We start from the raw sequence: 57,407 nt of genomic DNA, 5'->3' as shown, positions 1-57,407 counted from the left end.
TCAACGAGAGCGGCGCGCTGGTTGCCCCGGCCAACGGCAGGATCACCCTGGACGGCTTCACCCCGGCCACCGGCGCCGGCCAGCTCAACCTGACCCTGGACGTGGCCGGGTCGACCCAATACGGCGAGAAGTTCGCCCTGCGCAATTTCCAGCAGGATGGCTACGCGGCCGGCAAGCTCAACGAGATCAGCGTCTCCGAACAGGGCGTGGTCTATGCGCGTTATTCCAATGGCGATGACAAGGCGCTGGGCCAGGTCGCACTGACCAACTTCAACAATGCCCAGGGACTGCAGTCGACCGGTGACAACATGTGGGTGGAAACCTTCGCCTCGGGCTCGCCGCGCACCGCCGCTCCGGACACCTCCGACCTCGGCAAGATCCAGGCCGGCGCCCTGGAATCGTCCACCGTGGACCTCACCGAGCAGCTGGTGAACATGATCGTGGCCCAGCGCAACTTCCAGGCCAATTCGCAGATGCTCAGCACCCAGGACCAGGTCACCCAGACCATCATCAACATCCGTTGATGATGGCCGGCTGACCGCAGCACGGAGCTTCCCCCATGGACAAGGCCCTCTACGTCGCGATGACCGGCGCCCGCGCCTCCCTGCAGGCACAGGGCACGGTGTCGCACAACATCGCCAACACCGATACGCCGGGCTTCAAGGAAGCGCTGGCCAACACCGAGGCCTTCGCGATCCGCGGGCAGGGTTTCGCTTCGCGCGTGGACGCCATCCATGTCGATGCCGGCTTCAACCGGCGCGTCGGTGCCCAGCACATCACCGGCAATCCGCTTGACCTGTCCCTGCAGGCCGGCAGCTGGCTGACCGTGCAGGCACCGGGCGGTGGCGAGGCCTACACCCGCGGTGCGGCGCTGTCGCTGACCCCGAACGGCCAGCTGGTCACCGCCGGCGGCCACGCGGTGCTGGATGAAAACGAAAACCCGATCGCCATCCCGCCGCACCAGGCGATGGAGATCGGCAACGACGGCACCATCTCGATCATCCCGCTCGGCGAGGGTCCGCAGACGATGGCGGTGATCGGCCGGATCAAGGTGGTGGCGGCAGATGACGCGCGGCTGGAACGCGGGCTGGATGGCCTGTTCCGCAACACCGATCCGCAGCAGCCGTTCGTGCAGACCCAGGGCAAGGCACTGGAAAGCGGCCAGCTGGAAGGCAGCAACGTGGACGCCGCCGGTGCGCTGGTGCAGATGATCCAGCTGCAGCGCCAGTACGAAATGCAGGTCAAGGTGATCAAGCACGGCGACGAAAACGCACGCAGCGCCAATAGTCTGCTGCGGCTGAACGGCTGAGTCCACGCCGACGACGGAATACCGGCGCGCCGCAATGGCACGCCGCTTGCAGTACCCCTGGTGAAGCACCTGCGAGCGTTCGCAGGTATCTGCCCCGCCCCGCTGGGCCGGACACCACGCAGAGGACCCGACCATGAACCAGGCACTGTGGATCGCCAAGACCGGACTGGACGCGCAGCAGACGCGCATGTCGGTGGTATCCAACAACCTCGCCAACACCAACACGACCGGCTTCAAGCAGGACCGTGCCAGTTTCGAGGACCTGCTGTACCAGCAGGTGCGCCAGCCTGGCGGTGCCACATCGGCGCAGACGCAGTTGCCGACCGGCCTGCAGCTCGGAACCGGCGTGCGCGTGGTGGCCACCGCCAAGAACTTCGAACAGGGCAGCCAGCAGCAGACCGGGCGCGCACTGGACGTGATGGTCAACGGCCGCGGCTTCTTCGAAGTATCCATGCCCGATGGCAGCTCGGCCTATACCCGCGACGGCTCGTTCAAGGTCAACCAGGACGGCGAGCTGGTCACCAACAGCGGTTACCCGGTGCAGCCGGGCATCCAGATCCCGGAAGGCGCACAGACGCTGACCATCGGCAGCGACGGCACGGTCAGCGTGAAGATGGCCGATGACGCGGCCACCGTGGAGATCGGCGCGCTGACCCTGACCGACTTCATCAACCCGGCCGGCCTGCAGTCGCGCGGCGAGAACCTGTACCTGGAGACCACCGCCTCCGGTCCGGCACAGAACGGCAATCCCGGCCTCAACGGGCTCGGCAACGTGGTCCAGGGCGCACTGGAAGGCAGCAACGTCAACGTGGTGGAAGAGCTGGTTTCGATGATCGAAACCCAGCGCGCTTACGAAATGAACGCCAAGGCCATTTCCACGACCGACTCGATGCTCGGCTACCTCAACAACAACGTCTGATCGGACCGCCATCATGCTGCCAGCCGCTTCCCTCGCCCGCCTGACCTTCGCTGCCGCCGCCATCGCGCTGCTGGGCGGCTGCGTGATCGCCGGCGACGTGCGCCCCTACCCGGCCCTGGCGCCGGTACAGCCGGTGATGCCGCCGCAGGCCCAGGCAACGGCCGGGGCGATCTACGCCGCCGGTCCGTCGCTGCAGCTGTATTCGGACCGCCGCGCACGCGATGTCGGCGACCTGCTGACGATCACCCTGCTGGAAAACACCCAGGCACAGATGAGCGCGAACACCGCAACCAGCAAGGAATCCGAGCTGGCCATCGGCACCCCGACCATCTTCGGCGCACCGGTCACCCTGGGCGGCAAGGACATCCTGTCGGCCACCGCGAATGGGTCGCGGGATTTCACCGGCCGCGGCAACAGTGCACAGAGCAACCGCCTGCAGGGCAACGTGACGGTCACGGTGATGCAGCGCCTGCCCAACGGCAACCTGGTGGTGCAGGGCCAGAAGAACCTGAGGCTGAACCAGGGCGACGAGCTGGTGCAGGTGCAGGGCATCGTCCGCGCCGCCGACATCGCACCGGACAACACCATTCCCTCCAGCCGCGTGGCCGATGCCCGCATCGTCTACGGCGGACGTGGCGCGGTGGCGCAGTCCAATGCGATGGGCTGGCTGAGCCGCTTCTTCAACTCCGGCCTGGCGCCGTTCTGAGCATGCCTGCCATGAACCTCCTCACTTTTTCTGCCCGCCTGTTGATCGCGGCCCTGGTCGTTGCCGGTGCCGCGTTGCCGGCGCATGCCGAACGCATCAAGGACCTGGCCCAGGTCGGCGGCGTGCGTGGCAATGCGCTGGTGGGCTACGGCCTGGTGGTCGGCCTGGATGGCAGCGGTGACCGCACCAGCCAGGCACCGTTCACCGTGCAGAGCCTGAAGAACCTGCTCGGCGAGCTGGGCGTCAATGTTCCGGCGAACGTCAATCCGCAGCTGAAGAACGTCGCCGCCGTGGCGATCCACGCTGAGCTGCCGCCGTTCGCCAAGCCGGGCCAGCCGATCGACATTACCGTCTCCTCGATCGGCAATGCGGTGTCGCTGCGCGGTGGTTCGCTGCTGATGGCCCCGCTGAAGGGCGCCGATGGCCAGGTCTACGCGATCGCCCAGGGCAACCTGATCGTCGGCGGTTTCGGCGCACAGGGCCGCGATGGCTCGCGGGTGTCGGTCAACGTGCCCAGCGTGGGCCGCATCCCCAACGGTGCCACCGTCGAGCGCGCGCTGCCGGATGTGTTCGGCGCGGCCGGCGAGATCACCCTGAACCTGCACAAGAACGACTTCACCACCGTCTCGCGCATGGTTGCCGCACTCAACAACGCCTTCGGCGAAGGCGCTGCCCGCGCCGTCGACGGCGTCACCGTCGCGGTCAACGCGCCGACCGATCCGGGCGCCCGCATCGGCCTGCTGGCACGCATCGAAAGCCTGGAGCTGACCCCGGGCGCGGCATCGGCGAAGGTGGTGGTCAACTCGCGCACCGGTACGGTGGTGATCGGCCAGCAGGTCCGCGTGGGCGCTGCCGCGATCTCGCACGGCTCGCTGACGGTGACCATCCAGGAAGGCACCAATGTCAGCCAGCCCAATGCGCTGGCAGGCGGCCAGACCGTGGTGAGCCCGCAGTCCACCATCACCGCCACCAACGATGGCAGCCGCATGTTCAAGTTCAACGGTGGCACCTCGCTGGATGAAATCGTGCACGCGGTAAATGCCGTGGGCGCCGCCCCGGGCGACCTGATCGCGATCCTGGAAGCCCTCAAGCAGGCCGGCGCGCTGAGCGCCGAGCTCGAGGTGATCTGACATGCGCATCCAGCCATCCTTCGAGCTCAATCCTTCGCAGCGCAACGATCCGGCCCAGGTCGACAAGGTCGCGCGCCAGCTTGAAGGACAGTTCGCGCAGATGCTGGTCAAGAGCATGCGCGATGCCAGTTTCGGTGACTCGCTGTTCCCCGGCGAAAACACCATGTTCCGCGAGATGTACGACCAGAAGATCGCCGAGTCGATGACCCGCGGAAAGGGCCTGGGGCTGTCGGCGGTGATCAGCCGCCAGCTTTCCGGCGCTGCGACGGACGGCCCGGCCCTGGATGGGCGCATCAACGCCACCGAAGCCACCCGCGCCTACCAGCTCAACGCCCCGGCCGCCGACGCGCCGGCGATGCCGCTGGAAGACGCCGACCAGGCCGTGCGCATGCTGCAGCAGATGGCCGCGGGCAGCTCGCCGCGCCTGTTGCAGCCGATGGAGCAGACCCTGGACCTGATCGCCGGGCGCGACAGCAGCAGCATGCACCAGGCGCTGGGCAGCAGCGATCCGTATGCTGCGCAGACGCTGGCCGCGCCGGCACCGGTGGCGGCCGAAGACCAGTGGGCGGCAACAGCAACCAACCGCGGCACCGGCCCGTCGGCGATCGATACGCTGGCCAGCAGTTCGGCCGTGGCGCGCCTCGGCTCGCACACCCCCGAAGGCTTCGTCGCCGGCATCTGGGCACACGCACAGACCGCCGCCAAGGAACTCGGCGTGGATGCGCGTGCGCTGGTCGCGCAGGCCGCGCTGGAAACCGGCTGGGGCAAGCGCCAGATCACCCACGGCGATGGCCGTACTTCGCACAACCTGTTCGGCATCAAGGCCACCGGCTGGAGCGGCGACCGCGCCACCGTGGGCACCCACGAATATGTGAATGGCGCACGCCGCAACGAAACCGCCAGTTTCCGCAGCTACAGCTCGCCGGCCGAAAGCTTCGCCGACTACGTGCGCCTGCTGAAGAGCAACCCGCGCTACCAGAAGGCACTGGAAGCCGGCACCGACGTGCGCGGCTTCGCGCGCGGGCTGCAGCAGGCCGGCTATGCGACCGACCCGTCGTACGCCAACAAGATCGCCAGCATCGCTGGCGGCCCGACCATCGAACGCGCGGTCGCCGCCATCGGCGATGCCGGCGCGCAGTTGGGTCGCACCTTCGCCAGCACTGCCCAGGCAGCGCTGGGCACCGCCCGTCGCTGAGGAACCCCATGACCAGCGTGCTCTCTACCGGTACCAGTGCCCTGCTCGCCTTCCAGCGCGCACTGGCCACCACCAGCCACAACGTGGCCAACATCAACACCGTTGGCTACAGCCGGCAGCGCGTGGACTTCGCCACCGCCGATCCGCAGCAGATGGGCTACGGCACCGTTGGCAACGGCACCCGAATCGCCGATATCCGGCGCGTTGCCGACCAGCTGGCGATCTCGCGGCTGCTTGACGGCAGCGGCGAACTGGCCCGGCTGAAGCAGCTGTCCACCATGGCCGACCGCGTCGATTCGCTGTTCTCCGATGCCTCCACCAACGTGGCCGGGGTGTGGTCGAACTTCTTCGATTCGGTCAGCGGACTGTCGTCCAACGCGTCGGCCACCGCTGACCGCCAGAACGTGCTGGACAGCGCCAACACGCTGGCCAATCGCTTCCGCCAGCTCAATACCAGCCTGGACAGCCTCAACAGCGAGGTCAACAACGGCATCAGCGCAGCAGCCACCGAGATCAACCGGCTGGCCGCGGAAGTGGCGCAGATCAACGGCGCCATCGGCAGCAACGCCGCCAATGCCGCACCGGACCTGCTGGATCGCCGTGACCAGCTGATCGCCAGCCTGGTCGGATACACCGGCGGCAACGCGGTGATCCAGGACGGCGGCTTCATGAACGTCTACACCGCCGGCGGCCAGGCGCTGGTGGTCGGCAGCACCGCCAGCAAGGTCACCACGGTTACCGATGCCTACCAGCCCGAGCGCCTGCAACTGGCGCTGGAAACCCAGGGCGCCAAGGTGGTGCTGGATTCGAAGGCACTCGGCGGGCAGGTGGGCGGGCTGATGGAGTTCCGCGAAACCGTGCTGACCCCGGCCCAGGCCGAACTGGGCAAGCTGGCGGTGGGCCTTGCGACCACCTTCAACGACACCCACCGCAACGGCGTGGATCTGTACGGACAGATGGGCACCGACCTGTTCAACATCGGCAGCCCGCGCATTACCGACAACACCGCCAACACCGGCAATGCGACGATCCAGGCCAGCTTCGGCGACCTGTCCAAGCTGGATGCGCAGAACATCGTGCTGCGCTTCGACGGTACCCAGTGGCAGGCCAACCGCGCCGACACCGGTGCGGCAATCCCGCTGACCGGCAGCGGCAGTGCGGCCGATCCGCTGGTGATCAACGGCGTGCAGATGGTGGTCGGTGGCACCCCGGCGGCCAATGACCGCTTCCTGCTGCAGCCGACCGCCAACGTGGCCGGCAGCATGAGCGTGGCGATCACCGATCCGTCGCGGCTGGCCGCGGCCGCGCCGATCAAGGGGGCCGCGGCAACCGCCAACACCGGCACCGGCAAGCTCACCGACGTCAAGGTGGGCGACGCCGCCAATGCAGCGCTGCGCAACCCGGCCGCGATCGTCTTCACCGCCGCCGGCCAGTACACCATCGACGGGGCCGGCCCGTTCGCCTACACCGCCGGCCAGACGATCACCGCCAATGGCTGGAGCTTCGTGCTGGATGGCGCGCCCAAGCCGGGCGACACCTTCAACATCACCCCGGTCGGTGCCGGTTCGTCGGACAACAGCAACGCGCTGGCACTGGCAAAGGTGGAGGACGCCAAGACCTTCAACAGCGGCACCGTCACCCTCAATGGCGCGTTGGGTGGGCTGACCACGCAGGTCGGCGCGGCCGCACGTTCGGCGCAGTACTCGCTGGATGCGCAGCAGGTGATCACCGACCAGGCGCAGGCCGCGCGGGATTCGGTATCCGGGGTCAACCTGGACGAAGAGGCAGCGGACATGCTCCGCCTGCAGCAGGCCTACCAGGCCGCGTCGCAGCTGATTTCCACCGCCGACACCATGTTCCAGACCATCCTCGGAGCCGTCTCGCGATGAATGACCGTATTTCCACCGGGATGATGTTCAGCCAGTCGGTTTCGCTGATGCTGGGCAAGCAGTCCAAGATCAACCACCTGGAACAGCAGATCGCCACCGGCAGCAAGATCGTGTCGGCCAAGGACGATCCGGTCGCTGCCGGCACCGCCGTCGGCCTGGACCGCGTGGTGGCCGGGCTGGAGCAGCTCGGCAAGAACGCCAACAACGCGCAGAACCGCCTCGGCCTGCAGGAAAACGCCTTGGCCCAGGCCAACGAACTGATGACCCGCGCGGTCGAGCTGAGCATCCAGGCCAACACGCCGGTGCCCGGCAACACCGACCTCAAGGCGATCGTCAGCGAGCTGAAAACCATCCAGGACAGCCTGCTGTCGCTGGCCAACAGCAAGGACGGCAGCGGTCGTTACCTGTTCGGTGGCAGCAACGATTCGGACGCGCCCTTCCTCAAGGCCGGCGGCACGGTCAGCTATGTCGGTGACCAGACCCAGCGCCAGGTGGAAGTGGCACCCGGCCAACTGGTCAACGATGCCCTGCCCGGCAGCGAGATCTTCATGCGCATCCGTACCGGCGATGGCACGGTGGACGCCAGCGCGGCCGCCGGCAACACCGGCAGCGGCCTGCTGACCTCGGTCAGCCGCGATGGCAGCGCGGACTGGGACGGTGGCGCGCTCAACGTTCGCTTCACTGCCGCCGGCGAAGGCGCCTACGAGGTGCTGGACGCTGCCGGCGCGGTGGTGGCCACCGGCACCCACACCAAGGGCGAAGACATCGTGGTCGGCGGCGTGCGCCTGCGCATCGAAGGGGCACCGGCCGCCGGTGACAGCTTCGACGTGGTGGCCTCCAGCTCGCGCGACATCTTCGCCACGATGGACACGCTGATCGGTGCACTGGAATCGGATCCGCAGACCGCGGCCGACCGCACCGGCATGCAGAACCTCCTGCAGTCGAGCATGCGTGACATCACGCGTGCTTCGGAAAACATGATCGATGCACGGGCCAAGGGCGGTGCGCAGCTGGCCGCCATCGACGACGCCGCCAGCGCACGCGACGCCACCGCCGTAACCGTAAAGAGCACCCTTTCCACCCTGCGCGACCTGGACTACGCCGATGCCATCGGCCAGTACAAGCTCGAAAACGCGGCCCTGCAGGCCGCGCAGACGATCTTCAGCCAGATGCAGGCGATGTCCTTGTTCAACAGTATCCGCTGACCTTCATCCGGGCGCCCCAAGCGCGCCTCTACCAACAGACCCGAGCAACCCACGGAGACGCCCCATGGCACAGATCATCAACACCAACACGATGTCGCTGAACGCCCAGCGCAACCTTTCCACCAGCGGCAACTCGCTGGCCACCTCGATCCAGCGCCTGTCATCGGGCCTGCGCATCAACAGTGCGAAGGACGACGCGGCGGGCCTGGCGATCTCCGAGCGCTTCACCACCCAGATCCGCGGCATCAACCAGGCCGCGCGCAATGCCAATGACGGCATTTCGCTGGCGCAGACCGCCGAAGGCGCGCTGGGCGAGATCGGCAACAACCTGCAGCGCATCCGCGAGCTGGCCGTGCAGGCGCGCAACGCCACCAACTCCGATTCCGACCGCCAGGCGCTGAACGCCGAAGTGCAGTTGCTGAAGTCGGAAATCCAGCGCGTGTCCGAGCAGACCAACTTCAACGGCACCAGCCTGCTCAACGGCAGCTTCACCAACCAGGCCTTCCAGATCGGCGCCGACCAGGGCCAGACGATCAACATCTCGCAGATCGCCAACGCCAATACCAACAAGCTGGGCAGCTGGACCAGTGCGTCCACTGCGGCCAGCGTGACCAGCGCAGTGGCCACCGGTGGCGCCGCTGCGGCGGTGCCGAACGCCTCGGTAGTTTCAGGGCAGTTCGATGACGTCACCGCTGCTGCGGGCGGTTTCTCGTTCTCGGTCGGTGGCGTGGAAATCCTCACTGCCGCTGCCGGCGCAACGGTCACCGAAGCACAGATCACGCAGGCGCTGTCCGATCGCTCCGCTGATCTGGCCGCCGCCGGCTTCACCTCGACCGGCACGGTTGCCGCTGGCACGCTAGCGTTCTCGCGCGCCGATGGGGGCGAGTTCACCATCGGCATGACCGGTGCCGGCGCGGACGGTTTCCAAGGGGCCGGCTTTGTAGGCTCCCAGGACAACGGCACTGCCGCTGTCGCGGCCAGCTTCGGCGCCATCACGGCCGGCCAGCTGACCCTGTCCACCGCCGATGGCACCGGCACCGTCGACATCGTAGTGGGCGCGTCCAAGGACACGGCCGAGCGCAACACCATGATGGTCAACGCGGTGAATGCGAAGAGTCACGAAACCGGCGTCACCGCCTCGATCATCGATGGCAAGGTGCAGCTGGAATCGAAGACCGGCAACTTCGAGATCGGGGGCAGCCTCACCGCCGACGAACTCGCAGGCGCCACCGGCTTCACCGCTGGTGACAGCTCGGTCAATGGCCGCTCGTTCACTGCCGGCTCGGCCCAGGTCGGTTTCGCTGCGCTGGACATCTCCTCGCAGGCTGATGCGGACAACGCGATCCTGGCCATGGATGCGGCGCTGCAGTCGGTCAATTCGGCGCGTGCCGACCTCGGCGCGATCCAGAACCGCTTCAGCTCCACCATTGCCAACCTGACCACGTCCTCGGAAAACATGTCCGCTGCGCGCAGCCGCATCCGCGACGTGGACTACGCCCAGGAAACCGCCGAACTGACCCGCTCGCAGATCCTGCAGCAGGCCGGCACGGCGATGCTGGCCCAGGCCAACCAGGTGCCGCAGAACGTGCTGAGCCTGCTGCAGTCGTAATACCGCCCTGCCCCGGCAGCGCAGCAACCGAAGGCCCCGCCAGGCAACTGGCGGGGCCTTTCTGCCTCCAAGGGCCGCAAAGCATCGCTCGGCGCTACCGAATCCGGAAAAAATAATTGACTTGTGGCTAAAGGCTGGGCAGGCAGTGCCGTTATTGATTTCAGCAGCGGCAGCACACCCCCACCGGGGCGCCCATCCACTGCCCCTAATACCGGCCAGGCTGAACTGCCGGACCCACTGCCAAAAAGGAAAACCGCACCATGGCACAAGTCATCAACACCAACACCATGTCGCTCAACGCCCAGCGCAACCTGAGCACCAGCGGCACCAACCTGGCCACCACCATCCAGCGCCTGTCCTCGGGCCTGCGCATCAACAGCGCCAAGGACGATGCCGCCGGCCTGGCCATCTCCGAGCGCTTCAGCACCCAGATCCGTGGTGCCAACCAGGCTGCCCGCAATGCCAACGACGGCATCTCGCTGGCGCAGACCGCTGAAGGCGCCCTGGGCGAAATCGGCAACAACCTGCAGCGCATGCGTGAACTGGCCGTTCAGTCCCGCAGCGCCACCAACTCCGATTCGGACCGCCAGGCGCTCAACTCGGAAGTGCAGCTGCTGAAGCAGGAAATCCAGCGCGTCGCCGAGCAGACCAACTTCAACGGCACCAACCTGCTGGACGGCAAGTTCACCGACCAGGCCTTCCAGATCGGCGCCAACCAGGGCCAGACGATCAACATCTCGCAGATCGCCAACGCCAACATCAGCAAGCTCGGCAGCTGGACCAGCGCCACCACCTCGGCCAGTGCCACCGGCGTGGTCCCCAACGGCGATGCCGTGCCGGCCGTGGCTGCGACCGCTGCCACCAAGGCCATGGGCGCCTTCACCGCCGGCGCCGGCGGCGATGCGACCAGCGTCTCCACCCAGACCTTCACCGCTGGCAGCGACACGCTGGCGATCGCCGTCACCGGTGCAGCCACCACCGCTGCCAGCACCGCGGCGGCCTTTACCGGTGCCGGTTTCGGTGCTGACGGCACCGGCACGGTCAGTGGCTTCAGCCTGAGCCTGGGTGCCGCCACCACCATTGAAGGCGCGATCACCGCCGGCACGCTGACCGTGAACCGCGCTGACGGCACCAACTTCACCCGTGACCAGTCGGTTGCCGGCACCGCCCGCACCACTGTCGGCGGTTTCGATGGTGCAACCGCGATCAGCACGGACGGCGTCCCCGGAGAAGCCGCCGTGGCCGCCAAGTTCGGCGCCGCCAGCTTCACCCTGACCGGCACCCTCGACGGCGCCGCCACCTCGGCCGTGCAGATCGACCTGACCGCCGTCGGCACGGCCGGTGAACGTGCGACCCAGCTGCTGAATGCCGTCAACGCCAAGACCCACGAAACCGGCGTCACCGCCTCGCTGGTGGAAGGCACGCTGCGGCTGAGCGGCAAGGAAGGCAACTTCACCATCGCCGCTGCCGGCACGACCGACGATGACGCACTGCTGGAGCAGACCGGCCTCACCGCTGCAACCAGCACTAACTACGCCGCTGGCAGTGCCAAGGACGGCTTCGCCGACCTCGACATCTCCTCGGTGGGCGGTGCAGACAACGCGATCCTGGCCATGGACGCTGCGCTGAACTCGGTCAACTCCTCGCGTGCTGACCTCGGCGCGATCCAGAACCGCTTCACCTCGGTCGTTGCCAACCTGAACACCTCTTCGGAGAACATGTCGGCCGCCCGTAGCCGTATCCGCGACGTGGATTACGCTTCGGAAACCGCCGAACTGACCCGCAACCAGATCCTGCAGCAGGCCGGTACGGCCATGCTGGCCCAGGCCAACCAGTCCAGCCAGAGCGTGCTGAGCCTGCTGGGCTGATCCACGGATCAAGTAGTACGTGAGACCGGAAAGGGGGCGAAAGCCCCCTTTTCGTTTGTGTGGGACGGGAGAGCGTGACGACCAACGGTCGTCACCCACAACGACCAACAGTCGTCACCCACAACGGTCAGCGGCCGTCATCATCGGACCGTGGCACGGGGCTTGCATCAAGGCAGCCAGCGCAGCAGCGCTCAAGCTCGCCCAACAGCGGCCGATAGCAGATGCATGGCATCGGCTCGTGCCGTCACCGCACAAGGATCCTTCCATGTCCCTCGGCACCATCGGTTCCGGCCTCGACATCCCCAGCCTGGTTTCCCAGCTCGTCGCCAATGAGCGTGCGCCGAAGGAAAACCAGATCAACAACGCCGGCGTCGCCGCCAGCGCCAAGCTTTCGTCGCTGGGCACCATCAAGAGTGGCATGACCAGCCTGCAGACCGCGCTGAGCGCCCTGGTCAAGGGCGTTGCCAATCCAGGCATCAAGGCCAGCACGCCAACCGAATCGAACTTCACCGCCGTCATCGATACCGCCAGCACTGCGGGCAAGCCGGCCGCCGGCACGCATGAGGTGGAAGTCCGTTCGCTGGCGCAGAACCAGAAGCTGAGCTCGAAGGCGTACGAGAAGGACGCGGTGATCGGCGATGGCACGCTGAACATCGGCTACGGCGAGAAGAACATCAGCGTCACCATCCCGGCGGGCGCCAAGCTGTCCGAAGTGGCTGCGGCGATCAATTCCGCTGCCGGCGGCAAGGGTGTGACGGCCGCCGTGGTGACCGCCGATGATGGCCAGCACCTGGTGCTGACCGCCGTGGATTCGGGCACCAAGGGCGCGCTCACCGTCAGCACCAGCGGTGGCAACGGCGGCCTGGGCGACCTGGTGCACGATGCCGCCGGCACCTCGAAGATGACCGAAATGGTCGCCGCCAAGGATGCGGTGGTGGTGGTGGATGGCTTCACCCGCACCTCCAGTTCGAACACCGTCACCGATCTGGTCCCCGGCATCACGCTGACGCTGACCAAGGCCGAAGAAGGCAAGAAACAGACGCTGACGTTGACGCCTGACAACAGCACGCTGAAGACCAACCTCAACGCGTTCATCAGTGCCTACAACTCCATCCAGAGCACGCTGAAGAGCTCCAGCGCCTACAACGCCGAAACCGGCACCGCCGCCACGCTGACCGGCGATGCAATGGTACGTGGCCTGCAGCAGCAGCTGCGCAGCTCACTCAGTGCCAACGTCAACGACATGAAGACGATGGGCCTGACCATCGCAGCGGATGGCACGCTGAGTCTGGATGCAGCCAAGCTGGACACAGCGATGGCGCAGAACCCGGAAGCGGCCAAGTCGCTGTTCGGTGCCGAAGGCAGCATCGGCAAGTCAATGACCGCGCTGCTGAAGAGCAATCTGGACACGACCACCGGCACCATCACCCAGCGCACCAATTCGCTCAACAAGGAAATCAAGGCGCTGGAAAAGCAGCTGGATGACCTGGATGCGCGCATGGAAAAAGTATCCGATCGCTACACCAAGCAGTTCACCGCGATGGAAGGCCTGGTCACCCAGATGCAGAGCGCCAGCAATACGCTTTCCCAGCAGCTGGCCAACAACAGTTCCAAGAGCTGATCCGGCGTCCGCGCCAGCCCGCTCAAGTTGATCGGCCTGATGGCCGATATCCATGAAACACCGGTACCGGCTGCACTCCGCCACGGGCGGGACCAGGCAACCGGCACCCCAGGAGAAACCATACATGTACGGCACAAACCGGCAGTTCGCCGAGCAGTACCGCAAGGTCGGCGTCAGCACTTCGGTGGTCGATGCGGACCCGCACAAGCTGGTGGCGCTGCTGCTGGCCGGTGCCTGCGAGCGCATCCGCACCGCCGAGGCCGCGCTGCAGCGCAGTGATCAGGCGCGCAAGGGCAAGGCGATCGGCGAAGCCTGCTCGATCGTCGGCCATCTCGACGGATCGCTGGACCATGAGGCCGGCGGTGAGATCGCCGCCAACCTGTCCGCGCTCTACGAGTTCGTGATCGTGCGCTTGACCGAAGCCAACCTGCACAACGATCCGGCTGCGCTGAAGGATGCACTGAGCCTGATGATGGAGATCGACTCGGCCTGGAACGCCATCCCCGGCGACCAGCGCCAGATCCGTGGCGCAGGGACACCATGAGCGCCCTGGTGCTGCAGCCGCTGCACGCCTCGCTGGAGACGCTGGAAGCGCACCTGCCCAGCGGCGACCATGAAGGCAGCGAACGCCTGATGGCCGAGCACCTGCAGGCGGTGGCCGCGCTGTCGCTGAGCGTCGAACGCCCCACCGATGAGGCGATCCGGACCCTGCTTGCCCACCAGCAGCGGGTGATGGGCCGCATGGTGCAGCTGCGCGATGAAGCGGCCGCCCACCTCAACCACGGCAAGCGCTCCCTTCGCGCTGCGCATGCCTACCTGAAGGCAGAATCGCTGGCATGAACACGCCCGCCGCGCCGCTGATCCACCATCCCGCAGAAAGCGAGCTGTTCGATGAAACGCTGAGCTGCGATGTGGACCTGCCCGCGGACTTCCTGCGCGGCAGCGGCGGCGTGCGCGCCAGCGCGGCCGAGCAGCTGCTGCGCAGCATCGGCCTGGTGGAAGACAGCCGCGGCGAGGACAAAGACGACCGCGGCGAAGCCAGCCCCGGCCAGCAGCGCATCGAAGCCAAACTCGATCTGGTGCTGCTGCTGGTGGGCCGGCTGGTACGCCAGCAGGCCGATGCCCTGCCCCTGCGTCCGCTGCGCTGGTCGCGACGCGGCATCCGACTGCAGCTGGGCCCGCGCAGCGGCGCGGTTGCGGGCAGTGCCGGCACGGTGCGCCTGCAGCCCAGCGACTGGCTGCCGGACCACGTGGACCTGCCCGTGCAGGTAGTGGCCGAAGCAGCCAACGGCGCCGGCGGCCACTATCTGTGGCTGCGTTTCGACGAGCTCGGTGACGGGCTGGAAATGGCAATGGAACGCCACCTGTTCCGCCTGCACCGCCGCCAGATCGCCGACGCCCGACGCTACCGCTGAGGCGCAATACGGGATGGCCGTCGCTGTACGCGACTGTCGCTATTGGCTGCCCGGCCCCGGTCCGTTATGGTGGTCCCTTCCCTGCCTGTAGCTGCTCACCTTGCGCGTTCTGATCGTCGACGACCACACCCTAGTCCGCGCCGGCCTTGGGCGACTGCTGCAGGGATTCGCCGATGTCCAGCTGGTGGCCGAAGCCAGCAATGCTGAACAGGCGCTCCAGCAAGCGCTGCAGCATGCACCGGATGTGGTGCTGATGGATCTTTCCCTGCCCGGGCGCACCGGCCTGGAAGCACTCAGCGATATCCGCCTGCATGCCCCGGGATCGCGCGTGGTGATGATGACCATGCATGACGACGTCGCCCACGTGCGTGATGCGCTGGATCGCGGCGCAGTAGGTTTCGTGGTCAAGGATGCCGCGCCTGGCGAACTGGAACTGGCACTGCGCGCGGCGCATGCCGGCCAGGTGTTCCTGAGCCCGCAGATTTCGGCAAAGATGCTCGCCCCGATGCTGGGGCGGGAGAAGCCGGTGGGCGTGGCGGCCCTGTCCCCGCGCCAGCGCGAGATATTGCGCCGGATCGGCAGCGGGCAGAGCAACAAGGAAATGGCGGCCGACCTCGGGATCAGCGTCAAGACCGTGGAAACCCATCGCGCGCGGATGATGGAATCGCTGGGCTGCCGTCGCGCCAATGACCTGGTGCTGCTGGCCGCGCGCCACCAGAGCGATCTGGAGTAGCGGGCGACGACGCTTTTCCGACGCCGTGGTTGCCCCGCGTCGAGATTCCTGCGACGGCAGGCCGGACCGCTGCGGTGGATCAGGTACTTGCACCTGGCACCGTGACGGAAACCCGTTGCGATGTAGGGATTTTCCTGACCATGGGTCAGGGGCGACCCTAGCGCGCTCAGGAACCCCCCGATTTCCCCTACCCCGGCCAACAAGCAAGATGTGTTCCATAACGCGTCGGGGATGGCGCAGGGGAATGCAGATGAAAGCCGCACTCAATGTCCAGCTGGGCCAGAACCTCCACCTGACACCACAGTTGCTGCAGTCGATCCGGCTGCTGCAGCTCGATGGCCTGCAGCTGGAGCAGGAAATCCAGCGCGCCCTGGACAACAACCCGCTGCTGGAAATCGAAGAAGTCCGCGACAGCGCGGCCGAGGCAGGCAGCGCGGTGGACGCGGCCACCGATGCGGCCGCCTTCGACGAACTGCCCGAGAGCGGCATGTGGGACATCCCCGGCGCCAGCTGGCAGGACGGTGACGACGACCGCATGGCGCGCATCGCCGCCGGCCAGTCCAGCGATCCGCACCTGCGCATCCTGCAGGGCCTGGCACTGGAACTGGACGAGCGCGCACTGGGCATCGCCGCCTTCTGGCTGGAACATTGCGACGATGCGGGTTACCTGCAGTCTCCGCTGGCGCAGCTGCAACTGCTGGGCAGCGCCCGGCTGGACGTGCAGGCCGAAGAACTGGAGGCCATCCGCCAGCGCCTGCTGCGGGGCGACCCGGCCGGCATGGCCGCACAGCACCTGGGTGAATGCCTGCAGGCCCAGTTGGACGCCCTGCCCGGCGCGGTGGCCGCCCGCCATCTGGCACGGCGCATACTGGCCGGATCGCTGGAGCTGCTGGCCAGCCACGATTACCCCGCCCTGGCCGCGGCGCACGGCAGTGAAGAAGCCGACGTGCACGAAGCGGTACGGCTGATCCTGTCCCTGCAGCCGCGGCCCGGTGACAGCCTGCTGCCCGAGCGCAACGCGGTGGTGGTGCCCGATGTCAGCGCCTGGCACGCCGACGGCCTGTGGCGCGTGGCGCTGAACAGCCGCAGCAGCCGCCGGGTGGGCATCAACCGGGACTACGAACAGGCCCTGGCCGACTCCCCCGATGCCAGCCCGGCCATGCGCGAAATGCTCGCCGAGGCGCGCTGGCTGACCCGCGGCCTGTCGATGCGCCACGACACCCTGCTGCGCACCGCACGGGTGATCGTCGAGCGCCAGGCCGCCTTCCTTACCCGCGGCGATGAGGCCATGGCCCCGCTGACCCTGAAGGAAGTGGCCGATAGCATCGGCATGCACGAATCCACCGTTTCGCGCATCACCACCGGCAAATACCTGCAGACCCCGCGTGGTACCTTCGAACTCAAGCACTTCTTCGCCGTGCGGCTGGAAGGGGCCAGCGTCTCCGGGGCGGCCGTGAAAGCCATGGTGCGCCGGCTGATCGAATCTGAACCGGCGGGGCGGCCACTGGCCGATGAGGCCATCGCCGGGCTGCTGGCGCGCCAGGGAGTGAACATTGCACGCCGGACCGTTGCAAAATACCGGGAACAACTGGATATCGCCCCGGCGCGCGAGCGCCGTCGGCCGGTGGTCCGGCAACCGCTGATGGCCCGGGTGGGCTGAGGACGAACTGGAATGGACAAGCTCACCGTGTTGCTGGTCGATGACCACGAGGGTTTCATCAACGCCGCCATGCGCCACTTCCGCAAGGTTGACTGGCTGGCCGTGGTCGGCAGCGCCGGCAACGGACTGGAAGCCATCGAGCGCTCGGAAAGCCTGCGTCCGCAGGTGGTTCTGATGGACCTGGCGATGCCGGAAATGGGCGGCCTGCAGGCTACCCGCCTGATCAAATCGCAGGACGATGCCCCGTACATCGTGATCGCCAGCCACTTCGACGATGCCGAACACCGCGAGCACGCCTTGCGCGCCGGCGCCGACAATTTCGTCAGCAAGCTGTCCTATATCCAGGAAGTCATGCCGATCCTGGAAGGGTTGAAGGGAAACTGAAATGAGCGAGTCACGGATCCTGCTGCTGGACAATGACGCTGTCCGCGCCGAGCACACCGTCGCCCTGCTGGAGTTCATGGATTTCAACCCGCGCTGGGTGTCCGACGCGGCGGACTTCTCCACCGGCCGCTATCGCCAGAACGACTGGATGGCGGTGATCGTCGGTGCGCTGGATGACAACGAAGCCAGCAGCGCGTTGTTCCAGTGGCTGGGCCAGAGCAGCCTGCCGCCGCCGGTGCTGTTGATCGACGGCGATGCACAGGCGTTCGCGCGCCGGCACGGCATGCATGAGGCCAACATCTGGCCGCTGGAGGCGCCGCTGCGCCACGCCCAGATGGAGGCGCTGCTGCGCCGCGCCAGCCTCAAGCGGCTGGACGCTGAACACCAGGCCGGCGCGGTGCAGGAACAAGGCCCCACCGGCACCGGGCCAGCGGTGATCGCACTGCGCCAGATGATCGAACAGGTGTCGGCGTTCGACACCACCGTTCTGGTACTGGGCGAGTCCGGCACCGGCAAGGAAGTGGTGTCGCGTGCGATCCACCAGCGCTCACCGCGCCGCGATGGGCCATTCGTTGCGATCAACTGCGGCGCGATTCCGCCGGACCTGCTGGAAAGCGAGTTGTTCGGTCACGAAAAAGGCGCGTTCACCGGTGCGCTGAGCACGCGCAAGGGCCGTTTCGAAATGGCCGAGGGCGGCACCCTGCTGCTGGATGAGATCGGGGACATGAGCCTGCCGATGCAGGTCAAGTTGCTGCGCGTGCTGCAGGAACGCAGCTTCGAGCGCGTCGGAGGAAACGAGACGATCCGCTGCAACGTGCGCGTCATCGCCGCCACCCACCGCGACCTGGAAACCCGCATCGCCGATGGCAAGTTCCGCGAGGACCTGTTCTACCGGCTCAACGTGTTCCCGATCGACGTACCCGCGCTGCGCGAACGCATCGAAGACCTGCCGATGCTGGCCGAGAACATCGCCGCCCAGCTGGCGCGCACCGGCCGTGGCGAAGTCCGTTTCGCGCCCGAGGCGCTGCAGGCGCTGACCACCTATGCCTGGCCTGGCAACGTGCGCGAACTGACCAACCTGGTCGAGCGCCTGGCCGTGCTGCATCCCGGTGGCACCGTGCGCGTGCAGGATCTGCCGGTGCGTTATCGGGCCGACCTGCCGGTGCCGGCGGTAGCAGTCGCCCCCGTCGTGGACGCCCCGGCCTCCGGCGATGACCGGCTGGACCTGCGTAGCTTCTCCTTCCATGCCCCCGGCCAGGGCCATGCCCCACCGGCGCCGCCGGCCGGCCTGCCGGATGACGGGCTGGACCTGCGCAACCATATGGCGACCATCGAACTGGCGCTGATCCACGAGGCGCTGGAACGCACCCAGGGCGTGGTGGCGCATGCCGCCCAGCTGCTGGGCCTGCGTCGCACGACGCTGGTGGAAAAGCTGCGCAAGTACGGTATCGAACGCGACCAGCCGGAACTGACTGGCTGACCGAAACGGCGGAGAACGCCGGCAACGCTGGTAGCGCCGAGCCACGCTCGGCGAGCGCAGCGGCAAGGGCAACGACGTGACGACCAACGGTCGTCACCCACCGGATGCGACGGTCGTCACCCACCACGACCAACGGTCTTCACACACCGGATGAGACGGCCGTCACTACCGAGAAGCGCCCACGCGCCGATTGGGGCTTTTCTTAAGGCCGGCACCCATTTCCAAGCGCACGCTGGAAGCTCCGTCCTGCCGGAGCACCTCCATGCGCACTTCTTTCTGGCTTCTTCCGCTGGCCGCCGGCCTGCTCCCCGCCGCGTACGCCAACCCCTACACCGCCGAGCCCGGCTGCCGCCTGCCCGAGCATCTCGACGGCCGCCGCTTCACCAATCTCAGCGACCCCACCTGGCGTCCGGACAATCCGAACGCCGGGCGCATGGTCCGCGTGGATTTCTCGGGCAACCGCTACCTGCTCAGCGTGCTCGGCACGCGCCTGCGCTTCCACGGCAGCTATGCCTATCGGCGCATCGCCGACAACATGGCGGTCATCGACATGCATGAAGCCTTCGAAGCCGGCGACAGCCACTATCAGTTGATGCTGAGCTGCCACACCGACCTGCAGGGGCGTTTCATCTTCACCCAGTTCGATGGCCCGATCGAACCGCGGCGCCGCCAGAACGGTGGCACCTGGACCCTGCAGCCGCGCTGAAACGCAGCGGCGAGGCGGAAACCCGGCGCCGGGTTTCCGTCATCGCCTGCCCGCATGGCAGCTGAACCACTCAGCGATTCCGGCACGGCACTTGCATGAGCACCGGGGCAAGCCTCCTCGTTCCCGCTCCATGGAATCGCGCCACATGACCCACTCCGTCACCTCGATCCTTTCGCAGATCCGCAGCTTCCAGACCCAGGCCTCGCAGCCTCTGGCCAGCCCGCTGGGGGAGATGCCGCGTACCAATGCGATCCCGACCGGAGCCCCGGGCACCATCGGCGCGCCCGCGCCTGCCAGTTTCAGCGACACCCTGCGTGGCGCCCTGTCCGGGGTGAACGAGGCACAGGCCAAGTCCGGCGCCCTCGCCCGCGACTTCGAACTTGGCGTCCCGGGCGCAGACCTGGCCAAGGTCATGGTCGCTTCGCAGCAGTCCCAGATCGCCTTCCGCGCCACCGTGGAAGTCCGCAACCGTCTCGTCCAGGCTTACCAGGACGTGATGAACATGCCGCTGTAAGGATCACCTGCGATGGCTTTGACCCTTTCCAAGGAAGCACTGAACGGCGAGAAGGCCGGGCAGTGGTTTGATCGCCTGCAGAGCCTGCAGATCGCCCGCCGCCTGGGCCTGATGGCGATGATCGCAGTGGCCGTGGCCGCCGGCCTGGCCGTGTTCTTCTGGTCGCAGAAGCCGGGCATGGTGCCGCTGTACACCGGCCTGGACCAGAAGGCGACCGCCGAGGCCACCGATCTGCTGCGGGCCGCCCAGATTCCGTTCGAACTGGACGCGGCCACCGGCGGCATCACCGTGCCGGAGAAGAACCTGCACGATGCGCGCCTGAAGCTGGCCAGCTCCGGCCTGACCGACAACGGCCGGCTCGGCTTCGAACTGATGGAGCGCGACCCGGGCTTTGGTGTCAGCCAGTTCGTGGAGAGCGCGCGCTACCAGCACTCGCTGGAAACCGAACTGTCGCGCACCATCAACACGCTGCGCCCGGTGCGCGATTCCCGCGTCCACCTGGCCATCCCCAAGCCCAGCGCGTTCACACGCCAGCGCGACGTGGCCAGTGCCTCAGTGGTGCTGGAACTGCGCGGTGGCCAGCAGTTGGAGCGCGGCCAGGTCGACGCCATCGTGCACATGGTTGCCGCCAGCATCCCGGACCTGGCCCCTGAGCGGGTCACCGTGGTCGACCAGAGCGGCCGCATGCTCAGCGTGTCCGATCCGAACAGCGAAGCGGCGCTCAATGCGGCCCAGTTCGAACAGGTGCGTCGCCAGGAAACCTCGTTCAACCAGCGCATCCGCGAATTGCTGGAACCGATGACCGGCCCCGGCCGGGTCAAGCCGGAAGTAACGGTGGCGATGGACTTTTCCACCACCGAAGAGGCGCGCGAGCTGTACAACGGCGAGCCGGCCAAGGTGCGCAGCGAACAGACCAGCGAGAACTCCACCAGCACGGCCGGCCCGCAGGGTGTGCCGGGGGCGGCCAGCAATGCCCCGCCGGGCCAGCCTGCGCCGGCGGCCACCGCGGCCGCACCGACGGAGACCTCGCGCAATGCCACGCGCAACTACGAACTGGACCGCACCCTGCAGCACACCCGGCAGCCGGGTGGCCGCATCGAACGCGTTTCGGTGGCGGTATTGCTGGACAACGTGCCGCGCCCCGGCGCAAACGGCAAGATGACCGAACAGGCGCTGTCGGCAGCCGAGCTGACCCGCATCGAAGGACTGGTCAAGCAGGCGGTCGGCTTCAACGCCGAGCGCGGCGACACCGTGTCGGTGATGAATGCCCCGTTCGTGCGCGAAGTGACCCCGATCGAAGGCCCGAACTGGTGGGAACTGCCGTGGGTGCAGGATGGGCTGCGCCTGCTGCTGGGCGCCATCGTGGTCCTGGCGCTGCTGTTCGGCGTGCTACGCCCCGCCCTGCGTGCGATCAGCGGCAACGGCCCGAAGCCGGCGCAGCTCGGCCAGGATCCGCTCACCGCCGATGTGCAGCTGGTGGACGATGACATGGACCTGCCGGCCCTGGAGCGCGACCGCGCCAGCCTGGGCGGCGTACCGCTGGCACTGCCGGTGGACTCTTACGAAGAACGACTGCGGATGGCACGCGAATCAGTGAAGACAGACTCCAAGCGGGTGGCCCAGGTGGTCAAGGGCTGGGTGGCGCATGAGTGAGGCCCAGCTCAACGGCGTGCAGCGCGCCGCCATCCTGCTGCTGTCGCTCGGCGAACAGGAGGCAGCCGACGTGCTGCGCCACATGGAGCCGAAGGAGGTGCAGAAGATCGGCATCGCCATGGCGACCATGAGCAACGTCACCCGCGAACAGGTCGAAGGGGTGATGGACAGCTTCAACAACGAACTGATGTCCAAGACCTCGCTGGGCGTGGGATCGGACGACTACATCCGCAACATGCTGGTGCAGGCGCTGGGCAGTGAGAAGGCCAACAGCCTGATCGACCGCATCCTACTCGGCCGCAACACCACCGGGCTGGACGCGCTGAAGTGGATGGATCCGCGCGCAGTGGCCGATCTGGTGCGCAACGAACACCCGCAGATCATCGCCATCGTGATGGCCCACCTGGAAACCGACCAGGCCGCCGACGCGCTGAAGCTGCTGCCCGAGCGCACCCGCGTGGACGTGCTGCTGCGCATCGCCACGCTCGACGGGATCCCGCCGAACGCGCTGAACGAGTTGAACGAAATCATGGAACGCCAGTTCGCCGGCAACCAGAACCTGAAGTCGTCCAACATCGGCGGCGTGCAGGTGGCGGCCAACATCCTCAACTTCATGGACAGCGGGCAGGACCAGGTGATCCTGGGCGAGATCGCCCGCGTGGATGCGTCGCTGAGCGGCCGCATCCAGGAAATGATGTTCGTGTTCGACGACCTGGTGGACCTGGACGACCGCGAAATGCAGCTGGTGCTGCGCGAAGTCAGTGGCGAGCGGCTGGGCCTGGCCCTGCGCGGCGCCGACATCCGGGTGCGCGACAAGATCACCCGCAACATGTCCCAGCGCGCCGCGGAGATCCTGCTGGAAGACATGGAGGCACGCGGTCCGGTGCGCCTGTCCGACGTGGAAGGGGCGCAGCGCGAGATCCTGGCCATCGTCAAGCGCATGGCCGATGAAGGCACGGTCACCCTGGGCGGCAGCGCGGAGGCGATGCTGTGAACAACACCGCGATCCGCTGGAATGCCCCCGACCTGCTGGCCGCCACGCAGCTGCTGCTCGACGAGCAGGCCCTGCACGACGAGCCGGAGATCGAACCCGAACCGATCCTGCAGCCGCCCACGCTGGAAGAAATCCAGGCCATCCAGGACGCCGCCGAGAAAGAAGGGTTCGCCCATGGCCACGCCGAAGGCTATGCCCAAGGGCAGGCCGAAGTGCGCCGCGTGGTCGCGCAGATGGAAGGCATCCTGGACAACTTCAGCCGGCCGCTGGTGCGGCTGGAAAACGAGGCCGTCGCCGCGCTGGGCGAACTGGCCGTACGCATCGCCGGCACCCTGGTCGGCCGCGCGTACCAGACCGATCCGGAACTGCTGGCGCAGCTGGTCGCCGAAGGCGTGGATGCGGTCGGCACCAGCAGCCGTGATGTCGAGGTGCGCCTGCACCCGGATGACATCGCCGCATTGTCGCCCCTGCTCACCCTGTCGCCGCAGCAGCGCCTGGTCCCCGACGCAGCGCTCAGTCGCGGCGACCTGCGCGTGCATGCCGAAAGCGTGCGCATCGACGGCACCCTGGAAGCCCGCCTGCGCGGCGCGCTGGACAAGGTGATGCGCCAGGTCGGGAGCGCGACATGAGCACCTTGGACCTGCCGCTGCCGCCGGAATGGACCGGTGCCCGCAATCTGCGCCTGGGCGCCCGCCTGGATGCCCTGAATTTCGACACCCTGCACGGACGTGGGCTGATCCGCGAAGGCGTGCTGCGCCGCGCCGTCGGCCTGACCCTGGAAGCGGTCGGCTGCGAAGCCCCGCTCGGCGCCAGCTGCAAGGTGGAAGTGGACGGCGGATGGGTGGATTCGGAGGTGGTCGGCTTCGCCGGCGAACGCACCTACCTGATGCCCAGCGCCGAACTGCATGGCCTGCTGCCGAACGCCCGCGTGGTGCCCTCGCTGCGGCGCGGCGGCGGCGTGGACGTGGGAGAAGGCCTGCTTGGCCGGGTCATCGACAGCGATGGCGTGCCGCTGGATGGCAAGGGTCCGATCCGTGCCGAAGGCTCGGTCGGGATGGCCGGCGTGTCGATGAATCCGCTTTCGCGCGAACCGATCACCCAGCCGCTGGACGTCGGCGTGCGCGCGATCAATGCGCTGCTGCCGATCGGACGCGGCCAGCGCGTGGGCCTGTTCGCCGGTTCCGGCGTCGGCAAGTCCACCCTGCTCGGCATGATGACCCGCTTCACCTCCGCCGACGTGATCGTGGTCGGGCTGATCGGCGAACGTGGCCGCGAAGTGCGCGACTTCGTCGAATCCACGCTCGGCGAAGAAGGCCTGCGCCGCGCGGTGGTGGTGGCCGCCCCGGCCGACCGCCCGCCGCTGGCGCGCCTGCACGGTGCTTACCGGGCAACGGCGATTGCCGAGTGGTACCGCGACCAGGGTCTGAACGTGCTGCTGCTGATGGATTCGCTGACCCGTTTCGCCCAGGCCCAGCGTGAAATCGGCTTGTCGGTCGGCGAACCGCCCACCACCCGCGGCTACCCGCCATCGGTGTTTGCCAAGCTGCCTGCGCTGGTGGAGCGCGCCGGCAACGGCGCCAAGGGCCGCGGCTCGATCACCGCGTTCTACACCGTGCTGACCGAGGGCGATGATCCGCAGGATCCCATCGCCGATGCGGCGCGCGCCATCCTCGACGGCCACATCCTGCTGTCGCGGCGGGTCGCCGACAGCGGCCTGTACCCGGCCATCGACGTGGAAGCGTCGGTCAGCCGCGTGGTCACCGAGATCGCCGACGAGCCGTGGCGCCTGCGCATCCGCAAGCTGAAGCGGCTGGTCTCGGCGTACTCCTCCAACCGTGACCTGATCGCCATCGGTGCTTACCAGCGTGGCAACGACGCGGCCACCGACGAAGCACTGGAACGCTGGCCGGAGATCGTCGAATTCCTCGGCCAGGACGTGGCCAAGGCTGCCGACCTTCCCCACAGCCAGGCCGCATTGAAGCGCCTGGTGGAACCGGAGAACCCCGCATGATGCAATCCAAGCGCATCGACCCGCTGCTCAAGCGCGCGCAGGAAAAGGAAGACACCGTCGCCCGCGACCTCGCCGAGCGCCAGCGCACCCTGGACACCCATCTGTCGCGGCTGGACGAACTGCGCCGCTATGCCGAGGAGTACGCCAACGCACAGATGGCCGCCACCAGCCCGGCGCAGCTGCTGAACCGGCGCGCCTTCCTGGACCGGCTGGACAGCGCGGTCAGCCAGCAGAGCCAGACCGTGGACAGCAACCGCGAAAAGGTGGAAGCCGAGCGCGCGCGCCTGCTGCTGGCCAGCCGTGACAAGCAGGTACTCGAGCAGCTGGCCGCAAGCTATCGCGCGCAGGAACAGCAGGTGGTGGAAAAGCGCACCCAGCGCGAGATGGATGACCTCGGAGCCCGCCGCGTACGTCTGCTGCAGGCCGGCGACGGCGAATCCGGCGGCCAGTCATGATGGCATCTCCCCTCGCGAGCGGTGTGCCCACCAGCGCCGGTAACGGCACGTCCGCACGCACCGCATCGGCTGGCAGCGAAGCGCCCGGCAACGGGTTCGACCGCCTGCTGAAGGGTGGTGAGCGCAGCAAGCCCTCCGCCACGCCAGCCTCGCAGGCCACCGATGCAGCCCCGCCCCGGAAGGATGCGCAGGCTCCTGGCGAGCACGCAGAAGCAGCCGCCGCCGACCCTGCCGCCGAGGCAACGCCGGCCGACCCGGCTGCACCCGCCGACAACGCCGAGACCGAACCATCCGATGAGGTGGCCGCCGCGTGGCCGCCGCCGGGACTGGCCGGCCTGCTCCTGTCCGCCGCACCGGTGGTGGCACCGGAAGCCGCGCCTGCCTCGGCCACCCCAGCGACGAACGGCACTGCGGCATCGGCGCCCGCCTCGGCATTGCCTGCACTGGCGAACCCCGGCGCAGCCGCCGCCGCGGGCGGCATCGCACTGGTGCCGGACGGCCCTGCAGCGGGCGCATTGCCGGCCGACATCGAGGCTGCGCTGGCCGCGCTGAGCGCAGAACCGGGCGAAGCCAACGACGAAGCCGCCCCTGCCCCGCTGCTGCACGCCCCCGGTGCGCTGCAGGCCGTCCGTTCGGCCGCCGACATCACCTTGGCGCGGGCGCTTGACCCGACCCCCACCCCGATACTCGGGCAGGAAGGCTTCGATGAAGCCATCAGCGCACGCGTCGGCTGGCTGGCCGAACAGAAGATCGGCCACGCCCACATCCGCATCAGTCCCGAGGACATGGGCACGATCGACGTGCGCCTGCAGATGGACGGCGACAAGGTCCACGCCAGCTTCAGCAGCCCGCATGTCGATGTGCGCCATGCGCTGGAAAGCAGCCTGCCGCGGCTGCGTGAGCTGCTCGGCGAGCAGGGCTTCCAGCTCGCCCATGCCGATGTCGGCCAGCAACAGCAGGGTGACTCCGGCCAGTCCCCGCGTGGCGGCAGCTTCCCCGCCAGCGGCGATGGCGACCTTGGCACGGCAGAGGTGACGCTCTCCAGCGCCCAGTTGATCCGCCAGCGGGGGCTGCTGGACGTACACGCGTGACGGTTTGCCGCCGCCAATAAACCGTCAGGTGGTCGCGAACGGCGGAGCCCCTCGTGGTGGTTCGTTTGGAGCAGCTCACTGGGTTGGGCCGGGCGGTGGGGCTGGTCGGGGGACGGCAAGAGCCGCTCCTGCGGGCCTCGTTTCGCGCCATCCATGGCGCTCAACGCCCCCGCCCAGCCCCACCGCCCGGCCCTGTGGCACGGTGCGTGCGCCCACCACGGAAAAGAAAAAAAGAAGCAAAAGCAGGAGCGCCGGACGGGGTCAGAGTCCTTTCGCGTAGCGAAAGGACTCTGACCCCTGCCTCTATTCTTAATTTTTTACGTGGCGGGACGCGCGCGCGGGCTGTCGGGGCGGGGCGGGAGGGGTTGGCGGGGGCGTTAAAGCCGCATGGATGCGGCGCCGAGCCTCCACGGACGGATTCACGGCGTCCCCCGCCAAGCCCCTCCCGCCCCGCCCAACCCAGAAAACCAACCACAACGCGTCCCACCACGAGGGGCCCAGCCGTTCGCCGCCAACCATTGCGGCACGCCACTTGCATGTGCCCGGAGGCAACCTCCAGGAGCTCCACACGTGGCCGCAGCCGCAGATAAAACCAAGAAATCCGCCGACAAGGACAAGGCCGCTCCCTCGCGCCGTCCCGTGCTTGTGATCGCCCTGATCGCGGTCGTCGCCGCTGCCGCCGCCGGTGGCGGCGTGTGGTACTTCACCCAGGCCCCGCATGCCGCCGATGGCGCCCCCGCCACCCAGGCCAAGCCGAAGGCGCCGCCGGCCCCGGCCCAGTACTTCGGCCTGGAACCACCGTTCGTGGTCAACCTCAACGGCCCGGTCGACGGCCCGCGCTACCTGCAGGTGGAAGTGCAGCTGATGACCCGCGACAGCTCCGCGCTGGAATCGATCAAGACTCATTCCCCCGCCCTGCGCGCGCGCCTGCTGATGCTGTTCTCGCAGGTCACTCCGGACCAGATCGCCGACCGCGCCGGCAAGGAGAAACTGCAGGCCGCCTCGCTGGCAGAAGTGCAGAAGGTGCTGCTCGCCGAGACCGGCAAGAAGTGCGCCGACGACCTGCTGTTCACCAGTTTCGTGACCCAGTAAGGGCGCCTGATGAACGACTTGCTGTCACAGGATGAAATCGATGCCCTGCTGCATGGCGTGGACAGCGGCGCGGTGGAGACCGACGACGACGGCGCAGTTCCGGGCGAAGCCCGCAACTACGACTTCGCCAGCCAGGACCGCATCATCCGCGGTCGCATGCCGACCCTGGAAATGGTCCACGAGCGCTTCGCCCGCCTGTGGCGGATCGGCCTGTTCAACCTGATCCGGCGCTCGGCCGAGCTGTCCGTGCGCGGCATCGAACTGGTCAAGTTCAACGATTACATGCACACGCTGTACGTGCCGACCAACCTCAACCTGATCCGCTTCAAGCCGCTGCGCGGCACCGGGCTGATCGTGTTCGAACCCACCCTGGTGTTCGCCATCGTCGACAACTTCTTCGGCGGCGACGGGCGCTACCCGACCCGCATCGAAGGCCGTGAGTTCACCGCCACTGAAATGCGGGTGATCCACCTGCTGCTGAAGCAGACCTTCGCCGACCTGCGTGAAGCGTGGGCGCCGGTGATGGACGTGGAGTTCGAATACATCAATTCGGAAATCAACCCGCACTTCGCCAACATCGTCACCCCGCGCGAGTACGTGGTGGTGTGCCGGCTTCACGTGGAGCTCGATGGCGGTGGCGGCGACATCCACGTCACCCTGCCCTATTCGATGCTCGAGCCGATCCGCGAACTGCTCGATGCCGGCATCCAGAGTGACCGCAACGACCGTGACGAAAGCTGGGGCCAGACCCTGCGCGAACAGCTCAACGTGGCCGAAGTCACGCTGTCCAGCGTGCTGGCCACCAAGCGCATGAGCCTGCGCGAGCTGACCCGCATGAAGGTCGGCGACATCCTGCCGATCGAGCTGCCGCAGCACGTGCCGATCTGCGTCGAAGAGATCCCGGTGTTCACCGGCACCTTCGGCGTGGCCAACGGCATGAACGCGGTGAAGATCACCGCTACCCATCCGCCGGGCACGCGTCCACGCGTCCCGGTCATCCAGGAAGAACCGAAATGAATGAAACCGAGCGCCAAGAAGCCATCGCCGCCCAGTTCGAAGCCCTGCAGGCCGAAGAGGCGACCGGTGCCGACCTCAACCTGGACGTGATCCTGGACGTGCCGGTGACGTTGTCGCTGGAAGTCGGCCGCGCCCGCCTGCCGATCCGCAACCTGCTGCAGCTCAACCAGGGCTCGGTGGTGGAACTGGAGCGCGGCGCGGGCGAATCGCTGGATGTGTTCGTCAACGGCACCCTGATCGCGCATGGCGAAGTGGTGGTGATCAACGATCGCTTCGGCGTGCGCCTGACCGACGTGGTCAGCCCCAGCGAACGGATCCGGAGACTGCGTTGAGCCTGTCCCTGCTCATTGCCACCGGCCAGGCCGCCAGCAAGGCTGCGGCCCCGGTGGTCGGCCAGCATGCACCCTCCACCCCGGGCCTGTTCGGCGCGGTGCTGGCGCTGCTGCTGGTGCTGGCGTTGGTGGTCGGGCTGGGCTGGTTGCTCAAGCGCATGCCCGGCAGCAGCTTCCGCCAGGCCGAAGGGCTGAAGCTGGTCGCCAGCATCGCCGTCGGCGCCAAGGAGCGCGTGGTGGTGCTGGAAGTCAACGGCGAACAGATCCTGCTCGGGGTCGCCGCCGGCGGCATCAGCAAGCTGGACACGCTGGCCGAACCGCTGCCACCGCCGACGCCGATGCGCGTACCGGACCTGAAGAACCTGCCCAATTTCGCCCAGTTGCTGCAGCAGCGGCTGCGCAAGGATTCCTGAGATGCGCCTGATGTCGAAGACGCCCGCCCTGCCGAACCGGGCCACCGCCCGTTGGCTGCCCTGGCTGACCCTGTTGCTGATGCTGCTGCCGGCACTGGCGTTCGCCGCGCCGGGCGCGCCGGGCACCCCGCTGCCGGACGTCAACGTCGGCCGCATCGGCGGCCAGCCGGTCAGCCTGCCGTTGCAGACCCTGTTGCTGATGACCGCGATCACCCTGATCCCGTCGATGCTGCTGGTGCTGACTGCCTTCACCCGCATCATCGTCGTGCTGGCCCTGCTGCGGCAGGCGCTGGGCACCGGCCAGACCCCGTCCAACCAGGTGCTGCTGGGGCTGGCGCTGTTCCTCACCGCGATGATCATGCTGCCCACCTGGGACAAGGCATGGAGCGCCGGCATGGCGCCCTACCTGGATGGCCAGATCGATTTCCAGACCGCCTGGACGCTGACCACCCAGCCCCTGCGCGGCTTCATGCTGGCGCAGATCCGCGAGACCGACCTGATGACCTTCGCCGGCATCGCCGGGCATGGCACCTATGCCAGCCCGGATGCCGTGCCGTTCCCGGTGCTGGTCGCTTCATTCGTCACCAGCGAGCTGAAGACCGCCTTCGAGATCGGCTTCCTGATCTTCATCCCGTTCGTGATCATCGACCTGGTCGTAGCCAGCGTCCTGATGTCGATGGGCATGATGATGCTCTCGCCGATGCTGGTGTCGGCCCCGTTCAAGATCCTGCTGTTCGTGCTGGTGGATGGTTGGGTGCTGACCGTCGGCACGCTGGCGGCCAGCTTCAATCCTGCCTGAAGCACAAAGCCCTCGAGCAAGCTCGAGGCTACATAGAACGTCACACAACGGAACCGCGATGTCTCCCGAACTTGCCTTGACCGAACTGCGTGGCGGCCTGATCGCTACCTTGTGGGTAGCCGGCCCGCTGCTGTTGACCGTGCTGGTGGTCGGCGTGGTGGTTGGCGTGGTGCAGGCCGCCACCCAGCTCAATGAACCCACCATCGCCTTCGTGGCCAAGGCGGCCGCGCTGACCGCGGTGCTGTTCGCGCTGGGCAGCCTGTTGCTGGGGCACATGGTGGAGTTCACCATCCTGCTGTTCCAGCGCATCCCGCACCTGATCGGCTAGGCACGCGGCGATGGATCCGGCTACCCAGATGGCATCGGACGGCCTGCAGGCGTTCGGGATGATCGGCGACACGCTGTGGACCCTGCTGCGGCTGGGCGCGATGATCATGGCGATGCCGTTGATCGGCACGCGTGCGGTACCGTCACGGATCAAGCTGCTGCTGTCGGCCACGCTGGCGATCGCGCTGGCGCCGATCCTGCCGCCGGTCCCCAGCTGGGTCGGCTTCGATGCCGCCACCGTGCTGACCATCTTCCGCGAGCTGGTCATCGGCATCACCATCGGCTTCATGCTGCGGCTGGTGTTCGAAGCCGGCGCGCTGGCCGGCGAGCTCATCGCCCAGGGCACCGGACTGTCTTTCGCGCAGATGGCCGACCCCATGCGCGGCGGCAGCTCGGGCGTCATCGGGCAGTGGTTCTACCTGATGTTCGGCCTGCTGTTCTTCACCGCCAATGGCCATCTGGCGCTGATCTCGCTGCTGGTGGACAGCTATCGCGCGCTTCCCATCGGCACCACGCTGCCCGACCCCGCGGCCCTGGTCGGCATCGCGCCCACCTTCCTGCTGACCGTGCTGCGCGGCGGCGTGGGCCTGGCGCTGCCGTTGATCGTGGCGATGCTGGCGGTGAACCTGGCCTTCGGTGCACTGGCCCGTGCCGCACCGGCGCTCAACCCGATCCAGCTCGGCCTGCCGGTGTCCCTGCTGCTCGGTTTGGCCTTGCTTGCGGTGCTGGCCGGTGAGATGGGTCCGCCGGTGCAGCGCCTGTTCGACGCTGCCTTCGAGGCCGCTGGCGCGGTGGTGCGCTGACCCCGGGTCCGGCTCCTGCAGGCATGGATCTTGCAGCCAGGCGGTGATCCCCTGAGACCTGCGCGCGATGTCCGAGAACGAAGACGGCGGCGAAAAGACCGAACAACCGACAGAAAAACGCCTGCGCGAGGCCCGCGAACAAGGCAACACGCCGCGCTCGCGCGAGCTGGCCACCGCTGCGGTGTTCGGTGGCGGCGTGCTGGCGGTGATGGCGACCGGCGGCAGCCTGGCGGCCGGCGCGATCGACTGGATGAAGCAGGCGCTGAAGCCGGACCTGGCCCTGCGCCAGCACCCGATGGAGCTGTTCGGGCATGTCGGCGACCTGTTCCTGCGGCTGCTGCTGGTGACCGCCCCGCTGCTGATCGTCTGCCTGCTGGCCAGTTTCCTCGCCCCGGTGGCGATGGGCGGCCTGCGCTGGTCGGCCAAGGCGATGATGCCGGACTTCACCCGGATGAATCCGGCCTCCGGACTCAAGCGGCTGTACGGGCCGGAAGCCATCGCCGAGTTCACCAAGTCGCTGCTGCGCGTGGCCTTCGTCGGCGTGGGCGCCGGCATCGTGATGTGGGGGGGCATGGACCTGCTGCGCGGCCTGCTGCACCTGCCGCTGGAAAGCGCGATCGTGCGCGGGCTGGGCTTCACCCTGAAGCTGCTGCTGGGCACGGCGGTGGCGATGCTGCTGCTGGCCGCCATCGATGCGCCGTACCAGCGCTGGAACTGGATGCGCAAGCTGAAGATGACCCGCGAAGAGCTGCGCCGCGAAATGAAGGAGAGCGAGGGCAGCCCGGAAGTGAAGGGACGCATCCGCCAGATGCAGCACCAGATGGCCAACCGCCGGATGATGGAAGCGGTGCCGACCGCCGACGTGGTGCTGGTCAATCCAACCCACTACGCGGTGGCGCTGAAGTACGAAGGCGGCAAGATGGGCGCGCCCACGGTGGTCGCGCTGGGCGTGGATGAAACCGCCCTGCACATCCGCAAGATCGCCGAAGGCAACAAGGTGGCGATCGTCTCGGCGCCGCCGTTGGCACGCGCCTTGTATAGGGAAGGGGAACTCGGAAAGGAAATCCCCGTGAGACTGTATTCGGCCGTTGCCCAGGTGCTGTCCTATGTCTACCAGCTGCGCAACTGGCGCAGCGGCCCGATGCCGGCCCAGCCCTACGTGGACGTGGCCGAACATCCGCCCGGCACGCCGCTTGACGGAGCGGGCCGATGAGCGCGCAGGCCGGCGGCCTCAACACCCGCAACGTGCTGGCGATGATCCGCCAGGGCCTTGGCGCGCCGTTGATCGTCATGGCCCTGCTGGCGATGGTCGTGGTGCCCCTGGCCGCGCCGGTGCTGGATGCGCTGTTCACCTTCAACATCGCCATTTCGATGATGGTGCTGCTGGCGGTGGTGTACGTGAAGCGACCACTGGACTTCACCATCTTCCCGATCGTGCTGCTGGTCACCACCATGCTGCGGCTGGCGCTGAACGTGGCCTCCACCCGGGTGATCCTGCTCAACGGCCAGAACGGCCACGAAGCAGCCGGCAAGGTGATCGCCGCCTTCGGTGAGTTCGTCATCGGCGGCAACTACGCGGTCGGCATCGTGGTTTTCGCGATCCTGACCATCATCAATTTCGTGGTGATCACCAAGGGTGCCGGACGGGTTTCCGAAGTGACCGCGCGCTTCATCCTCGATGCGATGCCGGGCAAGCAGATGGCCATCGATGCCGACCTGAATGCCGGATTGTTGACGCGCGAGGAAGCCAAGCTGCGCCGCGAGGAAGTGCGCGAGGAAGCGGACTTCTACGGCGCGATGGACGGTGCCAGCAAGTTCATCCGCGGCGATGCGATCGCCGGCATCCTGATCCTCTTCATCAACCTGATCGGCGGGCTGGCCGTGGGCATGCTCCAGCACAGCATGGCCTTCGGCGATGCCGCCGCCACCTACACCCTGCTGTCCATCGGTGACGGTCTGGTGGCGCAGCTGCCGGCCCTGCTGGTGTCCAGCGCGGTGGCGATGCTGGTCACCCGCGCCTCGCGCTCGCAGGACATGAGCCAGGCGATGATGGGCCAGGTGTTCGGCCAGTACCGCGCCCTGGCCATCACCGCCGGTATCATCGGCGTGGTTGGCCTGGTACCGGGCATGCCCAACGTCGCCTTCCTGACGCTGGCCGCGATCCTCGGCTTCCTGGCCTGGAAAGCCTGGAAGAAAAGCCAGGCGGCACTGGACCCGGCGAGCACTGCACCGGCTGCCCCGCCGATGGATGCGCTCGGTCGTCCGGCGGCCCCGGCACCGACGGCCGAACTGACCTGGGACGAACTGCGTCCGGTGGATCCACTGGGACTGGAAGTCGGTTACCGGCTGATCCCGCTGGTGGACGCCGCCCAAGGGGGCGAGCTGATGGCACGCATCAAGGGCGTGCGCCGCAAGCTGACCCAGGACATCGGCTTCCTGATCCCCTCGGTCCACATCCGCGACAACCTGGAACTGCCCGCCACCGCTTACCGCCTGCTGATCCACGGTGTGCCGGTGGCCACCGCGGAGATCCATCCCGACCGCGAGCTTGCGCTCGACCCGGGCAGCGCGCTGGGCCAGCTGGACGGCATCGCCGGCAAGGATCCGGCCTTCGGGCTGGATGCCACCTGGATCCAGCCGCACCAGCGCGCCCACGCTGAAACGATGGGCTACACCGTGGTCGATCCGGCCACCGTGGTCGCCACCCATCTTTCGCACCTGATCCGCGAACACGCCCCGGAACTGCTCGGCCACGAAGAAGTGCAGCAGCTGCTGGCCAACCTGGCCAAGAGCGCGCCCAAGCTGGTGGAAGACCTGACCCCCAAGGCGCTGCCGCTGTCGATCGTGGTGCGCGTGCTGCAGAACCTGCTGGTCGAACGGATCCCGGTGCGCCAGCTGCGCAAGATCGCCGAAGCGCTGGTGGAGACGGCGCCGTCCAGCCAGGACCCTGCCACGCTCACCGCGGCGGTACGCAACACGCTGGGCCGCTTCATCGTGCAGGAGATCGCCGGGATGTCCGCCGAGCTGCCGGTGTTCACCCTCAACCCGCAATTGGAACGCGTCTTGCAGGAGTCCACGCAGGGCAACGGCGCTGCGCTGGAACCCGGACTCGCCGAACGGCTGCATCAGAGCCTTGCCGACTGTGTCAGCAAGCAGGAAGCCCGCAACGAGCCCGCCGTGGTGCTGGTACCCGGCCCGGTCCGTGCCGCGTTGGCACGGCTGGTCCGCCACAGCGTTCCTGCGCTGTCGGTGCTGGCCTACAGCGAAGTCCCCGAGGACAAGCGCTTGAAGCTGGTAGGCACCATCAGCTGAGCCGCGCTTCCACCCGGTGGCGGAAAGCCGGCAGCAGCGCCATTGCAACGTCTTGATCCACCCATTACCGAAGGGGACCCAGCACCGTGCTGACCACCGACCACCCGCGATCCCCTGCCCCTGAAACGAATCCGTCCCGGTACCCCAGCATGAAAATCAAACGATTCGTCGCCGCCGACATGCGCTCGGCCATGAACCTGGTACGCAAGGAACACGGTCCCGATGCGGTGATCCTGTCCAACCGGCGGATCGAGGAAGGCGTGGAAATCGTGGCTGCCGCGCACTACGACGAAAGCGTGGTGCAGCGTGCGCTGGAAACCGCACGCAAGGACAGCGCACCGGCACCCGCGCCGGCACCGCGCCCGCGCACCGCGGCCGACGCGATGATCGCGGCGATGACCCGCCGCCGCACGCCCGAACAGGACGTCGAACCGGTTGCGGCCACCACCTCGGCCGTCGCCGCGCTGGCGCGTGCGGCGGTCGGCGCCACCGGTCGCACCCTCAACAGCGCTGATGAAGGCGTGCCGCGTCGTGGCAGCGAAGGCTTCGCCGCCACCCTGGCGCGTGCCGCCGGTGGCCTCGCCCGATTCCCGTCGCCGCCGGCCGTCAACGAACCGTCGCTGCCCGAGCAGATCTTCGCCCCCTTCGTGCAGCCGCCGGCCGACGCGCTGCGGGTGTCGCCCAGCCGCCCTGCCGCTGCGCTGCCGCGCGCCTGGGTGGAGGACGAAACCTTCGATGTCGCCGCACCGGCAGAGGCCGTTGAACCGCGCGTTCCGGCACCGGTCCTGCGCGCACCGGCGGTGCTGCCGCCGCCGCTGCCGATGGCCTTCGCCGCACAGGTGCCGGAGCTGAGCGAGGCCGGTAGCGCCGAGCCATGCTCGGCGGAATCTACCCGTCCACGGCCCGCTTCGCTCGCCGACCATGGGTCGGCGCTACCCCTGGCCGGTAGCGCCGAGCCATGCTCGGCGGAATCTGCCCGTCCACGGCCCGCTTCGCTCGCCGACCATGGGTCGGCGCTACCCCTGGCCGTCAGCGCCGAGCCCTGCCCGGCGGAATCCGTACCCGCTCCCACCCTCCAGCTGGCCGAAGTCGTGCCGCCGGCGCCGCCGGTGGTTGCGCCCCCCACCCTCACCGTCATCGCCCGCGACGACGAAGAGATGCGCCACCTGCGCAATGAAGTGGCCGGCATGCGCCAGGTCATCGAACGCGAGATGCACCGCTTCACCGATGAGCGCCTGCGCGGCAACCCGGTGCGTGCCACCGCGCTGGACCTGATGGACGAATATGGCTTCGACGCCGGGATCGCCCGCGACGTGGTGCTGCAGATCCCGCTGGATACCGAAGCGCACCGGGGTCGCGGGCTGATGCTGGGCCTGCTGTCGCGCAAGCTGCCGATCTCCCCGGTCGACCCGCTGGAAGCCGGCGGGGTGATCGCGCTGGTCGGCCCCACCGGTGCCGGCAAGACCACCACCATCGCCAAGCTGGCCTCGCGCTTCGCCGAAGCCCACGCCCCGCGCGACGTCGCCCTGGTCACCACCGACACCGCCCGCATCGGCGCCCGCGAGCAGTTGTACGGCTTCGGCCGCCAGCTCGGCATCGCCGTGCACGAGGCCAACAGTGGTACCGACCTGGACCAGTTGCTGGAACGCTTGAAGGACTACAAGCTGGTGCTGATCGATACCGCCGGCGTCGGCCCGCGCGACCGCACCCTGGCCTCGCAGCTGCAGTGGCTGCGCGCCGCCCCCCAGGTGAGCACCCTGCTGGTGCTGCCGGCCAACACCAGTTTCGGCGACATGGACGAAGTGGTGCGCCGCTTCAGTGCCGCCAACCTGCAGGGCGTGGTGCTGAGCAAGCTGGATGAGACCGGCCGCTTCGGCACCGCCCTGTCGGTGGCCGTCGACCACCGCCTGCCGATCACCTGGGTGACCGACGGCCAGGACGTTCCCGAAGACCTGCACCGGGCCAGTGCAGCCAATCTCGTACTTCGCCTTGAAGATTTGCGCCGCGCGGCCGATATGCCCTGCAACCCGGAGTTGAACCATGCCGTCGCGTGAGTACGCCAAGCTGACCACCGCCTTTCCGTTGTCGGCCACCCGCAGCCAGCCGCTGGGCCCTGTCCGCACCATCGCCGTCACCGGCGGCAAGGGCGGCGTGGGCAAAACGAACGTTTCGGCCAACATGGCCGTGGCGCTCGCCGGCATGGGCAAACGCACGCTGCTGCTGGACGCCGACCTGGGCCTGGCCAACATCGACGTGATCCTGGGCCTGAAGCCGGAGTTCACCCTGGCCGACCTGATCGCCGGCCGATGCACGCTGGAAGAAGTCATCATCGAAGGCCCGAACGGCGTGCTGGTGGTCCCGGCCGCGTCCGGTCGCCGGCACATGGCCGAACTGGCCCCGGCCGAGCATGTCGGCCTGGTCAATGTGTTCTCCGAACTGGAGCGCGACCTGGATGTCATGGTGGTGGACACCGCCGCCGGCATCACCGATGGCGTGCTGACCTTCTGCCAGGCTGCCCAGGACACCGTGGTGGTGGTCTGTGACGAGCCCGCCTCGATCACCGATGCCTACGCCTTGATCAAGGTGCTTTCGCGCGAACGCGGCGTGGACCGGATCCAGGTGGTGGCCAACATGGTGCGCGACTCCAATGAAGGCCGCGTGCTGTATGAAAAGCTGAGCCGGGTCTGCGAGAAGTTCCTCGCCGATGTCTCGCTGAACTACCTCGGCTGCGTGCCGCAGGACGACTGGCTGCGCCTTTCGGTGCAGCGCCAGCAGCCGGTGGTGAAGGCCTACCCGTCCAGCCCGTCGGCGCTGGCGATCAACGAGATCGCCCGCCGTACCGCACGCTGGCAGGCCCCCACCGAGCCGCGCGGCGGCGTGGAGTTCTTCCTCGAACGCATCCTCAAGCAGCGCGGGGTGGTGGCATGAAAGGCGCAGCGCAGTACCGCGAAGTACAGCGCACCGCGGCCACCGAATGCATCAACCAGCATTCGGACCTGGTGCGCCGCATCGCCCATCACCTGGCCGCCCGGCTGCCCGCCAGCGTGGAGGTCGATGACCTGATCCAGGCCGGCATGATGGGGCTGATCGAAGCCTCGCGCAGCTATGACGCCGACCAGGGCGCATCGTTTGAAACCTATGCCTCGATCCGCATCCGTGGCTCGATGATCGACGAGATCCGCCGTGGCGACTGGGTGCCGCGTTCGGTGCACCGCCGTGCGCGTGACGCCGCCGCCACCATCCGCAGGCTGGAACAGGCCAGCGGCCGCGCGGCATCGGCCACCGAGGTTGCGGCGGCGATGGACATCCCGCTGCCGGACTACCTGCGGCTGATGGAAGATGCCTCGCGCGGCCAGGTGCTGAGCCTGGAGTCGCGGATCGAAGACCAGGGCGAGCTGGACACCATTGCCCAGGGCGGTCCGACCCCGCAGCAGGTACTCGAACGCAGCCAGTTCGGCAGCGAACTGGGCAAGGCGATCGGCCACCTGCCCGAGCGCGAGCAGCTGGTGCTGTCGCTGTATTACGAACAGGAACTCAACCTTAAAGAGATCGGCGCAGTGCTCGGCGTGAGCGAGTCGCGGGTCTGCCAGATCCATGGCCAGGCGGTATTGCGCCTGCGTGGCCGACTGAAAACCTTCGAGGCCGTTGACGCGGGCCTGGAAGCGTAAGTACCCAAGAGGAATCAAGCTTTGAACAAGAACATGCGCATCCTGATCGTCGACGACTTTTCGACCATGCGTCGCATCGTCAAGAACCTGCTCGGCGACCTCGGCTTCACCAACACCGCCGAAGCTGAAGATGGGCATGCCGCACTGGCGATGCTGCAGAGCCAGTCTTTCGATTTCGTGGTCACCGACTGGAACATGCCGGTGATGACCGGTATCGAGCTGCTCAAGGCGATCCGGGCCGATGCACGCCTGAAGACCCTGCCGGTGCTGATGGTCACCGCCGAAGCCAAGCGCGAACAGATCATCGAAGCGGCCCAGGCCGGCGTCAACGGCTACATCATCAAGCCGTTCACCGCACTGACCCTGCAGGAAAAGCTGGGCAAGATCTTCGAACGCCTGGCGGCGAGCGCCTGATGGCCGTTGTCATGGATGCAGCGATGGACAAGGCCTGGCTGGTGCAGCGGCTGCAGGAAGCGCTTGCCGCGCTGGAAGCGGGCGATGAAACCGGCTGGCGCGTGCAGATCGATGCCCTCGCCGCCGCGCGTACCCAGCCGATGATGGCTGGCCTGTCACGGCTGGCGCGCGAGCTTGGCCAGGCACTGGGCGAACTGCCCACCGTCACCACCGATGCCGGTGAGCTGGACGACGCCTGCGCCCGCCTGGACCACGTGGTGACGATGACCGAACAGGCCACCCACCGCACGTTGGACCTGACCGAAGAATGCCGTGCACTCACCGCACGCCTGGGTGAAGAGGCGTTGCCGCTGCTGGAGCAGCAGCAGGCGCTGGAGCGCATCCGCCACAACCTGACCGAGATCGCCCTGACCCAGAGCTACCAGGACCTGACCGGGCAGATCATCCGCCGCGTGGTCGGCATCGTGCGCCGCGTGCATGAAGGCTTTGGTGCACTGGGTCTGCCGCCGGAACTGCAGGCGCAGCGCCAGCAGGGTCGTCACGAACCGGCACTGGCCGGTCCTGCGGTGCACGGCGTGGACCGCCATGCGGTGTCCCAGCACGATGCCGACGACCTGCTGTCCGACCTGGGGCTCTGAAGATGAGTGGAATCGCCGACGACATCGCTGCCGACTTCATCATCGAGGCGCAGGAAATCCTTGATCGTCTCGGCGAGCAGCTGGTCACCCTGGAACAGGACCCGCAGGACAGCCCGCAGCTCAATGCGGTGTTCCGCGGTTACCACACGCTGAAAGGCGGCGCCGGTTTCCTTGGCATCACCGCCATGGTCGAACTGTGCCACGCCGCGGAAGAAACCCTCGGCCTGGTGCGTGCCGGCCAGGCCACGCTGCAGCCGCACCATTTCGATGCCGGCCAGCAGTCGCTGGACTACCTGCAGGCGATGCTGGATTCGGTTTCGGCCGGCGAAGAGCCCGGCCATGCGCCACCGGAGCTGATCGCCCAGTTCGATGTCGGTGCGGCTCCGGCCAGCACGGCCGCGGCTGCAAGCGGCGATCCATCGCTGATCAGCGATGACGAATTCGAAGCCCTGCTTGACCAGTTGCATGGTGGCGGCGCACCGACCGCGGTGGCACCCAAGGCCGCCGATGCGATGATCAGCGAAGACGAGTTCGAAGCCCTGCTCGACCAGCTGCACGGCGGTGCCGTGCCCGGCGCCCAGGCCGTTGCCCCGGTGGCCCCTGCGCCCGTTCCCGCCAAGCCCGCCCCGCCCGCCGCCCGTGCACCGGCGGCCAATGCCGCCGCCCCGCCCAAGCCGGCCAAGCCGCTGGCCGAAGCCGAGCAGACCGTGCGCGTGGACACCAAGCGGCTGGACGCCATCGTCAACCTGATCGGCGAACTGGTGCTCTCACGCAACCGGCTCAAGACGCTGCGCGCGCGCCTGCGCGATGAAGAACTCGACCGCGCGGTCTCCACCCTGGACATCGCCACCGCGCGGCTGCAGTCGGCGGTGATGCGTACCCGCATGCAGCCGGTGGGCAAGGTGTTCTCACGCTTCCCCAAGGTCGCCCGCGATGTCGCCCGCTCGCTGAGCAAGGAAGTCGAACTGGAGCTGGTAGGGGCGGAAACCGAGCTGGACCGGAACCTGGTGGAAGCGCTGGCCGATCCGCTGGTGCACCTGGTGCGCAATGCCATCGACCACGGCGTGGAAATGCCTGACCTGCGCGAAGCCCAGGGCAAGCCGCGCAGTGGCCACGTGCGGCTTTCAGCGCAGCAGGAAGGCGACTATGTCAGCATCGAAGTGCAGGATGACGGCGCCGGCATCGATCCGGAAAAGCTGCGGGCCAAGGCCCGCGAGAAGGGCCTGATCGATCCTGAAGCCGCCGCCCGCCTGAGCAGCGAAGAATGCCTGCACCTGGTGTTCCTCCCCGGCTTTTCCACCAAGGCCCAGGTCACCGACATTTCCGGTCGCGGCGTTGGCATGGACGTGGTGCAGTCGCGCATCCGCGAACTGAGTGGACAGATCCAGATCCAGTCCGAGCTGGGCCGTGGCAGCCGCTTCATGATCCGCGTACCGCTCACCCTGGCGATCCTGCCGACCCTGCTGGTGCAGGCCGGCGAGGATGTCTACGCCTTGCCGCTGGCCCGCGTGCTGGAGGTGCTGCATGCACCGGCCACCTCGCTGGGCTGGTTCGATGGCCGCGCGGTGCTCGACCGTCGCTCGCACACCCTGGCTCTGGTGGACCTGCGCCAGTGGCTGGACGTGGAGCCGATGCAGTCCAATCTGCTCACCATCGTGGTGCTGCAGGCGGGCGAAGCACGCTTCGGGCTGGTGGTGGACCAGGTGCGAGGCCGCGAAGAAGTGGTCATCAAGCCCTTGCCGAAGGCGCTGCGCGGACTGCGCGGCTATGCCGGCGCCACCCTGATCGGCGACGGTCGGATGGCGCTGATCCTCGATGTCGACGGGCTTCGCAGCCCGCACGACTGATTGAAAACTGTGACGTCGGTCGGCACGCTGCCGGCCGCCAGCTCAAGTCACACCGCTACGGGCCGATAACCGATCCATGGACAGACTCAGCCTCATAGGACTCTTCCTCGCCTTGGCATCACTGGTCGGGGGCAGCATCCTCAAGGGCGCTGGCCTGGCGTCGCTGTGGTCGCCGGCTGCGTTCGTGATCGTGATCGTGGGAACCCTCGCATCGATCCTGCTGCATACCGCCCCGGCGGTGTTCAAGCATGCCTTCACCATCGTGCGCTGGGTGATCCGCCCGCCGCAGAGCGATCGCCGCCAGCTGATCACCCAGATCGTGGAATGGAGCAACATCGCCCGCCGCCAGGGCCTGCTCGGCCTGGAGGCACAGGTCGAAGCGCAGTCCGATCCGTTCCTGCGCAAGGGGCTGCAACTGCTGGTGGACGGCGTGGAGCCGGAAACCATCCGGCACATGCTGGAGATCGAACTGAGCAGCCAGGAGCACAAGGACCTCGCCGCCTCCAAGGTGTTCGAGGCCATGGGCATCTATGCGCCGACGCTGGGCATCATCGGCGCGGTGCTGGGCCTGATCGCGGTGATGAAAAACCTGGCCGACCCCAGCAAGCTCGGCCATGGCATCGCCGCGGCGTTCACCGCCACCATCTACGGCATCGCCTCGGCGAACCTGCTGTTCCTGCCGGTATCGGCCAAGCTCAAGAGCGTCATCGCGCACAACACCCGAGACCGGGAAATGGCCATCGAAGGCCTGATCTCGATCGCGCTGGGCGAGAATCCGCGCAACATCGAATCCAACCTGAGCGGGTTCCTGCACTGACATGGCCCGCCGCAAGCACCACGAAGAGCATGCCAACCATGAGGCCTGGGCGATTCCGTACGCCGACCTGATGACGCTGCTGCTTGCCTTCTTCGTGGTGATGTATGCGATCTCATCGGTCAACGAAGGCAAATACCGCGTGGTCGCCGCCGCGCTGAGCACGGCCTTCGGTTCGGCCCCGCGCACCCTCAACCCCGTGCAGGTCGGCAGCAACCAGGTCAAGGGCGGTGGCTGGGATGCGCCCTCGGTGATCAACGCAGGCAGCCGCGTCGGTCCATCAGCACCGGCGCCGGCCAACGATCCCTCCTTGCTGCCGGCAATGGCATCACAGATGCGCTCGCCGGTGTCCTTCCGTGACCAGGAGCAGCTGAAGCAGGCCGAGCGCCAGCTCAATGCGATCGCCGACCGGCTCACCGCCACGCTGGCGCCGCTGATCGACCGCGGCATGATCACCGTGCGCCGTACCGAGTTGTGGATCGAGGTGGAGATCAACAGCGATATCCTGTTCCCGACCGGTGCCTCGGTGCTGGACGTGCAGGCGCGTGACACCCTGTCCACGCTGGCCGGGGTGCTGCGCGATGTGCCCAACAGCGTGCGCGTGGAAGGCCACACCGACAACGTGCCGATCGCCACCGCGCAGTTCCCTTCCAACTGGGAACTGTCGGCCGCGCGTGCCGCCAGCGTGGTGCACCTGTTCGCCGACCAGGGCCTGCAGCCGGCCCGCCTGGCGATGGTCGGCTACGGCGAATTCCGCCCGCGCGAGGACAACACCAGCGCCGGCGGACGCAACCGCAACCGGCGCGTGATGGTGATCATCCTGGCCGACACCACGCACGGCGTGGACCCGATCAGCGAACGGCTCAACGCCTCCGCCGGCAGCGCTGCGCCCGCGCCGATCACCCCGATTTCCTTACCCCCCACCCCGCAGGCGCCACGTGCGCCTGCAGCGGCCGGCAGCCCGATCGGCGCCGCCGTCACCCCCGCCATGAAGGAGTAGACCGATGCGCATCTGGGCAATCGCCAACCAGAAGGGCGGCGTCGGCAAGACGACCACCACCCTGGCGCTGGGCCGGCAACTGGCCGCCCTGGGCCACCGCGTGCTGCTGATCGATCTTGACCCGCATGCTTCACTGACCCGCTCGTTTGGCATCCCGCTGGATCCGCCGCCGGCCGGCGTGCTGGAACTGTTCGCCGCACCGCCGGCCGAACTGGCCACGCTGTGCCACGCCAGCCACATCCCGGGGCTGGACCACGTCTGCGCGCAGTCGGCGCTGGCCACGCTGGAACGGCGCAGCGCCAACCAGCCCGGACTGGGACTGTCGCTGCAGAATGCGCTGGCACGCCACGCCGGCCGTCACGATTACATCCTGCTCGACTGCGCGCCCACGCTCGGGCTGCTGATGATCAACGCACTGGCCGCGGCGGATCGCCTGATCATTCCCACCCAGGCCGAACCGCTGGCGCTGCACGGGCTGGACGGCATGGTCCGCACCGGTGAAATGGTTGAACGCTCGCGTCGACGCCCGCTGCCGATGTCCATCCTGCCGACCCTGTTCGACCGCCGCACCCGCGCCGGCAACGAGAGCCTGCGGCAGATGCAGGACAACCATGGCACGCGTGTCTGGGAGGATGCGATCCCGGTGGACACGCGGATGAGCAACGCCGCCACGCTGATGGCGCCGGTGGAAGGGGACGACTATCCGGGCCGCGGCCTGGCCGCCTACCGACGTGCCTTGGACTGGATCCTGGCCGACGATGCGCGCGCAATGGAGCAGGCCGCATGAACAACGAAACCGTGCTGGACGATTACCTGGAACAGCTGTTGGGCGAAGCCACCACGACACTCGCCGAGCCGGTCGCGGTTCCCGCTGCCCAAACCGCAGCCGAGCCCCCCGCCGAACGCGAGCCGACCTGGGATGACCTGCCCGACGAGGTGGTCTACGAAACCGGGCCGGCCAGCAGCGAAGACCCCGCATTGATGGACGAAGCCAGCCTGCAGGCCGCCTTTGATGCCGCCGCCGACGCGCCGCTGCCTGCTGCTGGAGCGGAACCGGAACCGACCTGGGACGACCTGCCGGACGAAGTGATCTACGAAACGGGCGAGGACGTCAGCGCGGTGCTCACCAACGCCGACAGCCCCTCGCTGGAAGCCGCCTTCGCTGCCGCAGCCGATCCCATCGCCGCCCTGCTCGCCCCGGCCCCGCCCGCCGCGCCTGCGGCGCCCGCGTTGCCGCCGCGCACCGTGGCCCGCGCTACCCCCGCGCTGGCGCAGCCGAATGAAAACCCGCCCAGCACTTGGCAGGAACTGCAGGAACAGGCCCGGCAGAGCGGTTACGCCTCATCCCCGCAGCGACGCGCCACCGAGCGCAGCTCGCGCTGGCTGCGGCTGCGCTGCGGCAGCCAGGCCTATGCGCTGGAACTGCTGAAGGTGCAGGAGGTAGTGCTGCCGGTCCCGCTGCTGCCCCTGCGCGGCACCGCCCCTGCGATGCTCGGCATCATGAACCTGCGCGGCCAGGTAGTTCCGGTGATGGACCTGGGCATCCACCTCGGCGGCGCCCCCGCCGGCGAAGACGCCCTGACCCGCATCGTGGTGCTGGAAGAAAACGGTGAGATCATGGGCCTGCGCGTGAGCGCCGTGGAAGACGTCACCAACCTCAGCGACTCCCAGATAGAACCCCCCGACACCGCCCGCATCTGCCGCATCAGCAACGACATCTTCCGAGGCGTAGCCCGCCTCCACCAGCAACCGATGATCCTGCTCGACGCCACCCAGCTCCTGAACTGAAAGGCAGCAGCCCTCGCAGGAGCCACGCGCTCCGCCCTTGCCCTTGCCCTTCCCCCCAATCACCCGCGGCCCAAGCGCGGACTGTCAGCGAGGGGGGCGGGCAGGGTCAGGCAGGACTGTGTGAGGCAGGAGCCGAACACAAGCCTACACGGACGTACTTGCGGCGTGTCCTGCCTGACCCTGCCCGCCCCCCTCGCCCCCGGCTTCTGCTTCTGCCCCGGGGACGCGAAAAAAAACCAAACCCTAAAGCTTCCCCGGATATTGCCGCTATGAAGTCTGGAACCGTTTGTCCGGAGCAACAATGAGCACTGTGGACCTGGGTGAAGATCTCGGCATCGAGAGCAGCACCGAGCTGAAGAACCGCCTGGCCCCGTTGCTGGCCGCGGCCGACCCGCTGACCCTCGACGCCAGCCGGGTGGGCCGTATCCACACCGCCGCCATGCAGGTCCTGTGCGCCTTCGTACAGGCCCGGCGCGGTGCCGGATTGCAGACGGAATTCAGCGGCAGCACCGCAACCTTCACCGACGCCGCGCGATTGCTCGGCGTCACCCAGGCCCTGGGCCTGGCTGTATCCCATGACAACCTGAAATCTGTGGAGAACGCGGCATGAGCGCACGTATCTTGGTGGTGGACGACTCGGCGTCGATGCGCCAGATGGTTTCCTTCGCCCTCACCTCGGCCGGCTTTTCCGTCGAAGAAGCCGAGGACGGCGCCGTCGCGCTGGGCCGGGCCAAGGGCCAGCGCTTCAACGCGGTGGTCACCGACGTCAACATGCCGAACATGGATGGCATCTCGCTGATCCGCGAACTGCGCCAGCTGGCCGAATACAAGTTCACCCCGATGCTGATGCTGACCACCGAATCGGCCGCCGACAAGAAGTCCGAAGGCAAGGCCGCCGGCGCTACCGGCTGGCTGGTCAAGCCGTTCAATCCCGAACAGCTCATCGCCACCGTGCAGAAGGTCCTGGGCTGATCGCCCACGCCATCCCGTCCCCCGCGCCCGCCCTTGGAACACACCTGACATGAGCATGGACCTGCAACGTTTCCACGCCACCTTCTTCGAGGAAAGCCGCGAAGGGCTGGACGCCATGGAAGCTGGACTGCTGACCCTGGAATCCGGCCAGCACGATGCAGAGATCATCAATTCGGTGTTCCGTGCGGCGCATTCGATCAAGGGCGGCGCCGGTACCTTCGGCTTTGATGCCATCGCCGCGCTGACCCACGTGCTGGAAACGCTGCTGGACGAACTACGCGCCGGAAAACGCGCGCTGGAAGCCAATGCGGTGGATGCCATGCTGGCCTCGGTGGACGTGCTGCGTGCCCTGCTCCGCGAAGCCGAACACGGCGTGCAGGCCGACCCGGCCACGGTCGCGGCGATGAAGGCACGACTGGAATCGATCCTGTCCGGCCAGGCCCCGGCGGCAGCAAGCGCAGCCGCCCCGGTCGCGGCCGAAGCGGAGCCGGAAGCCTGGCAGATCGGCTTCACCCCGGCACCGTCGATGTTCATGAGCGGCAATGATCCGCTGCGCATCATCCGCGAACTGGAACACCTCGGCCCGCTGCAGGTGCAGGCACGCCTTGAGCGGCTGCCCGGCTTCGAGCAGCTGGATCCGTTCGAAGCCCACCTGGCATGGGATCTCGGGCTGATCGGCAAGATCAAGCGCAGCCAGATCGAAGACACCTTCGCCTGGGTGGTCGACGACTGCGAGCTGGATATCCGTCCGGTCGCACCGCCCAGCCTGGCCACCACCGCACCGGCCCAGGTAGAGGCCGCGCCGGCGGTGGCTGCAGCGCCTGCCACCGCAGCGCCGGCCACGGCCGCTGCGACGCCGGCGCAGGAAGCCGAATCCTCGATCCGCGTCAGCGTGGACAAGGTCGATGCGCTGATCAACCTGGTCGGCGAGCTGGTCATCACCCAGGCCATGCTCAAGCAGGTGTCCAACCATATCGACCCGGCCCATGCCGAACGCCTGTTCGCCGGCCTGGACCTGCTGGAACGCAACACGCGTGACCTGCAGGAAGCGGTGATCGGCGTGCGCATGCTGCCGGTTGATGCAGTGTTCCGCCGCTTCCCGCGCCTGGTCCGCGACCTGTCCACCCGGCTCGGCAAGCAGGTGCGCCTGAAGACCATCGGCGAAGGGACCGAACTGGACAAGGGCCTGATCGAAAAGATCGCCGACCCGCTGGTCCACCTGGTGCGCAACTCCATCGACCACGGCCTGGAAATGCCGGAGTTCCGCCGCAACGCGGGCAAGGACGAAACCGGCACCATCACCTTGGCGGCCTCGCACCAGGGCGGCCACATCGTCATCGAAGTGAGCGACGACGGCCACGGGCTGAACCGCGAGCGCATCCTGGCCAAGGCGGCCGAACGCGGCCTGGCCGTGCCGGAGAACCCCACCGATGCGCAGGTCTGGGACCTGATCTTCCAGCCGGGCTTCTCCACTGCCGATGCGGTGACCGACCTGTCCGGCCGCGGCGTGGGCATGGACGTGGTCCGCCGCAACATCCAGGCGCTGGGCGGCGAAGTGCAGATCGAAAGCCGCGCCGGCATCGGCACGCGCACGCTGATCCGCCTGCCGCTGACGCTGGCGATCCTCGACGGCATGACCGTTTCGGTGGCCGGCGAAACCCTGATCCTGCCCTTGGCGTACGTGCTGGAAGCGCTGCAGCCGCAGGCCAGCGACATCCGCACCATGGCCGGCGAAGGCCGCGTGCTGCGCGTACGCGGTGAGTACCTGCCGATCCTGTCGCTGAGCGAGTATTACGGCTATGGCCAGCGCCACAGCGATGAATCGCTGGTGGTGGTGGTGGAAGGCGATGGCCAGAAGATCGCGCTGGAAGTGGACGAACTGGTCGGCCAGCAGCAGGTCGTGGTGAAGAACATCGAGAACAATTACCGCCGCATCGGCGGTGTGTCCGGCGCCACCATCCTCGGCGATGGCCGTGTTGCGCTCATCGTGGACATCGGCGGGCTGGTACGCTCGCTGCGCGTGCCGCAGGCCGCCTGACGCAACAACCTGCACGGTAGCGCCGAGGCATGCCCGGCGGAATAAAAAAACGTCGCCGAGCAGTGCTCGGCGCTACAGATCCGCGCAGCCGCGCCGCTATCTGTAAAGACGGCGTGATGACCCCCCACACCGCCGTGTCCGAGTCCTTTCCAATATCGCCCAGCGGCGTGGCCGCTGCGCCCCGCCCTGCCCTGGAGCACCCGCATGAAGTGGTTCGCCGATCTTCCCATCGCCCGCAAGCTGGCGGTGGGATTCACCTTGACCACCTTGATGACCCTCGTGCTGGGCGGCTTCGCCCTGCTGCGCCTGTCCGAGGCCAACCAGCAGTTGCGCGGCATGGCCAGCAATGCCATTCCCTCGGTGCAGCACCTTGGCGAAGTACGCTCGCAGCTGGGTGAGTTCCGCACCTATGAGATGGCCCAGCTGACCATGCTGGACAAGCCGGAAAAGGTGGCTGATTACAACAAGCGCATGGACGCCGCCGCCAAGGTGGTGCACCAGGAACTCGATGCCTACGCTGCACTGCCGGCCGACGCCACCGAGCGCGCCCTGTATGCGAAGGTCAAGACAGCAGTCGCTGCGTATCTGGCGGCCAACGAACAGCTGCGCGCGGCCGGCGGCGGCGGCGATGCGGTACTGGCGCAGCAGATTTCCGATGAGCAGTCGCGACCACTGCGGCGCGCCCTGTTCGAAGACCTCAAGGCCCTCAGCGCTTACAGCGGCAAGCTGATGGACCAGGGCATCGCCAACGCCAACGCCACCCACCACACCAGCCTGGTCGCCATCATCGCCGCGATGCTGCTGTTGTCGCTGGTTGCGGCCACGCTGGCGGTGATCATCTCGCGCGCCATCACCGTACCGCTGGGCAAGGCCGTGCAGGCCATCCAGGCCGTGGCACGCGGCGACCTGAGCGTCACCACCCAGGCCACCAGCAACGATGAAGCCGGCCGCATGCTGGCCGCCACCGCGGAGATGACCGCCACGCTGCGCCGCTTCTCCAGCCAGACCCAGCAGATGGTGGAAATGCACGCCGGCCCGGACATCAGCCACCGTATCCCGGAAGACTTCCCCGGCGTGTATGGCGAGCTGGCGCATGGCATCAATACGGTCATCTTCGAACACCTCGACGCACTACGCGATGCGGTGGATGTGCTGAACCAGTACGCCATCGGCAACCTGGAACCGGACGCACGCCGCCTGCCGGCCAGCCGCGCCTTCCTGCATGAGTCCATGGATGCGGCCAAGGCCAGCCTGCTGGCGATCAATACGCAGATCCAGCAACTGGCATCGGCCGCGGCGGTCGGTGATTTCAGCCAGCGTGGCGATGCCGCGCGTTTCCAGCATGACTTCAAGGTGATGATCGAACAGCTCAACACCATGATGCATGTGGCCGACGGCAACCTGTCGCAGCTGTCACAGCTGCTGCGGGCCATCGCCGCCGGTGACCTGACCGCACGCATGGACGGGGAATTCCACGGCGTGTTCGCGCTGATGCGCGACGATGCCAACACCACCGTCGGCCAGCTGACCAGCATCGTGTCCAGCATCCAGGTATCGGCGCAGAGCATCCGCGGCGCCGCCAGTGAGATCGCCGCCGGCAACAACGACCTGTCGCGCCGTACCGAACAGCAGGCCGCCAACCTGGAAGAAACCGCAGCATCGATGGAGGAACTGACCTCCACCGTGCGCCAGAATGCCGAGCATGCGCGCCAGGCCAACCAGTTGGCGATCGGCGCAGCCGGCGTCGCCAGCCAGGGGGGCGCGGTGGTCAGCGAAGTGGTCACCACCATGTCGGCGATCGAAGCGTCCTCGAAGAAGATTGCCGAGATCATCTCGGTGATCGACGGCATCGCCTTCCAGACCAATATCCTGGCGTTGAATGCCGCCGTCGAAGCGGCGCGCGCGGGCGACCAGGGACGCGGTTTCGCCGTGGTCGCCAGCGAAGTGCGTACCCTGGCACAGCGTTCGGCCGCAGCGGCCAAGGAGATCAAGGGGTTGATCGATGAGTCGGTCAGCAAGGTGTCCGACGGCTCCGCGCTGGTCCACCAGGCCGGCGCCACCATGGGCGAAATCGTCGCCTCGGTGCAGCGCGTGACCGACATCATGGCCGAGATTTCGGCGGCTTCGCAGGAACAGTCCGCCGGCATCGAACAGGTCAACCAGACCGTGGTGCAGATGGACGAAACCACCCAGCAGAACGCGGCGCTGGTGGAAGAAGCCACCGCGGCGGCACGTTCGATGGAAGAACAAGCGATGCAGCTGACCGATGCAGTGGCCCAGTTCCGCCTGACCGACAACGCGCCGGCGAACACCGCGGCGCCCGCCGCACGCATCAGCGCTTCCTCGGCCGCCAAGGCGCCTGCGGCCACCGCACGCCCCACCACCCGCCGCGCAACAGTGCGGCAGCCGGTCATCGCCGGTGACGGCGACTGGCAGGAGTTCTAAGCGCTACAGCGGTTCACTGCCTGGCGGGGCGGCGCAGGTTCGCGGGGGAGGCAAAACCCGCTCCTGCGGGCCTCGTTTCGCGCCATCCATGGCGCTCGACGCCCCCGCCAACCCACCCCGCCCCGCCTTCGTCAGGTCCATGGCGGCCTGGGAACATGCGGCTCTGGTAGCGCCGACCCATGGTCGGCGGAATTTGTCAGCTGCGCTGATGGATATCCGCCGACCATGGGTCGGCGCTACCGCTTTGCGTCTGCGGCCCCCGAAACCTGTCAGGGGCCGGCCAGCCGAACGCCGTGATTTCGGGACAATCCGTGCGCGTCGTCACACTCTCATCACGCGCCCGTCAAGTTCGTCCGCGCAGGGCCGTTACTGCTCTCACCACATCGCCCGGTCTGCTGATGGACGCTTCCGCCGACGTCGTCGTAACCCGACAGCGCTTTCCCCGCGCGCTGGCCGGCCTGCTGCTGCTCGGCCTTTGGATGGGCTGGGCAGCACCGGCGCTGTGGTACCAGAAGGCCGACTCTCCCATTTCCCTGTGCGTCGCCCCCACCGACCGCCGTTGAATCGCCACGCCGCTGTTCATGCCAGAAGGAGCATTGCGCATGTCCGCCACGCCACGCACTGTTGATTCGTTCGCAGGTCACGAAAGACTTCCTTTTCTGCAGGCCCTGACGGCAGAAGCCGATCGCCTGTTCCTGGGGGTCAGCGCCCTGCTGGCACTGGTGTCGATGGGGCTTGCGCTGCGCGCCGGTGCCTGGACCCCGTTCCTCGCCCTCAGCCTGCCCACCCTGCTGGTGGTCGCCGCGCAGGTCCATCTGCTGCCCGGCACGCGGCTGTCGCGCTGCACCGTCGCGCTGGCCTGGATGGTGCAGGCCGCCACGCTGATCCACCAGACCGGCGGCCTGCTGGAAACCCATTTCACCGTGATCGTGCTGATCGCCCTGCTGCTGTACTACCGCGACTGGCTGCCGCTGGTGGTGGCCGCCGCGGCGATCGCCGTGCACCACGTGCTGTTCTTCTGGCTGCAGCAGCGCGGCCTGCCCTACCCGGTGTTCAGTGCAGGCAGCGGCATCGGCATCCTCGCCCTGCACGCCAGCTACGTGGTGGTGGAAACCGCGCTGCTTTCGGTCATGGCCGTGCAGATGCGCCGCCAGCTGCTGCTGCTCGGACATGATCCCCGGCAGCTGGCCGCATTGGCGCGCGGCGTGGCCGCCGACCAGCCGCTGCCGGCCGGCATCCATGCCGAACAGTTCCCGGCCGAATCGCTGGCGCGCACCCTGGTGCAGACCAGTACCCAGCTGCTGCAGCGGCGCGAACACGAACAGGCGGCATTGGCGGACACGCTGCGCATCCGCACGGCGCTGGACGATGTCACCACCAACGTGATGATCGCCGACCGCGAGCGCAACATCGTATTCGTCAACCGCCCCCTGCAGCAGATGCTGGCCGCTGCCGAAGCCGACCTGCGCCGCGACCTGCCACAGTTCGATGCACGCGACCTGATCGGCCGCAACATCGACATCTTCCACCGCAACCCGGCCCACCAGGCCAGGCTGCTGGACACCCTGAGCACGACCTACCGTGCGCACATCCGCGTCGGCGGCCGCCTGCTGCGCCTGATCGTCAATCCCATCGTCAGCACCCAGGGTGAGCGCCAGGGCTTCGTGGTGGAGTGGGCCGATCGTACGCTCGAAGCGGAGGTGGAAGCCGAGCTTGAACGCATCGTGCAGGCTGCCGCCAACGGCGACTTCAGTGGCCGTGTCGCCTGCGAAGGCAAGGAGGGATTCCTGCTGCAGCTGGCCCAGCACCTCAACGGCCTGATGGATGCCAACGCCACCAGCCTGGACCAGATCTCCGCCCTCTTGTCGGCGCTCTCCCAGGGCGATCTCACCGCACGCATGGAAGGCGATTTCCACGGCGTGTTCGGCCGCATCCGCGACGATGCCAACGCCACCATCGCCCAGCTGACCCGCATCGTCGGCAACATCCAGGACGCGTCCACCCACATCAATGGCACCGCCGCCGGCCTGGCCCAGGGCAACGGGCACCTTGCCAGCCGCACCGAACAACAGGCGGCGAGCCTGGAAGAAACCGCCGCCACCATGGAAGAACTGACCGCCACCGTGCGGCAGAACGCCGAACATGCCCGCACGGCCAACCGCGTGGCCAGCGGTGCGGCCGAGGTGGCGGCCTCCGGGGGCGAGGTGGTCGGCAACGTGGTCTCCACCATGAGCGACATCGAACATGCCTCGCGTCGCATCGCAGAGATCATTTCGGTGATCGACGGCATTTCTTTCCAGACCAACATCCTGGCCCTGAACGCCGCCGTGGAAGCGGCCCGTGCCGGTGAACAGGGCCGTGGCTTCGCGGTGGTGGCCTCCGAAGTGCGCGTACTGGCCCAGCGTTCGGCCGAGGCGGCCAAACAGATCAAGGGCCTCATCGACGACTCGGTGGACAAGGTCGCGCACGGCTCGGCGCTGGTGCAGCGCGCCGGCTCGACCATGCGCGAGATCGTGCAGTCGGTGCAGCAGGTCAACCAGATCATGGCCGAGATCGCCGCGGCTTCGCAGGAACAGAGCGCGGGCATCGAACAGGTCAGCCACAGCATCACCCAGATGGACGCCAACACCCGCCAGAACGCGGCCCTGGTCGAAGCCTCGACCGAGGCGACCCATGCCATGGGATCGCAGGCCGCAGGGCTTGCCGAGGCCGTGGCGCGCTTCCGCCTGCATGATGATGGCAGCGATACCGCCGTGCTGCGGCGGCTGCGCGAGCTGGCCGGCTAGCGCCGCCCGCCGGGTAGTGACGGCCGGTGGCCGTCAGCTCCCCGCCGCTGCGTTCGCCGAGCGCGGCCCGGCGCTACCGATGCCCCCACTGGCCCCGCCTGGCAACGGGGCGCTTGCATGGGGTTCAGGAAATGGCACCCATGCCGATATGCTGGAAGGCCACCGTGTCCTACGTCACGGTTTTTCCCGTACTCGAACGCAGAACCGATGTCCGCAGGCAGCCACGATGCAGCACAGGATCCCCCCTCCGCGCACGACGACAGCGCCGATGAACGTTTCCTGGTGCAAAACCCGCTCCAGATCCGCCAGCTGCTCAGGCAGCTGATCGACCAGCGGTCACTGATCAACGCCCACATCGGCGGACGCGACCAGAGCTTCCCCACCGCGGTGCTGGAGCTGGACGAGGAACGTGATGAGCTGCTGCTCGACGGCAGCCCGCAGGAGGCATCCAACCGCGCCGCCGAGGCAGCCGGCCACCTGCTGTGCTTTGCCCAGCTGGACCGGGTGCTGGTGCGCTTCCGCGTGGACCATATCGAGCGCCTGGACAACGGCCGCCACGTCGCGTTCCGGACCACCCTGCCGGACGAGATGGTGCACCTGCAGCGCCGGGAGATGTACCGGCTGGAGACCCCGATCACCGACTCCCCGCAGCTGGTACTGCCGGCGGTGGACGGACGCCCGGAGCGGCTGGCGATGCGCGTGGTGGACATCAGCGGCGGCGGACTGGCGGTCACCCTGCCCGCGGAGTACGCCGTGTTCGGCCTGCAGAAGCGCTACGACGCCGAACTGAGCCTGCCCGATGGACCGGACCTGCAGGTCAGCCTGATCGCCTGCAACGAGCGCCTGCAGAAGCTGCCCAACGGCAGCGAAGTCACCCGCGTGGGGCTGCGCTTCGACCGCCTGCCGCGCGGCGGCGACAGCGCCATCCAACGCTACATTTTCCGCATCGACCGCCAGCGCAGCGCCCGCAAGAACGGCGAACTGTAGCGGCGTGCCCGCGAGGGCCCCTTTGTCGCAGGGGCGAGCCTGCTCGCGCGCGCTTTTGCTAAAGTCCCGCCCGGATCCGCCGATATCGAGCCTGAGACCGCGAATCACGGCACCCAGGACACACTCGATGAACGACAAGAACCAGGCCCACGCCGATACCGGCGGCGAGTTCCTCAGCTTCACCCTCGGCGACGAGCACTACGGCGTGGACATCCTCAAGGTGCAGGAGATCCGCGGCTACGATGCGGTCACCCGCGTACCGGATGCACCGGACTACATCAAGGGTGTGATCAACCTGCGCGGCACCATCGTGCCGGTCATCGACCTGCGCCTGAAGCTGCGCCTGGAGAACGCGCGCTACGACGCCTTCACCGTGATGATCGTGCTGAACGTGGAAGACCGCGTGGTCGGCATCGTGGTGGACAGCGTCTCCGACGTGATCCCGCTGGCGGCCGAGCAGATCCGCCCGACCCCTGAGTTTGGCGCGGCAGTGGATACCCGCTTCATTTCCGGCATCGGCACCCAGGACGATCGCATGCTGATCCTGCTGGACATCGAAACCCTGCTCGACAGCGCCGACATGGGCCAGCCGGTCGTGGCCGAGGAAGCCGCTGCCTGATTGCAGCGGATCGAAACAAAATCCTTCAGTTCCATCTGCAACAGCCGATAGGGGATTCAAGGACCGCCCGCGACGGAACGCACCAGGCCGGCCACCCGATCCCCATCCCCATTACTGGAGTACCTGTAGATGAAGTCCCTGTTCGCCTTTGCATCGGCCACCCTGCTGGCCGCCACCGCCCTGACCGCCTCCGCCCAGTCGGCCATGATTCCGCCGGAGATGGCCCCGCGCCAGGTCGGCAAGGAAGGCATGGTCTGCGGCAAGGTCGAAAAGGCCCGCTTCGCCGAAGGTTCGGAAGGTTCGCCGACCTTCCTGTACATGGGCGGCGCCTTCCCGCGCCACACCTTCTCGGCACGCATCGCTGGCGCCAACCGCGGCAAGTTCAGCTTCCCGCTGGAATCGCTGGAAGGCAAGACCGTCTGTGTGATCGGCAGGATCGAGCGCGACGCCTCGCGCGCTGAAATCGAAGTCAGCTCGCCGGCTGGCCTGAAGCTGGCCGACATCAAGTAAGACCGGCCTGTCCCGCCACGCCGGCACGGCCGGCGTGGCTGCTGCACCCGGGCCATGGTGGCCCGGACGCGTCCGCCTTTGGAGAGTGCAACGCCATGCCCTGGATCAACAACCTCAAACTGATGCCCAAGCTGCTGCTCACCTTCGGGGTGCTGCTGCTGGTGATGCTGCTTCAGGGCATCGTGGCCTACCGTGGCCTGCACTCGCTCAACAACGTGACCACCGACCTGGCCGGCAAGCGGATGGAAAGCATCCGCATGGCAGGTGAGATGCGCGGCGTGCTGGGTGAGTACCGCAATTCCTCCTACCAGCAGCTGATCCGCGCCAGCGACGACGTCAAGGCCGAGGCGCACACCCGTGCAGCCGAGCTGCGCAAGCAGATGGATGCGTCGATCAAAGCCTACCCGGCGCTGGTCGACAATCCGCAGCAGAAAGCCCTGTTCGACACCTTCGTCAAGGAATGGAACGGCGCGCTCGCCTCCTACGATTCGGTCAGCGAGATGCTGGAACTGCAGCTGCCCGACGACGCCATCGATACCTTCGTCGGTGAGACGCGCACCAAGCACCGTGCTTCGGCCGCCGCACTGGAAACGCTGATCGCCGAAGACAACCGCCTGGCCCGCGCGGCGCGCGAGCAGGCAGAATCCACCTATGCCACCTCGGCCACGCTGATCATCGTTGCCCTGCTCGGCGGCGCCGCGCTCGGTTTCGTGCTGGTGTGGCTGTTTGCCCGCGCTCTGGTCGGCAGCGTGCGCGGCGCGGTGAGCGTGGCCAACGAAGTAGCCAGCGGCAAGCTGGACGGACACATCGACACCTCGCGCTCGGATGAAGTGGGCGACCTGATGCAGGCCATGCAGCGCATGCAGCGCGATCTGCGCGAACGCATCGAACGCGACCAGGCCATCGCCAGCGAGAACCTGCGTATCCGCACCGCGCTGGATTACAGCTCCACCGGCGTGTTCCTCAGCGATGCCAACCAGCAGATCGTCTACGCCAACCGTGCGCTGGCGCAGTCGCTGGTCGAGCACGCCGCCGAAGTGCGCAAGGACCTGCCGGACTTTGACGTGGAAGCGCCGCTGGTCGGCCGCCCGGTCGCCGAACTGGAAGTGGGCGGCAAGGCCGATGCGGCCGTGCTCTCCGAGCTGGAGCGCAACGGCGTGGCCCGCCGCGAAGTGCAGTACGGCCAGGCACAGTTCGCCCAGGTCATCTCCACCATCCGCAACGAAGCAGGCGAAACGGTCGGCCATGTGACCGAATGGCGCGACCGCACCCCGGAAGCCGCCGTTGAAGCCGAAGTGGCCCGGGTCATCGCCCGCGCCGCCGCGGGCGATCTCACCGACCGCGTGGACAGCGAAGGCAAGGACGGCTTCTTCCTGCAGCTGGCCAACCAGATCAACGGCCTGCTGGATGCCAACGCATCGAGCATCGAGCAGATCTCCCAGCTGCTCAACGCACTGTCGCGTGGCGACCTCACCGCGCGCATGCACGGCGATTACCAGGGTGTGTTCGCGCAGATGCGTGACGATGCCAATGCGACCGCCGAGCAGCTGAGCGGCATCGTCACCCGCATCAAGCATTCCAGCCGCGCCATCAACTCGGCCGCCGGTGAAATCGCCAGCGGCAACAGTGACCTGTCGCGCCGTACCGAACAACAGGCCGCCAACCTGGAAGAGACCGCAGCATCGATGGAGGAACTGACCTCCACCGTGCGCCAGAACGCCGAGCACGCCCGCCAGGCCAACCAGCTGGCAATCGGCGCGGCCGGCGTGGCCTCGCAGGGTGGCGAAGTGGTCGGCCAGGTGGTCACCACCATGTCGGCCATCCAGACCTCGTCGAAGAAGATCGCCGAAATCATCTCGGTGATCGACGGCATCGCCTTCCAGACCAACATCCTGGCGCTGAATGCTGCGGTGGAAGCCGCACGTGCTGGCGAACAGGGCCGCGGTTTCGCCGTGGTCGCCAGCGAAGTACGCACGCTGGCACAGCGTTCGGCCGCAGCGGCCAAGGAGATCAAGGGCCTGATCGACGACTCGGTCGGCAAGGTCGCCGATGGTTCGGCGCTGGTGCACAAGGCCGGTGCCACCATGGGCGAGATCGTCGCCTCGGTGCAGCGCGTGACCGACATCATGGCCGAGATCTCCGCCGCTTCGCAGGAACAGTCCGCCGGCATCGAACAGGTCAACCAGACCGTGGTGCAGATGGACGAAACCACCCAGCAGAACGCGGCGCTGGTGGAAGA

Annotated in this window: 55 protein-coding genes and 1 pseudogene (1 of these 56 running past the window's edge); all 56 read left to right on the top strand. The window is 67.5% G+C overall.

What is annotated here, in order from left to right; translation table 11 throughout:
• Window positions 1-524, top strand: the 3' end of a protein-coding gene (gene flgE, locus ACI2JH_RS17915; RefSeq protein WP_182657637.1) for a flagellar hook protein FlgE. Its footprint begins 700 nt before the window's first position; only the last 524 of its 1,224 coding nucleotides appear in the window; its start codon lies beyond the left edge, outside the window; it ends in the stop codon at window positions 522-524.
• A 35-nt stretch (window positions 525-559) separates the two neighbouring features.
• Window positions 560-1,309: a flagellar basal body rod protein FlgF gene (locus tag ACI2JH_RS17910; protein ID WP_101099011.1), complete on the top strand. Its 750-nt coding sequence runs from the start codon at window positions 560-562 to the stop codon at window positions 1,307-1,309.
• Between the two features lie 133 nt (window positions 1,310-1,442).
• Window positions 1,443-2,228, top strand: a complete 786-nt coding sequence (gene flgG, locus ACI2JH_RS17905) for a flagellar basal-body rod protein FlgG (protein ID WP_042615437.1) — start codon at window positions 1,443-1,445, stop codon at window positions 2,226-2,228.
• 13 nt (window positions 2,229-2,241) lie between these two features.
• Entirely contained in the window at window positions 2,242-2,934 is a 693-nt protein-coding gene (gene flgH, locus ACI2JH_RS17900; RefSeq protein ID WP_042615436.1) for a flagellar basal body L-ring protein FlgH, read from the top strand.
• Window positions 2,935-2,945: 11 nt separating this feature from the next.
• Window positions 2,946-4,064 carry a flagellar basal body P-ring protein FlgI gene (locus tag ACI2JH_RS17895; RefSeq protein ID WP_101099037.1) on the top strand — a complete coding sequence of 373 codons (1,119 nt, stop codon included), beginning with the start codon at window positions 2,946-2,948 and terminating at the stop codon, window positions 4,062-4,064.
• Between the two features lies 1 nt (window position 4,065).
• Window positions 4,066-5,259, top strand: a complete 1,194-nt coding sequence (flgJ, locus tag ACI2JH_RS17890) for a flagellar assembly peptidoglycan hydrolase FlgJ (protein ID WP_404736842.1) — start codon at window positions 4,066-4,068, stop codon at window positions 5,257-5,259.
• Between the two features lie 8 nt (window positions 5,260-5,267).
• Window positions 5,268-7,148, top strand: a complete 1,881-nt coding sequence (flgK, locus tag ACI2JH_RS17885) for a flagellar hook-associated protein FlgK (RefSeq protein ID WP_349999006.1) — start codon at window positions 5,268-5,270, stop codon at window positions 7,146-7,148.
• On the top strand, window positions 7,145-8,353 hold the full coding sequence (gene flgL / locus ACI2JH_RS17880; protein ID WP_319276784.1) for a flagellar hook-associated protein FlgL: 1,209 nt from the start codon (window positions 7,145-7,147) through the stop codon (window positions 8,351-8,353). The genes flgK and flgL overlap by 4 nt, the downstream gene beginning before the upstream one ends.
• Before the next feature lie 64 nt (window positions 8,354-8,417).
• Entirely contained in the window at window positions 8,418-9,962 is a 1,545-nt protein-coding gene (locus tag ACI2JH_RS17875; protein WP_404736841.1) for a flagellin, read from the top strand.
• Between the two features lie 260 nt (window positions 9,963-10,222).
• Window positions 10,223-10,703, top strand: a pseudogene (locus ACI2JH_RS17870) (flagellin); the annotation flags it as partial.
• A 128-nt stretch (window positions 10,704-10,831) separates the two neighbouring features.
• Window positions 10,832-11,830 (top strand): flagellin, encoded by a 999-nt coding sequence (locus ACI2JH_RS17865; protein ID WP_404736845.1) that lies wholly within the window; start codon window positions 10,832-10,834, stop codon window positions 11,828-11,830.
• 265 nt (window positions 11,831-12,095) lie between these two features.
• A complete protein-coding gene (gene fliD, locus ACI2JH_RS17860) occupies window positions 12,096-13,451 on the top strand; it encodes a flagellar filament capping protein FliD (protein WP_349999002.1) in 1,356 nt (451 codons plus the stop codon).
• Window positions 13,452-13,575: 124 nt separating this feature from the next.
• Window positions 13,576-13,995, top strand: coding sequence for a flagellar export chaperone FliS (gene fliS / locus ACI2JH_RS17855; protein WP_101099019.1), 420 nt, complete (start codon window positions 13,576-13,578; stop codon window positions 13,993-13,995).
• Entirely contained in the window at window positions 13,992-14,291 is a 300-nt protein-coding gene (locus tag ACI2JH_RS17850; RefSeq protein ID WP_349999001.1) for a hypothetical protein, read from the top strand. The genes fliS and ACI2JH_RS17850 overlap by 4 nt, the downstream gene beginning before the upstream one ends.
• A complete protein-coding gene (locus tag ACI2JH_RS17845; RefSeq protein WP_101099021.1) occupies window positions 14,288-14,866 on the top strand; it encodes a PilZ domain-containing protein in 579 nt (192 codons plus the stop codon). The genes ACI2JH_RS17850 and ACI2JH_RS17845 overlap by 4 nt, the downstream gene beginning before the upstream one ends.
• Window positions 14,867-14,966: 100 nt before the next feature.
• The gene (locus ACI2JH_RS17840; protein ID WP_042615450.1) at window positions 14,967-15,599 is read left to right on the top strand and encodes a response regulator transcription factor; all 633 of its coding nucleotides are present in this window, start codon (window positions 14,967-14,969) and stop codon (window positions 15,597-15,599) included.
• Between the two features lie 250 nt (window positions 15,600-15,849).
• Window positions 15,850-17,259, top strand: a complete 1,410-nt coding sequence (gene rpoN / locus ACI2JH_RS17835) for an RNA polymerase factor sigma-54 (RefSeq protein ID WP_404736840.1) — start codon at window positions 15,850-15,852, stop codon at window positions 17,257-17,259.
• A 12-nt stretch (window positions 17,260-17,271) separates the two neighbouring features.
• Window positions 17,272-17,643: a response regulator transcription factor gene (locus tag ACI2JH_RS17830; protein WP_057507695.1), complete on the top strand. Its 372-nt coding sequence runs from the start codon at window positions 17,272-17,274 to the stop codon at window positions 17,641-17,643.
• 1 nt (window position 17,644) lies between these two features.
• Window positions 17,645-19,123, top strand: a complete 1,479-nt coding sequence (locus tag ACI2JH_RS17825) for a sigma-54 dependent transcriptional regulator (RefSeq protein WP_404736839.1) — start codon at window positions 17,645-17,647, stop codon at window positions 19,121-19,123.
• A gap of 262 nt (window positions 19,124-19,385) precedes the next feature.
• Window positions 19,386-19,829 (top strand): hypothetical protein, encoded by a 444-nt coding sequence (locus tag ACI2JH_RS17820; protein ID WP_404736838.1) that lies wholly within the window; start codon window positions 19,386-19,388, stop codon window positions 19,827-19,829.
• A 145-nt stretch (window positions 19,830-19,974) separates the two neighbouring features.
• Window positions 19,975-20,343, top strand: a complete 369-nt coding sequence (gene fliE, locus ACI2JH_RS17815) for a flagellar hook-basal body complex protein FliE (protein WP_182657657.1) — start codon at window positions 19,975-19,977, stop codon at window positions 20,341-20,343.
• A gap of 12 nt (window positions 20,344-20,355) precedes the next feature.
• Window positions 20,356-21,996, top strand: a complete 1,641-nt coding sequence (fliF, locus tag ACI2JH_RS17810) for a flagellar basal-body MS-ring/collar protein FliF (RefSeq protein WP_182657658.1) — start codon at window positions 20,356-20,358, stop codon at window positions 21,994-21,996.
• The gene (gene fliG, locus ACI2JH_RS17805; RefSeq protein ID WP_042615421.1) at window positions 21,989-22,990 is read left to right on the top strand and encodes a flagellar motor switch protein FliG; all 1,002 of its coding nucleotides are present in this window, start codon (window positions 21,989-21,991) and stop codon (window positions 22,988-22,990) included. Before fliF ends, fliG begins: the two co-directional genes overlap by 8 nt.
• Window positions 22,987-23,619 (top strand): FliH/SctL family protein, encoded by a 633-nt coding sequence (locus tag ACI2JH_RS17800; protein ID WP_404736837.1) that lies wholly within the window; start codon window positions 22,987-22,989, stop codon window positions 23,617-23,619. Before fliG ends, ACI2JH_RS17800 begins: the two co-directional genes overlap by 4 nt.
• Window positions 23,616-25,001 carry a FliI/YscN family ATPase gene (locus ACI2JH_RS17795; protein WP_057507691.1) on the top strand — a complete coding sequence of 462 codons (1,386 nt, stop codon included), beginning with the start codon at window positions 23,616-23,618 and terminating at the stop codon, window positions 24,999-25,001. Before ACI2JH_RS17800 ends, ACI2JH_RS17795 begins: the two co-directional genes overlap by 4 nt.
• Window positions 24,998-25,456: a flagellar export protein FliJ gene (gene fliJ, locus ACI2JH_RS17790; protein ID WP_101099025.1), complete on the top strand. Its 459-nt coding sequence runs from the start codon at window positions 24,998-25,000 to the stop codon at window positions 25,454-25,456. Before ACI2JH_RS17795 ends, fliJ begins: the two co-directional genes overlap by 4 nt.
• Window positions 25,456-26,547: a flagellar hook-length control protein FliK gene (locus tag ACI2JH_RS17785; RefSeq protein ID WP_404736836.1), complete on the top strand. Its 1,092-nt coding sequence runs from the start codon at window positions 25,456-25,458 to the stop codon at window positions 26,545-26,547. The genes fliJ and ACI2JH_RS17785 overlap by 1 nt, the downstream gene beginning before the upstream one ends.
• A 570-nt stretch (window positions 26,548-27,117) precedes the next feature.
• Window positions 27,118-27,639, top strand: a complete 522-nt coding sequence (gene fliL, locus ACI2JH_RS17780; protein WP_101099706.1) for a flagellar basal body-associated protein FliL — start codon at window positions 27,118-27,120, stop codon at window positions 27,637-27,639.
• A gap of 9 nt (window positions 27,640-27,648) precedes the next feature.
• Window positions 27,649-28,656: a flagellar motor switch protein FliM gene (gene fliM, locus ACI2JH_RS17775; RefSeq protein WP_101099705.1), complete on the top strand. Its 1,008-nt coding sequence runs from the start codon at window positions 27,649-27,651 to the stop codon at window positions 28,654-28,656.
• Window positions 28,653-28,988, top strand: a complete 336-nt coding sequence (fliN, locus tag ACI2JH_RS17770; RefSeq protein WP_042615526.1) for a flagellar motor switch protein FliN — start codon at window positions 28,653-28,655, stop codon at window positions 28,986-28,988. Before fliM ends, fliN begins: the two co-directional genes overlap by 4 nt.
• Before the next feature lie 2 nt (window positions 28,989-28,990).
• Window positions 28,991-29,401: a flagellar biosynthetic protein FliO gene (fliO, locus tag ACI2JH_RS17765; RefSeq protein ID WP_404736844.1), complete on the top strand. Its 411-nt coding sequence runs from the start codon at window positions 28,991-28,993 to the stop codon at window positions 29,399-29,401.
• Window positions 29,402-29,411: 10 nt separating this feature from the next.
• Window positions 29,412-30,200: a flagellar type III secretion system pore protein FliP gene (gene fliP / locus ACI2JH_RS17760; RefSeq protein ID WP_101099710.1), complete on the top strand. Its 789-nt coding sequence runs from the start codon at window positions 29,412-29,414 to the stop codon at window positions 30,198-30,200.
• A gap of 58 nt (window positions 30,201-30,258) precedes the next feature.
• A complete protein-coding gene (locus ACI2JH_RS17755; protein WP_042615527.1) occupies window positions 30,259-30,528 on the top strand; it encodes a flagellar biosynthetic protein FliQ in 270 nt (89 codons plus the stop codon).
• Window positions 30,529-30,538: 10 nt separating this feature from the next.
• Window positions 30,539-31,330 (top strand): flagellar biosynthetic protein FliR, encoded by a 792-nt coding sequence (fliR, locus tag ACI2JH_RS17750; protein WP_191768803.1) that lies wholly within the window; start codon window positions 30,539-30,541, stop codon window positions 31,328-31,330.
• Window positions 31,331-31,397: 67 nt separating this feature from the next.
• Entirely contained in the window at window positions 31,398-32,543 is a 1,146-nt protein-coding gene (flhB, locus tag ACI2JH_RS17745) for a flagellar biosynthesis protein FlhB (protein ID WP_101099703.1), read from the top strand.
• Entirely contained in the window at window positions 32,540-34,642 is a 2,103-nt protein-coding gene (flhA, locus tag ACI2JH_RS17740) for a flagellar biosynthesis protein FlhA (RefSeq protein ID WP_182657512.1), read from the top strand. The genes flhB and flhA overlap by 4 nt, the downstream gene beginning before the upstream one ends.
• Before the next feature lie 149 nt (window positions 34,643-34,791).
• Entirely contained in the window at window positions 34,792-36,696 is a 1,905-nt protein-coding gene (locus ACI2JH_RS17735; protein WP_404736835.1) for an AAA family ATPase, read from the top strand.
• Entirely contained in the window at window positions 36,683-37,570 is an 888-nt protein-coding gene (locus ACI2JH_RS17730) for a P-loop NTPase (RefSeq protein ID WP_042613867.1), read from the top strand. Before ACI2JH_RS17735 ends, ACI2JH_RS17730 begins: the two co-directional genes overlap by 14 nt.
• Entirely contained in the window at window positions 37,567-38,310 is a 744-nt protein-coding gene (locus ACI2JH_RS17725) for an RNA polymerase sigma factor FliA (RefSeq protein WP_042613866.1), read from the top strand. Before ACI2JH_RS17730 ends, ACI2JH_RS17725 begins: the two co-directional genes overlap by 4 nt.
• A gap of 21 nt (window positions 38,311-38,331) precedes the next feature.
• Window positions 38,332-38,724 (top strand): chemotaxis response regulator CheY, encoded by a 393-nt coding sequence (gene cheY, locus ACI2JH_RS17720; protein ID WP_042613865.1) that lies wholly within the window; start codon window positions 38,332-38,334, stop codon window positions 38,722-38,724.
• Complete coding sequence (locus tag ACI2JH_RS17715) at window positions 38,724-39,362, top strand: protein phosphatase CheZ (protein WP_182657510.1); 639 nt, start codon at window positions 38,724-38,726, stop codon at window positions 39,360-39,362. Before cheY ends, ACI2JH_RS17715 begins: the two co-directional genes overlap by 1 nt.
• A gap of 2 nt (window positions 39,363-39,364) precedes the next feature.
• A complete protein-coding gene (locus tag ACI2JH_RS17710; RefSeq protein ID WP_404736834.1) occupies window positions 39,365-41,209 on the top strand; it encodes a chemotaxis protein CheA in 1,845 nt (614 codons plus the stop codon).
• A 76-nt stretch (window positions 41,210-41,285) separates the two neighbouring features.
• Entirely contained in the window at window positions 41,286-42,026 is a 741-nt protein-coding gene (locus tag ACI2JH_RS17705; RefSeq protein WP_057508268.1) for a flagellar motor protein, read from the top strand.
• A gap of 1 nt (window position 42,027) precedes the next feature.
• Window positions 42,028-43,023 (top strand): flagellar motor protein MotD, encoded by a 996-nt coding sequence (motD, locus tag ACI2JH_RS17700; protein ID WP_101099699.1) that lies wholly within the window; start codon window positions 42,028-42,030, stop codon window positions 43,021-43,023.
• A 4-nt stretch (window positions 43,024-43,027) separates the two neighbouring features.
• The gene (locus tag ACI2JH_RS17695) at window positions 43,028-43,810 is read left to right on the top strand and encodes a ParA family protein (RefSeq protein WP_404736833.1); all 783 of its coding nucleotides are present in this window, start codon (window positions 43,028-43,030) and stop codon (window positions 43,808-43,810) included.
• Window positions 43,807-44,811, top strand: a complete 1,005-nt coding sequence (locus ACI2JH_RS17690; RefSeq protein ID WP_404736832.1) for a chemotaxis protein CheW — start codon at window positions 43,807-43,809, stop codon at window positions 44,809-44,811. Before ACI2JH_RS17695 ends, ACI2JH_RS17690 begins: the two co-directional genes overlap by 4 nt.
• 301 nt (window positions 44,812-45,112) lie before the next feature.
• Window positions 45,113-45,421, top strand: a complete 309-nt coding sequence (locus ACI2JH_RS17685; protein WP_101099696.1) for an STAS domain-containing protein — start codon at window positions 45,113-45,115, stop codon at window positions 45,419-45,421.
• Window positions 45,418-45,783 (top strand): response regulator, encoded by a 366-nt coding sequence (locus ACI2JH_RS17680; protein ID WP_042613857.1) that lies wholly within the window; start codon window positions 45,418-45,420, stop codon window positions 45,781-45,783. Before ACI2JH_RS17685 ends, ACI2JH_RS17680 begins: the two co-directional genes overlap by 4 nt.
• Window positions 45,784-45,832: 49 nt before the next feature.
• Window positions 45,833-47,821, top strand: coding sequence for a chemotaxis protein CheA (locus tag ACI2JH_RS17675; RefSeq protein WP_319276830.1), 1,989 nt, complete (start codon window positions 45,833-45,835; stop codon window positions 47,819-47,821).
• Between the two features lie 204 nt (window positions 47,822-48,025).
• Window positions 48,026-50,266, top strand: a complete 2,241-nt coding sequence (locus ACI2JH_RS17670; RefSeq protein ID WP_404736831.1) for a methyl-accepting chemotaxis protein — start codon at window positions 48,026-48,028, stop codon at window positions 50,264-50,266.
• 398 nt (window positions 50,267-50,664) lie between these two features.
• Window positions 50,665-50,829, top strand: a complete 165-nt coding sequence (locus ACI2JH_RS17665; protein ID WP_182657505.1) for a hypothetical protein — start codon at window positions 50,665-50,667, stop codon at window positions 50,827-50,829.
• Between the two features lie 39 nt (window positions 50,830-50,868).
• A complete protein-coding gene (locus ACI2JH_RS17660) occupies window positions 50,869-53,052 on the top strand; it encodes a methyl-accepting chemotaxis protein (RefSeq protein WP_404736830.1) in 2,184 nt (727 codons plus the stop codon).
• 207 nt (window positions 53,053-53,259) lie between these two features.
• Complete coding sequence (locus ACI2JH_RS17655; RefSeq protein WP_101099692.1) at window positions 53,260-54,039, top strand: flagellar brake protein; 780 nt, start codon at window positions 53,260-53,262, stop codon at window positions 54,037-54,039.
• A 127-nt stretch (window positions 54,040-54,166) separates the two neighbouring features.
• Window positions 54,167-54,658, top strand: a complete 492-nt coding sequence (locus ACI2JH_RS17650) for a chemotaxis protein CheW (RefSeq protein ID WP_101099691.1) — start codon at window positions 54,167-54,169, stop codon at window positions 54,656-54,658.
• Window positions 54,659-54,787: 129 nt separating this feature from the next.
• Entirely contained in the window at window positions 54,788-55,168 is a 381-nt protein-coding gene (locus tag ACI2JH_RS17645; protein ID WP_042611988.1) for a hypothetical protein, read from the top strand.
• Between the two features lie 95 nt (window positions 55,169-55,263).
• Window positions 55,264-57,407 (top strand): methyl-accepting chemotaxis protein (locus ACI2JH_RS17640; RefSeq protein ID WP_404736829.1); only part of this gene is annotated, 2,144 nt, incomplete at its 3' end.

It is taken from the genome of Stenotrophomonas sp. NPDC078853 (genome assembly GCF_044901215.1).
GTDB classification, from domain to species: domain Bacteria; phylum Pseudomonadota; class Gammaproteobacteria; order Xanthomonadales; family Xanthomonadaceae; genus Stenotrophomonas; species Stenotrophomonas lacuserhaii.
The sequence above is the reverse complement of the archived record's forward strand: the minus strand, read 5'-3'. Positions and strand labels throughout refer to the sequence as shown.

Bases quoted from the DNA above. Each gene is read 5' to 3' on its own strand.
- ACI2JH_RS17715 (WP_182657510.1), top strand. From the start codon at position 38,724: ATGGCCGTTGTCATGGATGCAGCGATGGACAAGGCCTGGCTGGTGCAG.
- fliP (WP_101099710.1), top strand. From the start codon at position 29,412: ATGTCGAAGACGCCCGCCCTGCCGAACCGGGCCACCGCCCGTTGGCTG.
- ACI2JH_RS17865 (WP_404736845.1), top strand. From the start codon at position 10,832: ATGGGCGCCTTCACCGCCGGCGCCGGCGGCGATGCGACCAGCGTCTCC.
- ACI2JH_RS17665 (WP_182657505.1), top strand. From the start codon at position 50,665: ATGGACGCTTCCGCCGACGTCGTCGTAACCCGACAGCGCTTTCCCCGC.
- fliF (WP_182657658.1), top strand. From the start codon at position 20,356: ATGGCTTTGACCCTTTCCAAGGAAGCACTGAACGGCGAGAAGGCCGGG.
- ACI2JH_RS17850 (WP_349999001.1), top strand. From the start codon at position 13,992: ATGAGCGCCCTGGTGCTGCAGCCGCTGCACGCCTCGCTGGAGACGCTG.
- rpoN (WP_404736840.1), top strand. From the start codon at position 15,850: ATGAAAGCCGCACTCAATGTCCAGCTGGGCCAGAACCTCCACCTGACA.
- fliS (WP_101099019.1), top strand. From the start codon at position 13,576: ATGTACGGCACAAACCGGCAGTTCGCCGAGCAGTACCGCAAGGTCGGC.
- ACI2JH_RS17875 (WP_404736841.1), top strand. From the start codon at position 8,418: ATGGCACAGATCATCAACACCAACACGATGTCGCTGAACGCCCAGCGC.
- fliJ (WP_101099025.1), top strand. From the start codon at position 24,998: ATGATGCAATCCAAGCGCATCGACCCGCTGCTCAAGCGCGCGCAGGAA.
- ACI2JH_RS17645 (WP_042611988.1), top strand. From the start codon at position 54,788: ATGAAGTCCCTGTTCGCCTTTGCATCGGCCACCCTGCTGGCCGCCACC.
- flgJ (WP_404736842.1), top strand. From the start codon at position 4,066: ATGCGCATCCAGCCATCCTTCGAGCTCAATCCTTCGCAGCGCAACGAT.
- ACI2JH_RS17705 (WP_057508268.1), top strand. From the start codon at position 41,286: ATGGACAGACTCAGCCTCATAGGACTCTTCCTCGCCTTGGCATCACTG.
- ACI2JH_RS17690 (WP_404736832.1), top strand. From the start codon at position 43,807: ATGAACAACGAAACCGTGCTGGACGATTACCTGGAACAGCTGTTGGGC.
- ACI2JH_RS17825 (WP_404736839.1), top strand. From the start codon at position 17,645: ATGAGCGAGTCACGGATCCTGCTGCTGGACAATGACGCTGTCCGCGCC.
- ACI2JH_RS17695 (WP_404736833.1), top strand. From the start codon at position 43,028: ATGCGCATCTGGGCAATCGCCAACCAGAAGGGCGGCGTCGGCAAGACG.
- ACI2JH_RS17725 (WP_042613866.1), top strand. From the start codon at position 37,567: ATGAAAGGCGCAGCGCAGTACCGCGAAGTACAGCGCACCGCGGCCACC.
- ACI2JH_RS17820 (WP_404736838.1), top strand. From the start codon at position 19,386: ATGCGCACTTCTTTCTGGCTTCTTCCGCTGGCCGCCGGCCTGCTCCCC.
- ACI2JH_RS17650 (WP_101099691.1), top strand. From the start codon at position 54,167: ATGAACGACAAGAACCAGGCCCACGCCGATACCGGCGGCGAGTTCCTC.
- ACI2JH_RS17660 (WP_404736830.1), top strand. From the start codon at position 50,869: ATGTCCGCCACGCCACGCACTGTTGATTCGTTCGCAGGTCACGAAAGA.
- ACI2JH_RS17755 (WP_042615527.1), top strand. From the start codon at position 30,259: ATGTCTCCCGAACTTGCCTTGACCGAACTGCGTGGCGGCCTGATCGCT.
- ACI2JH_RS17830 (WP_057507695.1), top strand. From the start codon at position 17,272: ATGGACAAGCTCACCGTGTTGCTGGTCGATGACCACGAGGGTTTCATC.
- fliG (WP_042615421.1), top strand. From the start codon at position 21,989: ATGAGTGAGGCCCAGCTCAACGGCGTGCAGCGCGCCGCCATCCTGCTG.
- ACI2JH_RS17685 (WP_101099696.1), top strand. From the start codon at position 45,113: ATGAGCACTGTGGACCTGGGTGAAGATCTCGGCATCGAGAGCAGCACC.
- flhB (WP_101099703.1), top strand. From the start codon at position 31,398: ATGTCCGAGAACGAAGACGGCGGCGAAAAGACCGAACAACCGACAGAA.
- ACI2JH_RS17795 (WP_057507691.1), top strand. From the start codon at position 23,616: ATGAGCACCTTGGACCTGCCGCTGCCGCCGGAATGGACCGGTGCCCGC.
- ACI2JH_RS17845 (WP_101099021.1), top strand. From the start codon at position 14,288: ATGAACACGCCCGCCGCGCCGCTGATCCACCATCCCGCAGAAAGCGAG.
- ACI2JH_RS17655 (WP_101099692.1), top strand. From the start codon at position 53,260: ATGTCCGCAGGCAGCCACGATGCAGCACAGGATCCCCCCTCCGCGCAC.
- flgK (WP_349999006.1), top strand. From the start codon at position 5,268: ATGACCAGCGTGCTCTCTACCGGTACCAGTGCCCTGCTCGCCTTCCAG.
- ACI2JH_RS17680 (WP_042613857.1), top strand. From the start codon at position 45,418: ATGAGCGCACGTATCTTGGTGGTGGACGACTCGGCGTCGATGCGCCAG.
- fliE (WP_182657657.1), top strand. From the start codon at position 19,975: ATGACCCACTCCGTCACCTCGATCCTTTCGCAGATCCGCAGCTTCCAG.
- ACI2JH_RS17710 (WP_404736834.1), top strand. From the start codon at position 39,365: ATGAGTGGAATCGCCGACGACATCGCTGCCGACTTCATCATCGAGGCG.
- fliN (WP_042615526.1), top strand. From the start codon at position 28,653: ATGAATGAAACCGAGCGCCAAGAAGCCATCGCCGCCCAGTTCGAAGCC.
- ACI2JH_RS17730 (WP_042613867.1), top strand. From the start codon at position 36,683: ATGCCGTCGCGTGAGTACGCCAAGCTGACCACCGCCTTTCCGTTGTCG.
- ACI2JH_RS17670 (WP_404736831.1), top strand. From the start codon at position 48,026: ATGAAGTGGTTCGCCGATCTTCCCATCGCCCGCAAGCTGGCGGTGGGA.
- flgL (WP_319276784.1), top strand. From the start codon at position 7,145: ATGAATGACCGTATTTCCACCGGGATGATGTTCAGCCAGTCGGTTTCG.
- ACI2JH_RS17785 (WP_404736836.1), top strand. From the start codon at position 25,456: ATGGCATCTCCCCTCGCGAGCGGTGTGCCCACCAGCGCCGGTAACGGC.
- ACI2JH_RS17910 (WP_101099011.1), top strand. From the start codon at position 560: ATGGACAAGGCCCTCTACGTCGCGATGACCGGCGCCCGCGCCTCCCTG.
- fliD (WP_349999002.1), top strand. From the start codon at position 12,096: ATGTCCCTCGGCACCATCGGTTCCGGCCTCGACATCCCCAGCCTGGTT.
- flhA (WP_182657512.1), top strand. From the start codon at position 32,540: ATGAGCGCGCAGGCCGGCGGCCTCAACACCCGCAACGTGCTGGCGATG.
- ACI2JH_RS17895 (WP_101099037.1), top strand. From the start codon at position 2,946: ATGAACCTCCTCACTTTTTCTGCCCGCCTGTTGATCGCGGCCCTGGTC.
- motD (WP_101099699.1), top strand. From the start codon at position 42,028: ATGGCCCGCCGCAAGCACCACGAAGAGCATGCCAACCATGAGGCCTGG.
- ACI2JH_RS17675 (WP_319276830.1), top strand. From the start codon at position 45,833: ATGAGCATGGACCTGCAACGTTTCCACGCCACCTTCTTCGAGGAAAGC.
- ACI2JH_RS17735 (WP_404736835.1), top strand. From the start codon at position 34,792: ATGAAAATCAAACGATTCGTCGCCGCCGACATGCGCTCGGCCATGAAC.
- flgG (WP_042615437.1), top strand. From the start codon at position 1,443: ATGAACCAGGCACTGTGGATCGCCAAGACCGGACTGGACGCGCAGCAG.
- flgH (WP_042615436.1), top strand. From the start codon at position 2,242: ATGCTGCCAGCCGCTTCCCTCGCCCGCCTGACCTTCGCTGCCGCCGCC.
- fliR (WP_191768803.1), top strand. From the start codon at position 30,539: ATGGATCCGGCTACCCAGATGGCATCGGACGGCCTGCAGGCGTTCGGG.
- fliM (WP_101099705.1), top strand. From the start codon at position 27,649: ATGAACGACTTGCTGTCACAGGATGAAATCGATGCCCTGCTGCATGGC.